This window comes from Streptomyces jeddahensis (assembly GCF_001642995.1).
GTDB classification, from domain to species: Bacteria; Actinomycetota; Actinomycetes; order Streptomycetales; family Streptomycetaceae; genus Streptomyces; species Streptomyces jeddahensis.
Map to the genome: position 1 here is coordinate 1 of NZ_LOHS01000095.1, position 55,856 is coordinate 55,856.

General features: G+C 71.2%; 47 protein-coding genes and 1 pseudogene. 22 read left to right on the forward strand and 26 right to left on the reverse strand.

All coding sequences use genetic code 11. From position 1 onward, the window contains the following. From STSP_RS22250 to STSP_RS22260, 3 genes are all read left to right on the forward strand, one after another. The coding region (locus STSP_RS22250) for a flavin reductase family protein (RefSeq protein ID WP_198547409.1) at positions 1–393 on the forward strand (393 nt) is incomplete at its 5' end. Between the two features lie 91 nt (positions 394–484). Further along, complete coding sequence (locus STSP_RS22255) at positions 485–754, forward strand: hypothetical protein (protein WP_157902882.1); 270 nt, start codon at positions 485–487, stop codon at positions 752–754. Beyond that, positions 751–1,149 carry a PIN domain-containing protein gene (locus STSP_RS22260; protein ID WP_067280960.1) on the forward strand — a complete coding sequence of 133 codons (399 nt, stop codon included), beginning with the start codon at positions 751–753 and terminating at the stop codon, positions 1,147–1,149. Before STSP_RS22255 ends, STSP_RS22260 begins: the two co-directional genes overlap by 4 nt. A gap of 1 nt (position 1,150) precedes the next feature. Here STSP_RS22260 and STSP_RS22265 read toward each other — a convergent pair whose 3' ends face one another. Next, positions 1,151–2,515: an MFS transporter gene (locus STSP_RS22265; RefSeq protein ID WP_408646344.1), complete on the reverse strand. Its 1,365-nt coding sequence runs from the start codon at positions 2,513–2,515 to the stop codon at positions 1,151–1,153. Positions 2,516–2,652: 137 nt separating this feature from the next. Between STSP_RS22265 and STSP_RS22270 the strand changes: the two genes are divergently transcribed. Beyond that, complete coding sequence (locus tag STSP_RS22270; RefSeq protein WP_067280961.1) at positions 2,653–3,747, forward strand: GlxA family transcriptional regulator; 1,095 nt, start codon at positions 2,653–2,655, stop codon at positions 3,745–3,747. A 63-nt stretch (positions 3,748–3,810) separates the two neighbouring features. Here the strand turns inward: STSP_RS22270 and STSP_RS22275 are convergent, their stop codons facing one another. From STSP_RS22275 to STSP_RS22285, 3 genes are read right to left on the reverse strand one after another with little or no spacing between them, the layout of a single operon-like run. Continuing rightward, the gene (locus tag STSP_RS22275; protein ID WP_067280963.1) at positions 3,811–4,860 is read right to left on the reverse strand and encodes a Zn-dependent alcohol dehydrogenase; all 1,050 of its coding nucleotides are present in this window, start codon (positions 4,858–4,860) and stop codon (positions 3,811–3,813) included. A gap of 33 nt (positions 4,861–4,893) precedes the next feature. Next, positions 4,894–6,114: an acyl-CoA dehydrogenase family protein gene (locus STSP_RS22280; protein WP_067280971.1), complete on the reverse strand. Its 1,221-nt coding sequence runs from the start codon at positions 6,112–6,114 to the stop codon at positions 4,894–4,896. Positions 6,115–6,126: 12 nt separating this feature from the next. Further along, positions 6,127–7,038 (reverse strand): SDR family oxidoreductase, encoded by a 912-nt coding sequence (locus STSP_RS22285; RefSeq protein ID WP_067280974.1) that lies wholly within the window; start codon positions 7,036–7,038, stop codon positions 6,127–6,129. Between the two features lie 101 nt (positions 7,039–7,139). On the opposite strand from STSP_RS22285, the gene STSP_RS22290 reads away from it, so the two are divergent. Then, positions 7,140–8,075, forward strand: coding sequence for a cyclase family protein (locus tag STSP_RS22290; protein ID WP_067280976.1), 936 nt, complete (start codon positions 7,140–7,142; stop codon positions 8,073–8,075). A 402-nt stretch (positions 8,076–8,477) separates the two neighbouring features. On the opposite strand, the gene STSP_RS22295 is transcribed toward STSP_RS22290, so the two are convergent. The 4 genes from STSP_RS22295 to STSP_RS22310 all read right to left on the reverse strand — a co-directional run bounded on the left by STSP_RS22295 (position 8,478) and on the right by STSP_RS22310 (position 12,654). After that, positions 8,478–9,002: an ATP-binding protein gene (locus STSP_RS22295; RefSeq protein ID WP_067280979.1), complete on the reverse strand. Its 525-nt coding sequence runs from the start codon at positions 9,000–9,002 to the stop codon at positions 8,478–8,480. Between the two features lie 370 nt (positions 9,003–9,372). Continuing rightward, entirely contained in the window at positions 9,373–10,284 is a 912-nt protein-coding gene (locus tag STSP_RS22300) for an acyl-CoA dehydrogenase family protein (protein WP_067281050.1), read from the reverse strand. 5 nt (positions 10,285–10,289) lie between these two features. After that, positions 10,290–11,453 (reverse strand): acyl-CoA dehydrogenase, encoded by a 1,164-nt coding sequence (locus STSP_RS22305; protein ID WP_067280982.1) that lies wholly within the window; start codon positions 11,451–11,453, stop codon positions 10,290–10,292. Positions 11,454–11,460: 7 nt separating this feature from the next. After that, the gene (locus tag STSP_RS22310) at positions 11,461–12,654 is read right to left on the reverse strand and encodes an amidohydrolase family protein (RefSeq protein ID WP_067280984.1); all 1,194 of its coding nucleotides are present in this window, start codon (positions 12,652–12,654) and stop codon (positions 11,461–11,463) included. Positions 12,655–12,858: 204 nt separating this feature from the next. On the opposite strand from STSP_RS22310, the gene STSP_RS22315 reads away from it, so the two are divergent. Beyond that, positions 12,859–14,388 (forward strand): class I adenylate-forming enzyme family protein, encoded by a 1,530-nt coding sequence (locus tag STSP_RS22315; protein ID WP_067280987.1) that lies wholly within the window; start codon positions 12,859–12,861, stop codon positions 14,386–14,388. Between the two features lie 33 nt (positions 14,389–14,421). Here STSP_RS22315 and STSP_RS22320 read toward each other — a convergent pair whose 3' ends face one another. Both STSP_RS22320 and STSP_RS22325 read right to left on the reverse strand, forming a co-directional pair. Next, positions 14,422–14,934, reverse strand: coding sequence for an EF-hand domain-containing protein (locus STSP_RS22320; RefSeq protein WP_067280990.1), 513 nt, complete (start codon positions 14,932–14,934; stop codon positions 14,422–14,424). Between the two features lie 274 nt (positions 14,935–15,208). Beyond that, positions 15,209–15,601, reverse strand: a complete 393-nt coding sequence (locus STSP_RS22325) for an STAS domain-containing protein (RefSeq protein WP_408646345.1) — start codon at positions 15,599–15,601, stop codon at positions 15,209–15,211. A gap of 453 nt (positions 15,602–16,054) precedes the next feature. On the opposite strand from STSP_RS22325, the gene STSP_RS22330 reads away from it, so the two are divergent. Next, positions 16,055–16,633 carry an RNA polymerase sigma factor gene (locus STSP_RS22330; protein WP_067280996.1) on the forward strand — a complete coding sequence of 193 codons (579 nt, stop codon included), beginning with the start codon at positions 16,055–16,057 and terminating at the stop codon, positions 16,631–16,633. Further along, positions 16,630–18,012: a zf-HC2 domain-containing protein gene (locus tag STSP_RS22335; RefSeq protein ID WP_067281051.1), complete on the forward strand. Its 1,383-nt coding sequence runs from the start codon at positions 16,630–16,632 to the stop codon at positions 18,010–18,012. Before STSP_RS22330 ends, STSP_RS22335 begins: the two co-directional genes overlap by 4 nt. Before the next feature lie 31 nt (positions 18,013–18,043). Here the strand turns inward: STSP_RS22335 and purU are convergent, their stop codons facing one another. Both purU and STSP_RS22345 read right to left on the reverse strand, forming a co-directional pair. Continuing rightward, positions 18,044–18,925 carry a formyltetrahydrofolate deformylase gene (gene purU, locus STSP_RS22340; RefSeq protein ID WP_067280998.1) on the reverse strand — a complete coding sequence of 294 codons (882 nt, stop codon included), beginning with the start codon at positions 18,923–18,925 and terminating at the stop codon, positions 18,044–18,046. A gap of 213 nt (positions 18,926–19,138) precedes the next feature. Continuing rightward, positions 19,139–19,639, reverse strand: coding sequence for an SCO4402 family protein (locus STSP_RS22345; protein WP_067281000.1), 501 nt, complete (start codon positions 19,637–19,639; stop codon positions 19,139–19,141). A gap of 117 nt (positions 19,640–19,756) precedes the next feature. On the opposite strand from STSP_RS22345, the gene STSP_RS22350 reads away from it, so the two are divergent. Next, entirely contained in the window at positions 19,757–21,049 is a 1,293-nt protein-coding gene (locus STSP_RS22350) for an ABC transporter substrate-binding protein (RefSeq protein WP_078067404.1), read from the forward strand. Positions 21,050–21,169: 120 nt separating this feature from the next. Here the strand turns inward: STSP_RS22350 and STSP_RS22355 are convergent, their stop codons facing one another. From STSP_RS22355 to STSP_RS22365, 3 genes are all read right to left on the reverse strand, one after another. After that, positions 21,170–22,825: a transporter gene (locus STSP_RS22355; protein ID WP_067281005.1), complete on the reverse strand. Its 1,656-nt coding sequence runs from the start codon at positions 22,823–22,825 to the stop codon at positions 21,170–21,172. Next, positions 22,822–23,610, reverse strand: coding sequence for an ABC transporter ATP-binding protein (locus STSP_RS22360; protein WP_067281006.1), 789 nt, complete (start codon positions 23,608–23,610; stop codon positions 22,822–22,824). The genes STSP_RS22355 and STSP_RS22360 overlap by 4 nt, the downstream gene beginning before the upstream one ends. A 185-nt stretch (positions 23,611–23,795) precedes the next feature. Then, the gene (locus STSP_RS22365; protein ID WP_067281054.1) at positions 23,796–24,473 is read right to left on the reverse strand and encodes a bifunctional DNA primase/polymerase; all 678 of its coding nucleotides are present in this window, start codon (positions 24,471–24,473) and stop codon (positions 23,796–23,798) included. 328 nt (positions 24,474–24,801) lie between these two features. On the opposite strand from STSP_RS22365, the gene STSP_RS22370 reads away from it, so the two are divergent. After that, positions 24,802–26,184: a transcriptional regulator gene (locus STSP_RS22370; RefSeq protein WP_067281008.1), complete on the forward strand. Its 1,383-nt coding sequence runs from the start codon at positions 24,802–24,804 to the stop codon at positions 26,182–26,184. 336 nt (positions 26,185–26,520) lie between these two features. Then, on the forward strand, positions 26,521–28,815 hold the full coding sequence (locus STSP_RS41015; RefSeq protein WP_157902883.1) for a hypothetical protein: 2,295 nt from the start codon (positions 26,521–26,523) through the stop codon (positions 28,813–28,815). 26 nt (positions 28,816–28,841) lie between these two features. On the opposite strand, the pseudogene STSP_RS37360 reads toward STSP_RS41015, so the two are convergent. Next, positions 28,842–29,159, reverse strand: a pseudogene (locus STSP_RS37360) (leucine zipper domain-containing protein); the annotation flags it as partial. Beyond that, on the reverse strand, positions 29,063–30,241 hold the full coding sequence (locus STSP_RS22380) for a Cmx/CmrA family chloramphenicol efflux MFS transporter (protein ID WP_067281013.1): 1,179 nt from the start codon (positions 30,239–30,241) through the stop codon (positions 29,063–29,065). The gene STSP_RS22380 and the pseudogene STSP_RS37360, both read right to left, overlap by 97 nt. A gap of 839 nt (positions 30,242–31,080) precedes the next feature. Between STSP_RS22380 and STSP_RS22385 the strand changes: the two genes are divergently transcribed. After that, positions 31,081–32,478: a PAS domain-containing protein gene (locus STSP_RS22385; RefSeq protein WP_067281015.1), complete on the forward strand. Its 1,398-nt coding sequence runs from the start codon at positions 31,081–31,083 to the stop codon at positions 32,476–32,478. 146 nt (positions 32,479–32,624) lie between these two features. On the opposite strand, the gene STSP_RS22390 is transcribed toward STSP_RS22385, so the two are convergent. After that, a complete protein-coding gene (locus STSP_RS22390) occupies positions 32,625–33,416 on the reverse strand; it encodes an SIS domain-containing protein (protein WP_067281018.1) in 792 nt (263 codons plus the stop codon). A gap of 391 nt (positions 33,417–33,807) precedes the next feature. Here STSP_RS22390 and STSP_RS22395 point away from each other — a divergent pair, with 391 nt between their 5' ends. Beyond that, a complete protein-coding gene (locus STSP_RS22395) occupies positions 33,808–34,500 on the forward strand; it encodes a metal-dependent transcriptional regulator (RefSeq protein WP_067281021.1) in 693 nt (230 codons plus the stop codon). A gap of 1,028 nt (positions 34,501–35,528) precedes the next feature. Then, positions 35,529–36,389: an alpha/beta fold hydrolase gene (locus STSP_RS22400; protein ID WP_067281022.1), complete on the forward strand. Its 861-nt coding sequence runs from the start codon at positions 35,529–35,531 to the stop codon at positions 36,387–36,389. A gap of 1 nt (position 36,390) precedes the next feature. Here the strand turns inward: STSP_RS22400 and pdxH are convergent, their stop codons facing one another. Then, the gene (gene pdxH, locus STSP_RS22405) at positions 36,391–37,029 is read right to left on the reverse strand and encodes a pyridoxamine 5'-phosphate oxidase (RefSeq protein WP_067281058.1); all 639 of its coding nucleotides are present in this window, start codon (positions 37,027–37,029) and stop codon (positions 36,391–36,393) included. 500 nt (positions 37,030–37,529) lie between these two features. Between pdxH and STSP_RS22410 the strand changes: the two genes are divergently transcribed. Then, positions 37,530–38,630 carry a citrate synthase 2 gene (locus tag STSP_RS22410; protein ID WP_067281025.1) on the forward strand — a complete coding sequence of 367 codons (1,101 nt, stop codon included), beginning with the start codon at positions 37,530–37,532 and terminating at the stop codon, positions 38,628–38,630. Positions 38,631–38,865: 235 nt separating this feature from the next. Here STSP_RS22410 and STSP_RS22415 read toward each other — a convergent pair whose 3' ends face one another. Both STSP_RS22415 and STSP_RS22420 read right to left on the reverse strand, forming a co-directional pair. Further along, positions 38,866–39,921 carry an EamA family transporter gene (locus STSP_RS22415; protein ID WP_067281061.1) on the reverse strand — a complete coding sequence of 352 codons (1,056 nt, stop codon included), beginning with the start codon at positions 39,919–39,921 and terminating at the stop codon, positions 38,866–38,868. Positions 39,922–40,035: 114 nt separating this feature from the next. After that, complete coding sequence (locus STSP_RS22420) at positions 40,036–42,909, reverse strand: FAD-binding and (Fe-S)-binding domain-containing protein (protein WP_067281062.1); 2,874 nt, start codon at positions 42,907–42,909, stop codon at positions 40,036–40,038. A gap of 175 nt (positions 42,910–43,084) precedes the next feature. Here STSP_RS22420 and serC point away from each other — a divergent pair, with 175 nt between their 5' ends. Continuing rightward, positions 43,085–44,203, forward strand: coding sequence for a phosphoserine transaminase (gene serC / locus STSP_RS22425; protein ID WP_067281028.1), 1,119 nt, complete (start codon positions 43,085–43,087; stop codon positions 44,201–44,203). A gap of 129 nt (positions 44,204–44,332) precedes the next feature. Here the strand turns inward: serC and STSP_RS22430 are convergent, their stop codons facing one another. Next, complete coding sequence (locus tag STSP_RS22430) at positions 44,333–45,331, reverse strand: hypothetical protein (protein ID WP_067281030.1); 999 nt, start codon at positions 45,329–45,331, stop codon at positions 44,333–44,335. 99 nt (positions 45,332–45,430) lie between these two features. On the opposite strand from STSP_RS22430, the gene STSP_RS22435 reads away from it, so the two are divergent. The 3 genes from STSP_RS22435 (at position 45,431) to STSP_RS22445 (ending at position 47,880) form a co-directional block, all read left to right on the forward strand. Next, positions 45,431–46,120 carry a GDSL-type esterase/lipase family protein gene (locus STSP_RS22435; RefSeq protein ID WP_067281064.1) on the forward strand — a complete coding sequence of 230 codons (690 nt, stop codon included), beginning with the start codon at positions 45,431–45,433 and terminating at the stop codon, positions 46,118–46,120. 111 nt (positions 46,121–46,231) lie between these two features. Then, positions 46,232–46,822, forward strand: a complete 591-nt coding sequence (locus tag STSP_RS22440) for a Uma2 family endonuclease (protein WP_067281032.1) — start codon at positions 46,232–46,234, stop codon at positions 46,820–46,822. Between the two features lie 68 nt (positions 46,823–46,890). Further along, positions 46,891–47,880 carry an aldo/keto reductase gene (locus tag STSP_RS22445; protein ID WP_067281035.1) on the forward strand — a complete coding sequence of 330 codons (990 nt, stop codon included), beginning with the start codon at positions 46,891–46,893 and terminating at the stop codon, positions 47,878–47,880. A gap of 288 nt (positions 47,881–48,168) precedes the next feature. Here STSP_RS22445 and thpR read toward each other — a convergent pair whose 3' ends face one another. The 3 genes from thpR to STSP_RS22460 all read right to left on the reverse strand — a co-directional run bounded on the left by thpR (position 48,169) and on the right by STSP_RS22460 (position 50,776). Further along, on the reverse strand, positions 48,169–48,738 hold the full coding sequence (thpR, locus tag STSP_RS22450; RefSeq protein ID WP_067281065.1) for an RNA 2',3'-cyclic phosphodiesterase: 570 nt from the start codon (positions 48,736–48,738) through the stop codon (positions 48,169–48,171). A 97-nt stretch (positions 48,739–48,835) separates the two neighbouring features. Continuing rightward, positions 48,836–50,185: an MFS transporter gene (locus STSP_RS22455; protein WP_107441373.1), complete on the reverse strand. Its 1,350-nt coding sequence runs from the start codon at positions 50,183–50,185 to the stop codon at positions 48,836–48,838. A 153-nt stretch (positions 50,186–50,338) separates the two neighbouring features. Then, complete coding sequence (locus STSP_RS22460) at positions 50,339–50,776, reverse strand: MarR family winged helix-turn-helix transcriptional regulator (protein ID WP_067281039.1); 438 nt, start codon at positions 50,774–50,776, stop codon at positions 50,339–50,341. Positions 50,777–51,015: 239 nt separating this feature from the next. On the opposite strand from STSP_RS22460, the gene STSP_RS22465 reads away from it, so the two are divergent. Continuing rightward, positions 51,016–51,258, forward strand: a complete 243-nt coding sequence (locus tag STSP_RS22465; RefSeq protein WP_067281042.1) for a ribbon-helix-helix protein, CopG family — start codon at positions 51,016–51,018, stop codon at positions 51,256–51,258. Between the two features lie 31 nt (positions 51,259–51,289). Here STSP_RS22465 and STSP_RS22470 read toward each other — a convergent pair whose 3' ends face one another. Further along, positions 51,290–52,741, reverse strand: coding sequence for an NCS2 family permease (locus STSP_RS22470; RefSeq protein WP_067281043.1), 1,452 nt, complete (start codon positions 52,739–52,741; stop codon positions 51,290–51,292). A 297-nt stretch (positions 52,742–53,038) separates the two neighbouring features. On the opposite strand from STSP_RS22470, the gene STSP_RS22475 reads away from it, so the two are divergent. Next, the gene (locus tag STSP_RS22475; RefSeq protein ID WP_067281046.1) at positions 53,039–53,314 is read left to right on the forward strand and encodes a DUF2530 domain-containing protein; all 276 of its coding nucleotides are present in this window, start codon (positions 53,039–53,041) and stop codon (positions 53,312–53,314) included. Between the two features lie 142 nt (positions 53,315–53,456). Then, positions 53,457–55,856 (forward strand): HAD-IC family P-type ATPase (locus STSP_RS22480; RefSeq protein ID WP_067281066.1); only part of this gene is annotated, 2,400 nt, incomplete at its 3' end.

Here is a 55,856-nt window from a genome sequence, read left to right on the forward strand (position 1 = left end):
GGCTTCCCCTGCCAGTCCTTCTCGTCGCTGTCCCTCGACCCTCCCCTCGTCGCCTTCATGGTGGCCCGTACGTCGACCACGTGGCCGCGCATCGCGCGAGCGGGGGTCTTCTGCGCAAACATCCTGGGGGCCCAGCAGGGCGACCTGTGCCGCGGCTTCGCGGTGAGCGGGGCGGACAAGTTCGCGGGCGTCGCCTACGACGCGGCACCGGTGTCCGGCTCGCCTCGCCTCGCCGGCGCTCCCGCCTGGGTCGACTGCACGATCCACGCCGTGCACACCGGCGGCGACCACCTGATCGTGGTGGGCCGCGTGGACGCACTGGGCACGGTGGACGACGGCCCGGGGGATCCTCTGCTGTTCCACCGAGGGCGGTTCGGACGGTTGAGCGACTGAATCTCGGATTCCGCGCATGGCGCTCATCAGTGCGAGTGATTCGTACGATGGGGGCTGTTACGGAGAGTGGTCGACCCTCTACCTTCGAGGCATGAACGAACCTTTGCGGATCGACGTATCCGAAGTCATCGAACCGGACCTGCTCATGCAGTTGGTGGCCGGCCAGGAGACCGTCGAGCTGACGGACCATGGCGAGGTCATCCAAGTGATCGAGCGGCATGACCGCCCGATGACCGCTGAGGAACTCATGGCGTTCTGGGAGTCCGGTGGAGGCATCGACCGGGAGATGCTGGACGAGATCGACGCCATGTTCTCCGACGACGACGAGTACAACGAGCCGGGAGCCGGGTCCTCGTCATGAATACCGGCTACGCACTCGCGGACACATCGGTCTTCGTGGCACGCGAAACAGGCCGCGCCCTCGCCTCACAGCTCCCCCGGAGTGTCTTCGTCTCCTCCATCACACTCGCCGAGCTGTCACTCGGCGTCATCTCGTCACTGGATGCGAAGACCCGCGCAAAGCGGCTAGCCACACTGGGCGTTGCCGCGACCTACCAGATCCTTCCAGCCGACCGCATCGTCGCCTCCGTCTGGTCGCAGATGATGGCCGAGATAGTCAGGTCCGGCCGCCGTCTGCCCAAGGCCCGCGTCAACGACGCCTGGATCGCCGCCACCGCCCGAGCCAGCAGCATTCCTGTGGTCACACAGGACGACGGATTCACCGCCTTCCCCGGTGTCGAGGTCATCCGCGTCTGACCTACGCCCCCGCCACCACCGGCACAGCCGTCCGCCCCCTCCGGATCACCAACGCCATCAGAGCCGCCGCCGCACACAGCGCCCCCGACGCGTACCAGACCATGTCGTACGAGCCGAAGACATCCCGGGCGACGCCGCCGAGGAAGGCGATCAGGGCCGCGCCCACCTGGTGGGAGGCCAGGACCCAGCCGAAGACGATCGCGCTGTCCTCGCCGTAGTGCTCGCGGCACAGGGCAAGCGTCGGCGGGACCGTGGCGACCCAGTCAAGACCGTAGAAGACGATGAAGAAGATCATCGGCGGGCGCACGGAGGGGCCGCCGAGGGCGAGGAGCATCGGCAGGAAGAGGAGCGAAATGCCGCGCAGTGCGTAGTAGACGGCCAGCAGGCGGCGCGCCTCGAAGCGGTCCGTGAACCAACCGGAGGCCACCGTGCCGACGACATCGAAGACGCCGATGACCGCGAGCAACGAAGCCGCCGTCGTGATGGGCATGTGGTCGTCGTGGGCCGCCGGGATGAAGTGGGTCTGGATGAGTCCGTTCGTCGAGGCACCGCAGATCGCGAAGGTGCCGGCGAGCAGCCAGAACGGTCCGGTCCGAGCCGCGGAGAAGAGGACCTTGACCGCACGCCGAGCGGCGCCCGGGACGGGCGCGGGCTTCTCCACGAACTCCCGGGATCCGTACGGCTTCAGCCCCACGTCGGCCGGATGGTCACGCAGCAGCAGCCACACGAAGGGCACGACCGCCAGCGCGGCAAGCGCCACCGTCACCGCTGCGGGACGCCAGTCGTGCTCCTCCACGATCCACGACAGAAGAGGAAGGAAGATCAGCTGGCCAGACGCAGAAGCGGCCGTCAGGATGCCCGTGACCAGGCCGCGGCGCTCGGTGAACCACCGGTTCGTCACGGTCGCCGCGAACGCCAGCGCCATCGAGCCGGAACCGAGACCGACCAGCACACCCCAGCACAACAGCAGCTGCCAGGGAGCCGTCATCCACACGGTCATGCCGGAGCCGAGTGCGATCACGGTCAACGCGACGGCGACGACCCGCCGGATACCGAACCGGTCCATCAGCGCCGCGGCAAACGGCGCGGTGAGGCCGTACAGCGCGAGGTTGACGGACACGGCGAGGCCGATCGTGCCGCGTGACCAGTCGAACTCCTGGTGCAGCGGGTCGATCAGAAGGCCCGGCAGCGAACGGAAGGCCGCGGCCCCGATGATCGTCACAAACGTGACGGCCGCGACGAACCAGGCTCGATGGACCACGAGCCTGCGGGTGCGCCGCCGACCGGAGAGGTCGGCCGGGCGCGTCCCGCTGGCCGGGTCGGCCGGGCGCGGCCCGCTGGTCGGGGCGGCCGGAGGGGTCGGCAGGTCTGAGGTCGGCTCCTGCTGAGTGCCAGGCGCCGTGGTTGTCGGGGTCGCGTCGTTCTGCGTCACGCCCAAGAGCTTCGGGGTTCCCGCCACCGAGATCGAGTGGCCCGAAGGACAGCATTCGCTAGGATCGGGCCATGGGTACCGGTACCGTGCGCGCGCACCGCAGACACCGCGTCGTCGTCCTCGCCATGGACGGGCTGCTGCCCTTCGAGCTGGGCATTCCGCAGCGCATCTTCGGCCGCGCCAGGGATGCCGGGGGACGGCGGCTGTACGAGGTCGTGACCTGCTCCGTCCGGCCTCCGGGCCCGGTGCGTACGGACGCCGACTTCGCCCTCCTCGTCGAGAACGGACCAGAGGCCCTGGCCACCGCGGACACGCTCGTCGTGCCCGCCTCCTACGAGCTCGGACCGGTCTACGAGGAGGGCCGGCTCACCGACGAGCTGGCCGCCGCCCTCGCCCACGTCAGGCCCGGTACACGGCTCATGGCCATCTGCACGGGCGGATACGTCCTGGCCGCGGCCGGCTGTCTCGACGGCCGGCCCGCGACCACGCACTGGGCCCACGCCGAGCACTTCCAGCGGCTCTTCCCCCGGATCAAGGTCGACCCTGACGTCCTCTTCGTCGACGACGACGATGTCCTGACCTCCGCCGGGGTCGCCGCCGGAATCGACCTGTGCCTGCATGTCGTGCGCCGTGACCACGGCGCCGCGGTGGCCAACGAGGTCGCGCGCCACACCGTCGTACCGCCCCATCGCGACGGCGGGCAGGCGCAGTACATCCAGCGGCCGGTCCCCGAACCGCAGCTGGCCACCACGGCCGCGGCGCGCGCCTGGGCGCTGGAGCGGCTGCACGAGCCGATCCAGCTGCGCGACATGGCCGAGCAGGAGTCGATGTCGGTACGCACCTTCACGCGCCGGTTCCGCGAGGAGGCCGGGGTCAGCCCGGGCCAGTGGCTGACGCAGCAGCGCGTGCAACGGGCCCGGCAACTGCTGGAGTCCAGCGACCTCTCGATCGACCAGGTGGCCCGGGACGCCGGTTTCGGCACCGCGCAGTCGATGCGTCAGCACCTCCAGGCCGCGCTCGGCGTGACGCCCACCGCCTACCGGCGCACCTTCCGCTCCGCCGGACCGCCCACCGAACCGCCAGCCAACCGGGCCGCCGAACCGCCAGCCGACCGGGCCACCCGGCCGATCACAGACAGGGCCACCCAGCCGGTAGCCACCAGATGAGGTCCGGAGCCGCTTCATGCGGCTAGATGTAGTCCGGAGCCGCTTCATGCGGCCCGGAGCCGCTCAAAACGTCAGTACCGCCCGCGCCACGCGCCCGTCCCGGGCGTCCTCGACCGCCTTCGCGAAGTCCTCCACCGGATACGTCGTGGTCACCAGCTCGTCCAGGAGCAGCCGGCCGTCCCGGTACAGGTCCGCGTACAGGGCGATGTCCCGCTGCGGGCGCGACGATCCGTAGCGGCAGCCGAGGATCGACTTGTCCAGGTACATCGACGAGACGAGGAACGATGCCTCGGCGGTCGCGGGCGGGACGCCGAGCAGGATGGCCTGGCCGTGCCGGTCGAGCATGTCGATCGCCTGCCGGATCAGCTCCACGCGCCCCACGCACTCGAACGCATGGTCCGCACCGCGCGGCAGTACGTCCTTGACGCCCTCCGTCGAGGTGAGGAAGTGCGTGGCGCCGAACTGCCGGGCCACCGTCTCCTTCTCCGGGTTCGCGTCCACCGCGACGATCGTGAGGGCGCCCGCGATGCGCGCGCCCTGGATGACGTTCAGGCCGATGCCGCCGGTGCCGATGACGAGCACGCTGTCGCCGCGGTCGACGCGCGCGCGGTTGAGGACGGCTCCCACGCCCGTCAGCACGCCGCACCCGATCAGCGCCGCCGACGTGAGGGGAATGCCGGACGGGATCCGCACGGCCTGCACCGCCTTCACGACCGTCCGCTCGGCGAAGGCCGAGTTGGACGCGAACTGGTACAGCGGCCGTCCGTCCCGTGCGAACGGCTGCTGCGGCATGCCGATCGCCTTCCGGCACATCGTGGGCCGCCCGCGGTCGCACTCCGCGCACGCCCCGCAGTTGGCGAGCGTCGATAGCGCCACATGATCCCCAGGCTGGACATGGGTGACGCCCACACCCACGGCCTCGACCACACCCGCGCCCTCATGTCCGAGCACCACAGGTACGGGGAAGGGTATGGTCCCGTCCACCACTGAGAGATCGCTGTGGCAGAGCCCGGCCGCGGAGACGCGGACCAGCACCTCGCCCGGCCCGGGTTCCCGTATCTCCAGGTCGTCGACGACCTGGGCCTGTTTCCCGTCGAAGATCACGCCTCGCATCGCGGACTCCTCACGTGCTCACGTCGGGACCGGTCACCACGGCTCCCTGGGTAGGCCGAGCACCCGCTCGGCGATGATGTTGCGCTGGATCTCGTCCGAGCCGCCGTAGATCGTGTCGGCGCGACTGAAGAGGAACAGGCGTTGCAGGGCGTCGAGTTCGTACGGTGCGTCCGGCGACCAGTCCGCCGGGCCCACGGCGGCAGCGGCGCCCCGCACCTGCATCGCCAGCTCGCCGAGCCGCTGGTGCCAGCCGCCCCACAGCAGCTTGGCGACGCTCGGCGCCCCGGCGTCGGAACCCGCCCCGGACTCGGGACTCCCCAGCGTGCGAAGGGCGTTCCAGCGCATCGTCCGCAGCTCGGCCCACTGCCGTACGAGGCGGTCACGGAGCACGGGGTCGGCCGCCGTACCGGAGGCGACGGCGAGCCGGACGACGCGCCCCAGCTCCTCCGCGAACCCGATCTGCTGGGCCAGCGTCGACACACCGCGCTCGAAACCGAGCAGCCCCATGGCGACGCGCCACCCGTTGCCCTCGCCCTCGACGACGTGCCCGGCCTCCGCCACCGCCCCGTCGAAGAAGACCTCGTTGAACTCGCTCGTGCCCGTCATCTGCCGGATCGGCCGGACCTCGATACGGCCCGGCTGATCCATCGGCACCAGAAGGAACGACAGTCCGTGGTGGCGGCGCGCCGTCGGGTCCGTCCGCGCGAGGACGAAGCACCAGTCCGCCTCGTGCGCGAACGAGGTCCAGATCTTCTGGCCGGTGATGCGGTACGTGGCCGGGCCGGCGCCGCCCGTGTCACGCACCGCCGTCGTGCGCACCCCCGCGAGGTCCGATCCCGCGCCCGGCTCGCTGTAGCCCTGGCACCACAGTTCCTCGCCGCGGGCGATGGGCGGCAGGAAGCGCTGCTTCTGCTCCTCGGTGCCGTGGGCCAGAAGGGTCGGGGCCAGGAGGTTCTCGCCGATGTGGCCGTAGCGGGCTGGGGCTCGGGCCCGGGCGTATTCCTCTGCCCAGACGACCTGCTGGGTGAGGGTTGCGCGTCGGTTGCCGTAGCCCTCGGCGTCCCAGCCAAGGCCTATCCAGCCGGCCGCGCCGAGTTCTCTCTCCCACGCTCTGCGGGCGTGGGTGTTCTCGTGCTCGCTGCCCGGGCCCCCGCTGCCTGCTGCTTCGGCGTACTCCTCGGTGAGGTGTTCGCCGAGCCATGCCCGGGCCTCGGCCCGGAAGGCCTCGTCCTCCGGACCGAACCGGAAGTCCACGCCACCAACCCCCTACGTGTTCGGTCGTTCCTTCGCGGCCGCCGCCCTCGCCATCTCTTCCAGGCGCGCCAGCATCGGCATCGGGTCCGTGCCGACCGTGCCCGGCAGGAAGTCGGCGATCTTCTCCGGGTTCCAGGAGCCGTCCGCGTAGCCCGCCCGCAGTTCCCGGGGCTGGGCCCACACCGCGATCTTGGGGCCGGCGATCGTGTACACCTGGCCGGTGATGTTCTCGGCCCTGGCGCGGTCGCTGAGCAGGTAGACGACGAGGGCCGCCACGTCCTCGGGCTCGCCGATCTCCTTGAGCTCCATGGGGACGTTCGCGGACATCCGCGTACGGGCCACGGGGGCCACCGCGTTCGCCGTCACGCCGTATTTGTGCAGGCCGAGCGCAGCGCTGCGGACGAGCGAGATGATGCCGCCCTTGGCCGCGGAGTAGTTGGCCTGGGACACCGAGCCCTGATGGTTTCCGCTGGTGAAGCCGATGAGCGCCCCGGAGCCCTGCCTGCGCATGACCGCCGACGCGGCGCGGAAGACCGTGAAGGTGCCCTTGAGGTGGGTGGCCACCACGGGATCCCACTCCTCCTCGGACATGTTGAAGAGCATCCGTTCGCGCAGGATGCCCGCCACGCACACGACGCCGTCGATCCGCCCGTACTCCGCCAGCGCCACGTCGACGAGCCGCTGCCCGCCCGCCATCGTGGAGATGTCGTCGGCGACCGCGACCGCCTCTCCGCCCGCGGACTCGATCTCCTTGACCACCGCGTCGGCTATCTCGCTGGTCGGTTCGGCGCCGTCGACCGAGACGCCGTAGTCGTTGACGACGACCTTGGCGCCCTCCGCGGCCGCGGCGAGGGCGACCGCCCGGCCGATACCGCGCCCGGCGCCCGTCACGGCGACGACCTTGCCTGCCAAGAACTTCCCCACGCCCGTCCCCTTCCCGAGGTTTCTGACGGACCGTTAGATTTAGTTGCGAGCCGATTCTACGACCCGTCAGATACCTGGAGACAAGCCCCGGGGAGGGACCGATGTCACTGCCGACGCTGGGTCCGGAGTTTCACGACATCGCCAAGCGCGTCAACAACTGGGGCCGCTGGGGCGCCGACGACGAGATCGGCACGCTGAACCTGATCACCGACGCGGTCGTACGCGAGGCTGCCGCGACCGTCCGGACGGGCCGCCGGGTGCCCCTCGCGCTGCCCCTGAAGCAGGACGGCGTACAGACCGGCATGATCCCGGGCCGGGTCAACCCCCTGCACGCCATGGTGCAGATCAACCAGGAGATCTTCGGCCCCGGCACGGTCGCCTGCAGCGACGACGCCGTGACGATGGGCCTGCAGGCGGCGACCCACTGGGATGCCCTCACCCATGTCTCGCATTCAGGGAAGATCTACAACGGCCGCCCGGCGAGCACCATCACACCGCACGGCGGAGCCGAGTTCAGCGGCATCGACAAGCCACGGCACATCGTCTCCCGCGGCGTCCTGCTGGACGTGGCCCGCGCACGCGGCACGGACCGGCTCGACGGCGGCCACGCCGTGACCCCCGAGGACCTGGAGGCCGCCGAGGACCTCGCGGGCACGACCGTACGGGCAGGCGACATCGTCCTCGTACGCACCGGGCAGATCCAGACATATCTGGCAGGGGACAAGCACGGATACGGGTTTCCGTCCCCCGGGCTCTCCGTGCGGACGCCCGAGTGGTTCCACGCACGCGATGTGGCGGCGGTGGCGAACGACACGCTGACCTTCGAGATCTTCCCGCCCGAGATCGAGAACCTGTGGCTGCCGGTGCACGCCCTGGACCTGGTCGAGATGGGGATGCTGCAGGGCCAGAACTGGAATCTGGAGGAGTTGTCCGAGGCCTGCGCGGACGAAGGGCGTTACGCCTTCCTGCTGTCCGCGATGCCGGAGCCGTTCGTGGGCGGGACGGGGACTCCGGTGGCGCCGGTCGCGATCCTGTAGGCCACGACGTACGTGGAGTGGCGGCGCGCCGCACCCGCCCCGAGCACGGAACCGCGCACCGCCATCCAACTCCGGCGTATCGGCACCGCACCTCCTGTGCCCCCGCAAGGTGCCGACGCCACGCCGCGATCCGCACTCGCCGAGGACCCCCGTGATGGACGCCCTCGGCGTCCCCTCGCCGCGAATCGCTGACCACAAGGGTGATGAATCGGACACCTCACGTCAACACCCGGTTGGGTGTTATGTGATGTATGCCTAATTTATGGCGGCGCGTACGGGAGCACACGAGGGCGCGATCTCGCGCGCACTTCAGCTCGACGATCAAGCTCGTTCAGCTCGAGGATCAAGCTCCGGCACTGCACGCCGCCCGCTCAACGACCCGTGCAGCACGGCCGCTTACGCCTACACGGCCTCCGCCTGCACACCTTCGTACGCCGCGGCGTCGTAGGACGCCCCGCTCCCGAACCCCGCACCTCCGCGCGCCGTCGCCTCGTACGACATGGCAGTCGAGGTCGCCGCCGGTTCGCAGCGGTCCACTTCGCACCAGATGCGCTTGCCCGCTCCTTCGTGCTGCCAGCCCCAGCGGTCGGCGAGTCCGTCGACCAGGGCCAGGCCGCGTCCGTTCGTCTCGTCGCCCTCGGCCTGCCGGGGCCGCGGGGCCCGGGTGCTGGAGTCGGCGACCTCGACGCGGACCGTGCCCGGAGGGGTCGCGGGCACACAGGGGAGGAGGAGGCGCAGCACGGCGGGGCAGCCGGTGTGCACGACGGCGTTGGTGACCAGTTCGGACACGAGCAGGACGAGTGTCTCGGCCAGCGGTTCGTCGGCCCCTATGCCGGATCCGGCGAGCCGCGACCTCGCCCATCTCCGGGCGCGCCCCACCTCCGCGGGGTCGGGCCGGACCTCGATCTGCACCTGAAGCACCTGCACCGCTCACACCATCCGAACCGGCGGACACATCGCCTCGCGCCTCCACGGGGTCACGGACCGTGATCCCCTTGTGAGACAGCATGGTTGACGTACAGTCACCCCAACAAGCGCTTCGGGCATATTCCAGCGCGAAGGAGTACGCGTGCGGCATACTGTGCGACGCATGCTGCGGGGGGTCGAACAGGCGGGCATACAGCTCCGCCATGCTCTGTGACCGGCACGCATCGCCCGCTCCGGTGTCGCCCCAGGGGCAACTCCGAGATGGCTCAGTCTCACAACCGGTCGCATCCCACACAAGGTACCCGAGACGGGACGTGACTCCTCGTTGCGACGAGTCACGCCTCGGACACAACCGTGTATCGACGCAGGGTTACCGTTTCTCCGGTAGCAGCAGCTCCGCCGCCAGGGACTCCTCGGGCGCCGCCGCATCCCCTCCCCGCCGGGCCCTCACCCATGCCCGTTTCAGGTACATATGTACGTCGGCCTCCCAGGTGAAGCCCATGCCGCCGTGGATCTGGAGACAGTCGCGTGCCCCGCGGACGGCCGCCTCGTCGGCGAGCAGCCGGGCGGCGGCGATGTCGAGGGGGTCGGCGGTCACGGCGGCCGCGTAGACGGCGGCGCGCGCCACCTCCGTGCGTACCAGCATCTGGGCGCACAAGTGCTTGACCGCCTGGAAGGAGCCGATGGGGCGGCCGAACTGCTCGCGGTCGCGGGCGTATCGGACGGCCATGTCACAAGTGCGGGATGCGCCGCCGAGTTGTTCGGCGGCGGTGAGGAGCCCGGCCAGAGAGTTGTCGGCGCCCGCCGTCGTGGGCACAACGGCGTGCACCCGGTGCAAGGGCGTGAGCGGATCGACGGAGTGCAGGGGCATGGCCCCGGAGGCGTCTCCCTGAACGACGTCCGCCTCGTCCAGCCACTCCACCAGCGCCCCGTCCACGGCCGTGACCACGGTCTGCCCCTCGGCGGCTCCTGGGACGGTCCCCGCGGCGAGGTGCGTGGCCACCAGCGGTCCGGGCAGCAGGGCGCGCCCCGCCTCCTCGAAGGCGAGTACGGCCTCCGGGAGTCCCAGCCCGACGCCGCCGTCCGCTTCAGGAAGGCGCAGCGCGAAGAACCCCGCCTCGCCGAGCTCGCGCCACAGGCCGCGGTCCAGCCGGGCACCCGACCCGTCCACGCCGGCCTCGTCGACGGCCGCCCGCAGCGCCTCGCGCTCGAAGCGGCCGGCCAGCAGCTCCCGTACGCCCGCCTGCAAGGCCCGCTGGTCGTCCGACAGCTGGAAGTACACGGCGCTCACCCGTTCTTCGGCAGGCCGAGGATGCGCTCGGCGACGATGTTCTGCTGGATCTGGGAGGTGCCGGCGGCGATGGTGTACGAGAGAGAGGACAGCCGGTCCAGGGTCCACTCGCGGGACAGGTCCAGCGCATCCGGGCCCAGGACCTCGGCCGCTGTGTCGTACAGCTCCTGGCGGGCGTGAGAGTAGCGGAGTTTGAAGACGGACCCGCCGACGCCCGGGACGCCGCCCGTCCTCTCCGACTCGCTCACGTTCCACTGGGTGAGCCGCCACAGGGCCCGGAACTCCGCGTTCAGGCGGCCGAGGCGGCGTCTGAGTGAGGGATCGTCCCAGCGGCCGTTCGCCCGCGCCTCACGGGCGAGTTCCCCGAGCACCCGCCGGCAGGCCACGACCTCACCGACGAACGCCGTGCCGCGTTCGAAGGACAGCGTCACCATCGTCACGCGCCAGCCGTCGTTCTCCGCGCCGACCCGGTTCGCGGCCGGCACCCGCACCTCGTCGAGGAACACCTCCGCGAACTCCGTCGAGCCCGCGAGCGTCCGCAGCGGCCGGACCGTGACGCCGGGCGCGTCCATCGGCAGCGCGAGCCAGGTGATGCCGCGATGCTTGGGCACCTCGTCGCTGACCGGCCGCGTACGCACGAGCAGCTCGCACCAGTCGGCGACCTCCGCGTGCGAGGTCCAGATCTTCGAGCCGGTGATGACGTAGTCGTCCCCGTCCCGGACGGCCCTCGTACGCAGCGACGCCAGGTCCGAGCCCGCGTCCGGCTCGCTGAAGCCCTGGCACCACACCTCCTCGCCGCGCAGGATCGGCGGCAGCCAGCGCGCCCGCTGCTCCGGCGTGCCCTCCGCGGCGATCGTGGGTCCAGCGTGCAGCAGGCCCACGAAGTTGGCGCCGACATAGGGCGCTCCGGCCCGTTCCGTCTCCTCCAGGAAGATCAGGTGCTGGGTCGGGGTCGCTCCGCGGCCACCCGCGTCGACGGGCCAGTGCAGCCCGGCGTACCCCGCGTCGTACAGCATCCGCTGCCAGCCGAGGTCGTACGCCCTGCGCGCGGGCCAGTCGCCCGGGTCGGGCTTCGGCGGGAGACCGGGCAGCACCTTGGCGAGCCACTCCCGCAGCCCCGCGCGGAACGCTTCCTCCTCCTCGGTGTACGTGAGGTCCACGCGCGCCCTACCTGTCGAAGTCGAGGTCGAGCATCCGGATCGCGTTGCCGCGCATCAGCTTGTAGACCGTCTCGTCGTCGAGGCCCTTCACGTGGTCCAGGGCGACCTCCTTGGTGTGCGGGAAGGTCGAGTCGACGTGCGGGTAGTCGGTCTCGAAGGTCGCGTTGTCCCGGCCGACCACATCCAGCGACGCGACGCCGTGCTTGTCGCGGAAGAAGCAGCAGAAGATCTGCCGGTAGTAGTACGTGGACGGCGGCTCGGGGATCAGATCGCGCACCCCGCCCCAGGCCCGGTGCTCCTCCCACACGTCGTCGGCGCGCTCCAGGGCGTACGGGATCCAGCCCATCTGGCCCTCGGAGTAGGCCAGCTTCAGGCGTGGGAACTTCACCAGCACCCCTGAGAACAGGAAGTCCATCATCGACGCCATGGCGTTGTTGAAGGACAGCGACGCCTGGACGGCGGGCGGGGCGTCGGGTGATGCGGCGGGCATCTGGGACGACGAGCCGATGTGCATGTTGACGACGGTGCCGGTGTCCTGGCAGACGGCGAAGAACGGGTCCCAGTAGCCGGAGTGGATGGACGGCAGCCCGAGATGGGTCGGGATCTCGCTGAAGGTCACGGCCTTCACCCCGCGGGCCGCGTTCCGCTGGATCTCGGCCACCGCGAGGTCGATGTCCCACAGCGGGATGATGCACAGCGGGATGAGCCGGCCGCCGCTGTCGCCGCACCACTCCTCGACCATCCAGTCGTTGTAGGCGCGTACGCAGGCGAGGGCCACCTCCTTGTCGTGCGCCTCGGCGAAGGTCTGCCCGCAGAAGCGCGGGAAGGTCGGAAAGCAGAGGCTGGCCTCGACGTGGTTGAGGTCCATGTCCTTGAGGCGCTCGACCGGGTCCCAGCAGCCCCGCCGCATCTCCGCGCGCGTGATGCCCTCCAGCGTCATCTCGTCGCGGTCGAAACCGACGGCGGCGATGTTCCGCTTGTACGGGAACTTGAGGTCCTCGTAGATCCACCAGTCGGTCGGCGGCCCGTCCGGGTCCATGGTGATCTGGTACTTGCCGCCGACGTACGCGAGCTCCCCGATGCCCGCGGTGAGCGGCTTTGGGCCGCGGTCCCGGTACTTCTGCGGCAGCCAGGTCTCGAAGAGGTGCGCCGGCTCGATCACGTGGTCGTCGACGCTGATGATCCGAGGCAGTTCGGTCATGTGTCCGTGTTCCCTCCGGCGTTTCCGGTGGCCCGTCGGCGCCCGTCGTCGCTGATCGACCCCGTCACTGTTCTGACGGTTCGTCAGATACTTGTCGGAGTCAGGCTAGCTCCGCACCCCTGGACCGACAAGGCGACGGGCCCTACGCTCTCCGCACGATCTGACTAGTCGTCAGTTAGGTCAGTTACGAGGGGACGGATCGCCGTGACCGACACCGCACACGCACTGGGCGCGTCCCGGACGCTCTGGGAGCTCGTCGAACGCCGCGCCGCACTCAGCCCCGACACCCCCGTCCTGCTCCAGGACGACCGGAGCCTCACCTTCTGTGCCCTGCGGGACCGCGCCGAGCGGGTCGCGGCCGGCCTGTACGGCATGGGCGTACGACCCGGCACGGTCGTCGCCTGGCAGCTGCCCACCCGTATCGAGACCGCCCTGCTCTCCTTCGCGCTGGCCCGGCTCGGCGCGGTGCAGTCACCGGTCATCCCCTTCTACCGGGACCGCGAGGTCGCCTTCGCGCTGACGGAGTCGAAGGCCGAGTACTTCGCGGTACCGGGTGTGTGGCGGGACTTCGACCACACCGGGATGGCGCGGCGGCTCGGCGCGAAGGGCGTGTTCGAGGCGTACGACGCGCTACCGGAGGGCGACCCCGCCGTCCTGCCCCCGCCGCCGGCCGACGGCACCGCGGTGCGCTGGATCTACTGGACGTCGGGCACGACCTCGGACCCCAAGGGTGTGCTGCACACGGACCGTTCGCTGATCGCGGGCGGCTCTTGCCTCGCCCACGCGCTGCGCCTCGCCCCGGACGACGTCGGCTCGATCGCCTTCCCCTACGCCCACATCGGCGGGCCCGACTACACCGTCATGCTGCTGCTGTACGGCGTACCGGCCGTCATGGTCGAGCAGTTCGCGCTGCCGGAGGCGCTGGAGGACTACCGGCGCCACGGCGTGACCATCGCGGGCGGCTCGACGGCCTTCTACTCGATGTTCCTCACTGAGCAGCGCAAACAGCCCGGCCGGAAGCTCGTCCCGACCCTGCGCCTGCTGGCCGGCGGCGGCGCGCCCAAGCCGCCCGAGCTCTACCACGCCGTCGTACGCGAGATGGGGTGCCAGCTTGCGCACGGCTACGGCATGACCGAGGTTCCCATGATCACCATGGGCGATCCGGACGACACGGCCGAGAACCTCGCGACCACGGAGGGCCGTCCGCCCGAGAGCATGGAGATACGGATCACCGACGCGAAGGGCAGTCCGCTGCCCGTGGGGACGGACGGCGAGGTGCGGCTGCGCGGAGAGGCCGTCTGCCAGGGGTATCTCGACCCCGCGCAGAGCGCGGAGGTCTTCGACGCCGACGAGTTTCTCATCACCGGCGATCTGGGGCATCTCACGCCTGGCGGACATCTGGTGCTGACCGGTCGCGTCAAGGACGTCATCATCCGCAAGGGCGAGAACATCTCCGCCAAGGAGATCGAGGACCTGCTGCATCAGCACCCGGCCGTGGGCGATGTGGCGGTCATCGGGCTGCCCGATCAGGAACGGGGCGAGCGGGTCTGCGCCGTCGTGGAACAGCCGGCCGGTGCGGAAAAGCTGACGCTGGAGACCGTCACGGCCCATCTGCGGGCGGAAGGGCTGTCCGTGCACAAGCTGCCGGAACAACTGGAGTTGGTGGACGCCCTTCCGCGCAACGAGACCCTGCGCAAGGTCCTCAAGTACAAGCTGCGGGAGCGGTTCGCCTGAACGACAAGAGGTGGCCCGCGCACGAGCCCGGGCTCACTCCGGGACGGTGAAGTACCGCGCGAACGCGGTCACGATCTCCGCCTCCGTGACGCGGCCGTCGCCGTCCGAGTCGAGCGCCGCGGCGGCCGCGGCGGCGACGTCGTCGCGGGCGCCGAGCACCTTCAGCACGCGTGCGGTCTCCTGGACGGTGGCCGCGCCGTCCCCGTCGCCGTCGGCGACGGCCAGTGCGGCGTGCAGGAAGGGGCGGGCGATCTCGGCGAACCGCTCCGGGTTGTCGCGCAGCCGCTTCACGGCACCGTTCACGAACTCGTCGCGCGTGATCCGCTGGTCGCCGTCCCGGTCCGCGATCCCCGCCATGCCCTGCCAGAACGCCTCCGCTCCGATGTACAGGGCCTGGCCCTTGTCGCACCGGGCCGTCGTACCGAACTCGGCGAGCAGCGACTTGGCGGCGCTGCTGAAGTCCTCGCGGTCGATGTATCCGTTGCCGTCCTGGTCGAACATGGCGAAACGGGCAGCGATCTTGCGTTCGTACTCGGTGCTGACCATGGGTTGTCGGGCCGCCTTTACGTCACTCGGGGGTCTATCTGGCAGGGAGCGTACGACGCCGGGGCCTGTTCGGGAGACGGAAAACGGCGCTTGTACCAAGACCGCAGGAATTCTGGAACAACTGCGTGGCACTGCGACGACCCGCGACGGCGTGACGCAGGTCAGCGCAGCGCGTGACACACGTCAGCGCAGCGCGTGACACACCTCAGCACAGCGCGTCACGCAGGTCAGCGCCGAGCGCAGGACCGGGCCGCGTGGAGGGCCGGGGCGCCGGTCACGCCGAGAGGGGGCCCGCCTCATCGTCGACGGCCGACGCCACATCGGGATGGACGTCGAAGAGCCGGCGCACACCCAGGGCGGCCAGGACCTTGTTGACGTGGGCGCCTCCCCCGGCCACGCCGGAGATGGCACCGTCGGGGGCCGGCGCGGGCAGTATCAGCCGCAGCCGGCCCTGGCAGGAGCGGATCAGACGGCGGGTGGCGATCAGGACGCCGACCCCGCTGGAGTCGCAGAAGAAGACCTCGGAGAGGTCGAGGACGAGGCTGCGGCGGCCGTCGGCCACGGCGTCGTGCACGCGCTGTCGCAGCAAGGGCGAGGTCACCAGGTCCATTTCACCCGATACGTGCAGAACGACCCACTCGCCCTTTTCTCCTTCTCTCACGCTCAGTGTCACGTCACGCCCTCCGCCACTCGATCCGGAAGCCTAACCTTCGCTTCCCCTTCGCGGCTGCCCGGCCGCCGTTCCACGAAACACCCCGGCCGAAACCCCTTGGCGCGGCCCCTCGTAAGGGATCCGGAAAGAGCGATCCAGGGCGATCCAGAACAAGGGATCCGGATGATGCCGCATCTCGTGAAGCACCTTGTGTATTCGACCGCCCAAGCCCCCGCTGTCGCCTCACAATTGGACTCGTTCGATCTCATTCGGTCATCTGTGGGTCTCGTATGCTCACAGTACGCGCAAGAGAAGTCGACGGGAGGGTGTCGGGTGGCCAATACCACTTCGCGGCCTGAACTGGACGGGCATTGACGCAAACAGACGTGCCCCACGGTGACCGCCGACTACATTCGACACAGGGTGACAAACGCACGAAAGCGCGGCACGACCAGGTGAGGGGGTCGCATGGCGAAGGAGTCACCGCCCCGCTGGGACCGCAGGATGCAGCAACGACTGGCGCGCGGCGAGGCGGCGGCGCTGGGTGAGCTGTACGACCGGTTCGCGTCGCTCGTGCACGGCCTTGCGCACCGCGTCCTCGACGACGAGGAGGACGCCGACCGCATCACGCGCGAGGTCTTCGCCCATGTCTGGGAGAACCCCGACGCGTTCGACCCCAGGCAGGGCCCGTTGCGCTCCTGGGTGGCCACGCTCACCCACCGGCTGGCCGTGCAGCGGCTGCGGCAGACCGAGGCCGCGGCGCTGGCACGGGACGGCTCGGGCACCACGGAGGATCTGGAACGCAAGGTCCGCCGCGCCTCGGCGGCCGCCCGCGCGGACTACATCGTGACGAACATGCCGGCCCCGCTGCGTGCCGCGCTCGAGCTGGCGTACTTCCAGCGCCGCGACTACCGGCAGGCCGCCGCCGACCTCGGTGTCACCGAGGACGAGGCCCGGCGCCGGCTCCGCCTGGGTCTGCAGCTGCTGTCCACGGCCCACGACAACGGCACGTCGGGGACACCGCCCGGAAACGGGAGGGCGTGGTGAACGGTCCCGAGCGGTTCGAGCCGTACGACGACGAGGGCGTGGGGGGAGCCCGGGGGGACGACGGCACACGGGGTGACGGGCGCGGCAGCGGCAGCGGGCACGACAGCGGCAGCGGACCGGGCGCCGTGCCGCCGCGCATCCCGCCGCCCCGCTCCTCCGTGGAGGACACCGGACAGCCGCTGCCCGACCCCCCTCCGCCCGTCCCCGGCACTCCGGCGACCACGTCCGCGCCAGCGCCTCTCGTACTCGAGCACCGGGTCCTCAAGTCGCTCCTGGGCGCCTGGGCGCTGTCCGCATGCTCTGCGGAGGAGGCCGAGGCCGTCGAAGTGCATCTCGGCACGTGCGGACCATGCGCCGAGGAGGCGCTGCGGCTGCGCGACGCGGTGGCGCTGCTGCATCCGGCGGAGCCGCTCGACCTCGACCCGATGCTGCGCACCCGGGTCCTGGAGGGCTGCCTCGACCGGCGGCCGCCCCGCATCCCGGTGCCGGACTGGGTCGCTCCGTATGACGCGGAGACCGCACGTCTCGACGCACTGCTCCAGGACATCGGCGACTCGGAGTGGCACGCGCCGGTGCGGCTGCGGTGGTTCGACCGTGACGGGCTCGTGAGCCGCAAGACCACGGTGGCGGGCGTCCTGGCGCATCTGATGATGGTCGACGGCCTGGTGGCGCTCGCGCTCGGTCTCGACGAACTGCCCCCGATGGTCGAGGCGTCCGGGCACGGCGGTGACGTGGGCAAGGCCCGTCCGGGTCCGGCGGAGCGCACCGAGGCGTACTGGCGCGCGTCGCACCGGCCGCCCACCCGCGCGGTACGCGGGCCGTGGCGCGACCAGACCCATACGCTCGTGCGCACAGTGGCCTTCGAGGCCGGAAGCGCCTCCGAGGCCTCCGCCTCCGTCGACTACGGCGACTTCGAACTGCCCCTGCGCGACTCCATGCTGGACCGCGCCTTCGAGTGCTGGGTGCACGCCGGGGACATCGCGGAGGCCGTGGACTACCCGTACGAGCCGCCGGCCCCGCGCCATCTGCACCACATGTTCGACCTGGCCGCGCGTCTCCTGCCGACGACCCTGGCGGCGCGGCGGCGCGCCGGACTCGCGAGCCCTCCCCGCCGGCTGGTCGCCGCGGGGACCCCCGGCCGCAGCCTGCGGCTGGAGGTCGAGGGGGCCGGCGGCGGCGAGTGGCTCATCGCCCTCGACTCCCCCGGAGCCGTCGCCTCCGCCGAGTACGAAGTGGCGCATGTCGCCCTGGACGGCGTCGAGTTCTCCCGGCTGGCCGCGGGGCACATCGCCCCGGACGAGGTGGTGGCGGGCCTCGACGGCGACCGCGAGGCCATCAGGGACGTCCTGTTCGCGACGGCTTCACTGAGCAGGATGTAGGGGCTTCACCCAGCAGGACGCTGGGCGCCCGTCAAGCAAAGATCACCGTCCGGTGCCCGTTCAGCAGGATCCGGTGCTCCGCATGCCACTTGACGGCGCGCGCCAGCGCCTGGCACTCCACGTCGCGCCCGATCGCCACCAGCTGCTCCGGCGTCACCCCGTGGCCGACCCGCTCGACCTCCTGCTCGATGATCGGCCCCTCGTCGAGGTCGGCCGTCACATAGTGCGCGGTGGCGCCGATCAGCTTCACACCGCGCGCATGCGCCTGGTGGTACGGCTTCGCGCCCTTGAAGCTCGGCAGGAACGAGTGGTGGATGTTGATGATCCGCCCGCTCAGCGCCTTGCACAGGTCGTCGGAGAGCACCTGCATATAGCGGGCCAGCACCACCAGTTCCACGTTCTCGGCGCGCACCAGCTCGAGCAGCTGCGCCTCCGCCTGCGCCTTGGTGTCCCGCGTGACCGGAATGTGGTGGAACGGAATGTCGTACGACGCCACGAGCTCGGCGAAGTCCGTGTGGTTGGACACGACCGCCGCGATCTCCACGGGCAGCGCGCCGATGCGGGCGCGGAAGAGGAGGTCGTTCAGGCAGTGCCCGAACTTCGACACCATCAGGATGATGCGCATCTTCTGCTCGGCCAGGTGGATCTGCCAGTCCATCTGGAAGGAGTCACCGACCGCGGCGAAGCTGGCCCGCAGCTTGTCGACGGTCACCGGGGCCTCCGCCGAGAAGTGGACCCGCATGAAGAACAGTCCCGTGTCGTGGTCGCCGAACTGCTGGCTGTCCTCGATGTTGCAGCCGGTCATGAAGAGATAGCTCGACACGGCGTGCACGATGCCCTTCTTGTCCGGGCACGAGAGGGTAAGGACGTACTGCTCAGGGGACACGGAAGACCCAGCCGACTGCTCACTCATGCGGCCAGGGTCCCACAGCAGCCCCAGCGGTGGGCAATCCCACCTCCTCGGCGTCTCAAGGGCCGGCAGGCGGTAGGTGAGCCCTCAACGGAACGCGTCTCGTCGGACACGGAGTGCAACCAGAGGCGATCCGCTTCGACCGCAAGCGTGGCCATGGGCGCTGACCCCGAGGCCACTGAGGCCCCGACGGAGCACGGGCACCCCGCCAGACTCTCAGGCGGACCGGGTCAGAATCCGCAGCACCTCGAGCGTGCGCGGCGGCGCGTCCGGGTCGTCCCCGTCACTCACCGCGAGCCGCACGTGCGCGTCCCTCGCGGCCCGCACCGCCTCCGGCCACCCGTGGTGGTCGACATACGCGGACACCGGCGCGTCGGGCCCCACCTGGTGCATGATCCGGAGCACGCGCAGCACCGCGGTGTCCACGAGGGCCGCCTCCTGCGAGTCGCGGAAGATCGTCCCCACGTACTTCTCTGCGGACCAGTTGTCCAGCCAGGTGTCCTCGACCAGGCGGTACACGGCGTCGGTGACGTCCCCGTACCCCTCGACGCCCGCCAGCCAGACGTCCCGCTGGAAGACGGGATCGGAGAGCATGTGGAGCGCAGAGCGCACATTGCTGCGCCAGCGCCACCACGGCATGTCGTTCACAGGCATGCCGCCCATGGTGGTGTAGCGGCGGCCGCGACGGGAAGACTTCTCCGAACCTTGCACGGTCACCGATCGTACGTTCCCCGTTCGGTCGACCGATCCGACCCCCGCAATTCACCCAGGCGTCACCGTCCGTTGACCCAAGATCACGTCTGGGTTAGAGATGCGGCGGAATCGTGCGTGCCCATGACTGGCAGGCGACGCATGAGCCCATCCGATCCCACTCCTCCCCGCCCGGCCAAGGCGTACCTGCTCGCCGCCGGGGCCTTGGTGGCCTGCGCGTCCGTCCTCGCCGCATGCGGCGTTCTCCCTGGGGCTGCGGGGGGCTCCAGGGAGCCCGTCACCGTGATGACGATGGCGCCCGAGAAGACCGCTGCGACCAACAAGCCCGGAATGCCCGCCATGGCGCTGGCGTATGCGCGCTGGGTCAACGCGAACGGCGGCATCGGCGGCCGCGAACTGAAGGTCATCACCTGCAACGACCACAACGACACCGTGGGCGCCCAGGACTGCGCCCGTCGCGCGGTCGAGAAGAACGTGGTCGCGGTCGTCGGGTCCTACAGCCAGTTCGGCCGCTCCTTCCTCGCCCCGCTGGAGGGCGCCGGCATCCCCTACATCGGCGGCTACGGCATCACCGACGAGGAGTTCACCAGCCCGCTGTCGTACCCCGTGAACGGCGGCCAGCCCGCGCTGATGGCGGGCCTCGGCCGCCAGCTCGCCCAGGCGTGCTCGCGCGTCTCCCTCGTACGCCCCGACACGATCGCCGGCGACCAGCTGCCGGCGCTGTTCGACGCGGGCCTCGCCGCGGGCGGCCGCGGCAAGGCCAGCGACGTCCGTGCCGTCGAGGACGCCACGGACTACACGCCGGAGGCCCGTCAGGCCCTCGCCCGGGCGAGCGCGGACCTCGCCACCAAGGGCTGTGTGACGGCCGCCCTGGGCGACCGCACGGACACCTTCTTCGACTCGTTCCGGCGCACCCGCGACGAGTATCCGGCCGTCAGGATCGCGTCGGTGCTCGGCTCCGTCGACCAGTCGCTCATCGACCGTACGGGCGGCAGGAACGGCGTGTACGAAGGGGCCTCGCTCACCGGCTGGTACCCCGTGTCGAGCGACCGCCGCTGGGACACCATGCGCAAGGTCATCAACGAGCACGCCTTCGGTGACAACCGGATCGACCCCACGGACGCGGGCGTGCAGACCACCTGGATCGCCTACACCGTGCTGAAGCAGGCCGTCGAGTCGCTCGGCGACGGCGAGGTGACGGCCAACACCGTCCGGGACGCCCTCGACGACGGCCTCAAGGTCCAGACCGGCGGCCTCACGCCGACGCTGAGCTGGCGCTTCGAGGACATGATCGCGGTCCGCGACTTCCCGCGCCTGGTCAACGCGTACGTCACCTTCCAGAAGGTCAGCGAGGGGCGCATGGTGTCGGCGCAGAAGGGCTTCGTCGACATGGCGAAGACGCTGGAGAACAGCTGACGCACCGGTCCCCGGTCCCCGGACCGGCCGGCGGGACCCGGGCAGCCGGCCTCGGCGTCTGCGACCGCTCACCGCATGCGGGCGCTGCGACGGCTCACCGCACGCCGACCGCCGGCGCGCTCACCCCTTGCTGACAGCCGCCAGGATCTCCGGCAGCCGTCCCGCCGTGCGGGGTGCGGCCAGGCGCAGGCCCAGAGCCGTTATGCCCGCGCCGTACGCCGTGCCGAGCGGCAGCAGCAGCCAGGTCCAGGCGTCCGCGCCCGCGACGTGCAGCCAGATGGTGAGGGCGAGCACCGGGGCGCACAGCAGGGCCGCCGCGACCATGCCGCCGAAGATCGAGATCCAGGCGAGGCCGGCCTGTCCGGGGGCCACGTTCTTGTAGCCCTCCTGCGGGATGGAGTACGGGAAGCGGGCCGACGACCAGGCGCCCGTGGCGAGCATGGCGCCGAGGAGGGCGAAGGACAGCCCCAGGACCTCGGGGAGAGCCCGCCAGTCGCCGAGCAGGGCGGTGGTCAGGACGGTCACCAGCGTCGCGTACGGCAGGGTGACCACCAGCAGGGCCAGGGCGCGGCCGCAGAGTTCGAGGTAGGCGTCCCGGGTGGAGGAGATCGTCATGGCGACCATCCAGAAGGCCGAGGTGTCCTGGCCGAACTGGTTGTACATCTGGATGCCGAGCATTCCCGCTGCGAAGCACGCGAAGTAGACCGACCCGGTGCCCTGCAGCGCGTTGAAGAGCGGGACGATCAGGCCGATGGCCAGTGACGTGATCCACGCCGCCTTGGTCTTGGGGTCGCGCCATATGTAGCGCAGGCTGCGTTCCATGACGGTGGCGGTGCGGCTGGGGGTGCCGCCCCGGGCGTCGGCCCGGAGGAAAGGCAGGAGGCGGGCGAGGCCCGTCGAGCCGCGTACGCCGTCACTCGTCGGCCCCGCGGCGCCGAGCGTCGAGCCGTCGGGGGAGGTCATCAGGCGGGTCAGATTGCGCTGCCAGGAGTAGAGCAGCGCGGCCAGGGCGGCGGCGGTCAGGGCGAGTTGGGCGAGCGCGGTGGCGTACGCGCCGTCGCTGACCGAGTCGACCGCGTCGACGGCCGCCGCGGGCGGGATCCAGCGGAGTACGTCGGCGAAGGGCTCGAGTGGGGCGAGACCGCCGGACGAACCGAGTCGCTGGACGCCGAAGTTGACGAACTGGGCGCCGATGGCCACGACGAGTCCGCTGAGTACGGCCAGGTCGCGGCCCTTGCGGCTGGTCAGCAGCCGCACGTTGGCGGCGGCGACGGCACGCGCCAGGGCGACGCAGACGAGGAGCGTGAAGGCGATCGCCAGGAAGCCGACCGCCAAGGCGGCCGCGCCGCGTGCGACCGCGATCACCGCGCCCGCCGCGAGGCAGAGCGTGAACAGCGGGCCGATGCCCACGAGGGACGCGGCCAGCAGAGCCCGTATGAGAGGCGCGGGCCGCAGCGGGAGCATCACCAGGCGGGTGGGGTCGAGGGTTTCGTCGCCGCTGGGGAAGAACAGCGGCATCACGGCCCAGCCGAGCGCGAGCACGGCGACGAGCAGGACGCCGACGGCCGCGGCGTGCGCGTTGCCCCGCAGCGCGATGAGGCCGAGGAACTGGAGCGCGGCGAAGAGCAGGGCGACGACCATGGAGGCGACGTAGGCAGCCCTGCGCCCGGCGGACTGCCTCAGTCCGTTGCGCAGCAGGGACACCTTCAGTCGTACGAAGACGGAGGTGAGGGACTCCGCGGCGGTGCCCTCGGCTGCGGTCGCTGGGGTGCTCATCGGGCGCCGCCGCCGAGCCAGTCGAGATCGGATCCGGCGGTGCGGGCGCCGGCGCCGACGAGTTCGAGGAAGGCCTCCTGCAGCGATGCCGCCTCTCCGCGTACGTCCTCGAGGGTGCCGTGGGCGCGGATGCGTCCGGCGGCCATGACGGCGACCCAGTCGCACAGCGACTCGACGAGCTCCATGACGTGCGAGGAGAAGACGACGGTCGCGCCGGAGGCCGTGTAGCGCTCCAGGACCCCGCGGATCGTCTGGGCGGACACGGGGTCGACGCCCTCGAACGGTTCGTCGAGGAAGAGCACTTCGGGGTTGTGGAGCAGCGCGGCGGCCAGCCCGATCTTCTTGCGCATGCCGGTCGAGTAGTCGACGACGAGCTTGTGCTGGGCTCCTGCGAGGTCGAGTACGTCGAGGAGCTGGGCGGCGCGTTTGTCGACCTCGGCGCCGGGCAGGCCGCGCAACCTGCCGGTGTAGGAGAGCAGTTCGCGCCCGGAGAGCCGCTCGAAGAGGCGCAGCCCTTCGGGAAGCACGCCGATGCGGGCCTTCACCTGGGCGGGGTCGCGCCATACGTCGCGACCGGCGACCTCGACGGTGCCGTGATCGGGGCGGAGCAGACCGGTCACCATGGACAGGGTGGTCGTCTTTCCCGCGCCGTTGGGCCCTACGAGGCCGATGAAGCGGCCCGATGGCAGTTCCAGGTCGATTCCCGCGACCGCGATCTGCTCCCCGAACCGCTTCCACAGCCCCTGCACGCGCACCGCAGGCACGCCCGCCGCTTCGTCCACCACTCGCCGGCCTCCCGTCGCTTCTGCCAGCACGATACGGGTGGAGGCGGCGGTTCCGTCGCGGCAACGGTGCTCGACCGGGTCCTCGGGCCGAATTCCGGGCCCGATGAACCGAGGCGGGCCGCGGCCTCAACCGGCTGAGGCCCCGCCGCGGCCTCAACCGGGCGGGGCCTCAGCCGGGCACGGCCTCAGCGCCTGCCGTCCCGCCCGCACGCATACGCCACCGGCGAGATGATCTCCTCCGCTTCGGGCAGCCACCGATTGGAGACGGTGGGACGGCAGGCCCACTGAACGGCCCCGCGTCCACCGACCCGCGTGGGCGGCGCAGCGACGTAGGAGCCCTCGCCGCGAGCGACCAGGTCCAGCGCGAGGGGCGACCACCCGAGCTTCCGTACGAGATCGGTGACCTTCGCCGCGCCGCCCGGCTGGACGAGGAAGTGCATCCGGCGGTCCGGGGTGCGGGTCACCGGGCCGAGCGTGAGCCCCATGCGCTCCATACGGGCCAGCGCCAGGAAGCCGGCGGTCTCGGGCACGTCGAGCACGTCGAACGAGCGCCCTGTCGGCAGCAGGATCGATGCCGTGGGTTGCTTCGACCACAGGCGGCGCGCGGCCGACGCACTGCCGGTCGCCTGCGTGGGCCAGTCCTCGCGGGCGGGGTGCGCGCCGGGCGCCTCGCACGCCGGGTCGCCGCAGGAGCACCGCTGGGTGCCTTTGACCGCCTCGAGCCAGGTGCCGGGAAACACGTCCCAGTGGCGCTCTTCCGCATAGCTCACGGCGGCCTCCAGCAGGGAGGTGCCGCGTGCCGTGTCGTGGGCTGCTCCGCGCTGTTTGGGGATCTGCGCGGTTGACGTCACTCCGATGGTCATCTCATCCACGACGGCCTCAACTCCGGTCGTCCACAGGGGTTACGGCCGCCACACCCCGTACAGCGGCGCATCGTTCCTTCATTCGGGGCGCACGGGTGCACGGCCGGGGCGCGCATGGGGATCGGCGCCAGGGGACGGGTAGGCAGCTGTGGGGTCAACAGCACTTACCCCGGCATATCTCTTATATCCCGCATCTTCCGTTTGTTCGTGGGGCATTGATCTTCGCGGACACGACTCTTCCGGTGCACGGGCAGGCACCGGAGCCACAGAGCGAGTGAGCCGAAGGGGCGCGCCGGAGGCGAACCGCAGACAACAGGGGGTACACGCCATGGCCGCAAGGCCTCTCGTCGCGCGACAGCCGAACGAACGGCTGCAGGCGCTGATCCAGGAAGCCGGCTGCTCCAACGCGGGCCTGGCCCGCCGCGTCAACATGTGCGGCGCGGAGCACGGGCTCGACCTGCGGTACGACAAGACGTCGGTGGCCCGCTGGCTGCGCGGGCAGCAGCCGCGCGGACGGGCGCCCGCGATCATCGCCGAGGCGCTGGGCCGCAAGCTCGGCCGGACCGTCACGATCGACGAGATCGGCATGGCGAACGGCAAGAACCTGGCGGCCGGTGTCGGTCTGCAGTTCTCGCCGACCGTCCTCGGCGCCATCGAGCAGGTCTGCGAGCTGTACCGCAGCGACGTGGGGCGCCGGGACTTCCTCTCCGGCTCGTCCGTCGCCGCGTCCGCACTCGTCGAGCCCAGCCGGGACTGGCTGATCTCCGCGCCGGACCCGCAGGTGGCGCGGGCCGCCGGACCGCGCGTCGGGCCCGCCGACGTGGCCGCCGTGCGGTCGATGACCCAGGCGCTGGTGGACCTTGACCACCAGTACGGCAGCGGGCACGTGCGGCCGGTCGTCGTCCACTACCTCAACAGCGTCGTGTCCGGGCTGCTGGCCGGTTCGTACCGCGAGGCCGTCGGGCGCGAACTCTTCGCCGCAGTCGCGAGGTTGACGGAGCTGGCCGGCTACATGGCGATCGACACGGGCCAGCCGGGGCTCGCGCAGCGCTACTACATCCAGGCGCTGCGGCTCGCGCAGGCGGCCGGCGACCGCGGCTACGGCGGATACGTGCTGGCCGCGTCCATGAGCCACCTCGCCGCCCAGCTCGGCAACCCCCGCGAGATCGCGCAGCTCGCACGTGCCGCGCAGGAGGGCGCCCGCGGCCGGGTCACACCGCGCGCGCAGGCCATGTTCTACGCCGCCGAGGCCCGCGGCCACGCGCTGATGGGCGACGCGCGGGCGGCCCAGGTCGTGATCGGGAAGGCCGTCTCGGCGATGGAGCAGGCCGACCCCGGCTCCGGCGACGACCCGGCGTGGATCGCGCACTTCGACGAGGCGTATTTGGCGGACGAACTGGCGCACTGCCACCGGGATCTGGGGCAGCCCGACGCCGCCGCGCGGCAGGCCGAGGAGTCCCTCGCCAAGCACCCACAGTCCCGCGTGCGGCGGCGCGCCATCGGGCTGGTACTCCTGGCGACGGCACAGGTGCAGAAACGCGAGGTCGAGCAGGCCTGCCACACCGGGCTACGGGCGATCGAACTGCTCGGCGGGCTGCGGTCGAACCGGGGCGCGGAGTACCTGGACGACTTCCAGGAGCGGCTGGCGCCGTACCGCGACGAGCCGGTGGTACGGGAGTTCGGGGCGCGGCTGGAGCTGCAGGCTGCGTGAGAGGCGCGGCGTCGCCGCCCGCGCGGCGGCGACGGCGGCCCTGGGAGGGCGGTGTGGCACGCGCGTGTACCGCCCGCGCGGCGGCGACGGCGGCCCGCGCGGGCGGCGTGTGGCAGGCGGGCGCGTGCCGCCCGCGGGCCCGAGCGGCATACAGAGGGGGCACGAAGAGGGCTGGTGAAGGGGGCGTATACAGCGCCGGGCCCGCAGGTTTTGTTACTGCGGCCGGTGTGAGCCCGGTGTGGCCGCAGTAACGTCCTGAGCTGCATGGCATCGCCGTGGGGCCACCCGGTAGCGTGAACCGACGATTCCGTAAGTACCCCAGTCGTAGGAGTCCCGGTGACGCAGAGCGGACAGGGCGAGGAGCCGCATCTTCCCGCGGCGCGGCCCGTGCGAGAAGGCATCGTGCTGCCCGCCGACGGCGGCGAGCCGCTGCTGCCGGGCACCACGGGCGACCAGACGGCCCCGCCCGGCGGCCGCCCGTGGGGACAGCCGTGGGGCCCCGAGCAGGCGCCGCCTGCCCCGCCCGCCCCGCCGGCACCTCCGATGTCTGGTTCGTCCGGTTACGAGTGGGGGGCCGCCGCGGGCCAGGGTGCTCCCGGCGCCGGGGTGCCGGGCGCACCGCATGGGGGCGGCGTGCCGGGCTGGGGTGCGGCTCCGGACGCGGCCCCGTCCTCCGCTCCGGCCTCGGCGCCCTGGGGCGCCGGGGGTGCGGCACAGCCGCCGACGCCGGGTCCGTACCAGGGCGCACCGCACCCCGGGGTTCAGGGCCCGGGCCCCCAGCAGCCGGGAGGCGGCCCGGAACCGCTGCACCCGACGAACGCCTTCCCCGCCGCTGACCAGAGCGCTCCAGGCGCGGGCGGCTTCCCGGGTGCGCCGCTGCCGTCGGCCGCCGGGTACGGCGGGGCGCTTCCGGCCCCGCCGGCCAGCTTCGGTACGGCGCTGCACGGCGTCGGTCCCGAGGCAGGTCCGGGGGCCGCTGCCGCGGGCACCCAGGGGGGCCAGAGAGGCCCGCACCCACAGGCGAGCCATGGCGGCACGCTTCCTACGCTTCCTCAGGCTGGTGAGGACGGGACACTTGCCGCGACCGGGCCGGGGGGGACGCTTCCCACGTCCGGTCCGGGCGGCGCACTCCCCACGACCGGTCATGGCGCGGCACTTCCCGCGGCTGGTCAGGCCGGGGCCCTTCCCCCGGCCGGGAACGGCGGCCCTCTCCCGCAAGCCGACCAGACCGGGGCACTGCCCCCGGCCGGTCACGGCGGAACCCTTCCCGCGGCCGCGCCCGGCGGTCCGCTTCCGCAGCCAGGCCAGCAAGGCCCAACGGGCCCCGTCCCGGTCCCCCAGCACGGTCCAGGCGGCCCGCTCCCCCAGCCCGGCCCAGGCAGCCCGCTGCCGACCGCCGGCAGCGGGCCCGAGCCCGGGCAGCTCGGGCATGGCAACAGCCCCCAGCCGCCCCACGGGCAGGGCACTCCGCCGTCCCCCGCCGGACAGGCGGCGCCGCACGGCGCGCCCCTCCCGCCCGCCGTCGATACGGCCGCCGAGGCGACGCAGTACATTCCGCCGGTGGCGGGCGCCGGTGCACAGGCCGGACCTGCCGGGGGCTTCGACGAAGGCGCCACGCAGTACATCCCGCCGGTCGCCCCCGGTGCGCTGCCGCCCGAGGTCGCCGCCGACGCCACCCAGTACCTGGGACGCGCGCCCCACGGCGGTGCGACCCCGGGGAACGGACCCGACAGCGAACCCACGCAGTACATCGCCCCCGTCCCCCCACCGCCGCCCGGCGCCCCGTACGGCATCCGGCCCGGCGCTCCGGGCGACCGGCCGGCGACCCCGGCCGAGTTCGACAGCCTCTTCCGTGCCGATCCGCAACCCGAAGGGGCGGCGGCCACCCAGCAGTTGCCCCGCTTCCAGCCGCCGACGGCCACGGGCGGTCACTACGGTGCGGCCGCTCCCGAGGCCGGAGCCGGGCGGGCCGCCGCGCGCCAGGCGTCCGAGGGCGGCAACGGCCGTACGCGCTCGAAGCTGCCCCTCATCGCAGCCGCCGGCATCGGCATCGCGGTCCTCGGCATCGGCGCGGGAGCCCTCCTCGGCTCCGGTGGCGACGACACGAAGGACGACAGCAAGACCGTGTCCGCGAGCGCGCCCGCCGCTGACGAGTCCGCGTCACCGACCACCGACCCCGCCAAGGAACAGGCTGTCGCACTCGACAAGCTGCTCGCGGACAGCAACAACAGCCGCGACGCGGTGATCAAGGCCGTCGCCGACGTCAAGGCATGCAACAACCTCGGCCAGGCCGCCACCGATCTGCGGAACGCGGCGCAGCAGCGCAACGACCTCGTCACACGTCTCGCGGCGCTCTCCGTCGACAAGCTCCCCAACCACGCCCAGCTCACCACCGCCCTCAACGGCGCCTGGAAGGCCTCCGCTTCGGCGGACAACCACTACGCGGCATGGGCCCAGGAGGTCGCCGGCAAGAAGGGCTGCAAGGACGGCCAGGCCCGCACCACCGCGCACCAGCGCGCGGGCAACCGCGCGAGCGGCACGGCCACCGCACAGAAGACCAAGGCCGCCGCACTCTGGAACGCCATCGCATCGAAGTACGGCCTGACGCAACGCAAGCCGTTCCAGCTCTGACCACAAGCCGTACGAGCGTGCTCGATCCGTTCGACGACATCGGGCGGGGTCTGGGTCGGTGAGGAGTGCGGAACGCTCGAGCGGTCCATCGGCCCGGCCTCGCCGTACTGGTCGTAGCGAATCTTCCACCTGGACAGGCAGGCGCGGGAGACGCCGGCCTCGGCGGCGACATGCGCGATCGGGCGGCTGCCGCAGCGCTCCACGAGCCTTCGGCGTCCCTCGATGTTCAGGGGGGCGTTCGCATGCGTCACGGGAGCACCTCGGTGCTTCGGCCAGCTGCGATCACAGCGCGGAGGGGCAACGCGATGAGCAGCGCGACAGCGACCAGGAGCCCGCTTGCCCACAGCGGCCCGAGGTCCCCGACCGTGGTGCTGAGGGTAGTCGCGGCGATGAGAGGGCCGACGGCGGCGCCGACGTTGAGTGCGGCGGTCGCGTAGGAGCCCGCCATCGTGGGGGCTTCTGCCGCCTCGTAGAGGACCCGTGTGATCAGCGTGCTGCCCAGCGCGAACGACAGTGCGCCTTGGACGAAGACGAGGCAGAGCAGAGCGACCGGCTTGTCGGCCAGTATGGCCAGGGCCGGCCAGCCGATGAGCAGCAGAGGACCGCCGACTGCGAGGACTAGGGCAGGGCGCTGGTCGGACAGCCGTCCGGCGACGGTGACGCCCACGAAGGAACCGGCACCGAAGAGCACCAGAGCGACAGAGATCCACAGCTCGCCCAGCCCGGCGGTGTCGGTCACAACGGGGGCGAGGAAGGTGAAGCTTCCGAAGGTTGCCGCGTTCACCAGCGCACCGAGCAGCATCACCAGGAGCAGCCGCGGCCTTGTGAGCTGGGCGAGCTCCGTTCGCAAGGCCGGCCCGCCAGTCGCCTCCTCCTTCACACGTCCTGCTGGGATCCCCTTCAGGATGCCGAGAGCTGCGGGCAGGCAGAGAGCGGCGACAGCCCAGAATGTGGCCCGCCAGCCGAGCAACGTGCCGAGTACCGACCCACCAGGGACACCGGCGATCGTGGCCACCGTCGTGCCTGACAGCAGCACGGCCAGCGCACGTCCCTTCTTGTCGGGCGAGACCAGCGTGGCGGCAGTCGTCAGAGCGACGGCAAGGAACCCTGCGTTCGCGAGCGCGGCGACGACCCGGGTAGCGAACAGGACCGGGAAGCTCGTGGTCATGGCGCCCACGGCGTGAGCTGCAGAGAAAACGAGGATGAACCCGAGAAGGCTGGAGCGACTGGGCCAGTTGCGGGCAAGCGCGGCCACAAGGGGGGCACCGACGATCATGCCGATCGCGAAGGCCGGGGTGAGCATGCCTGCTGTCCCGACTGTGATGTCAAGACCTGAGGCGATGTCCGGCAAGAGGCCGGCGAGCATGAACTCTGAGGTGCCCATGGCGAAGACCGCCATGGCAAGCAGGTACAGCGGGAAAGGCATCGAGTGGCTCCGAGGTGAGGAGAAGCACGAGAAGGTCATCTCGTCACCGCGGCCAGCCCCAAGCGCACACTCGTCCCACCACAGAATGCAGCGCGACGACAGGGCTACGAGGTCAGGGGTTCAGGGGGCTGACGGCGTGACCGAAAGCCCCCACCTTGTCTGACTCAGGACTCGACATGGCCCGCACGCTACTCGACCGATGCCCGTCGAGGCATCTCGGTTTCACCAGGCCTGTGTCACCAACGTCATGTCCGCAACACCTAGCCTCATAACGCTCTGATGGCCGACACCCAGGGGACGGGGGAGGGAAGGGACCCGCCGGAACGCAGACGACCCGCGGGCCATGGTCCCTCCGAGGAGGGAGCCGGCCGGACGTACCGGCGGCCCGCGGGTCGGGTGACTGCGTGGAATTGGCCGGCTGCGCGCTCAGCTCGCGCGCTGGTCCGGCACCGCACTCGGTGTGGTGACGGGCCGCTAGCCCGCAGCCACCTCACGCGTCCGGTATTCATACATCTGCCGAACCACCTCCCTTCCGTGTAAGCGCCACACTAGGCACCGCCCCAGGAGCTCTCAAGCGATTTTTCGAGAAGTTGGGGACCGGGGCATCGGACAACGAGGACGGCGGGTTCCGGTCCTGGAATCTCCAGCGCGCAACGATTTCCCGGGAAATCTATGTGGGCTGGGTCACGTTCGAGTTGAATGATCCGTGGCGCGGTACACGTGGTGCGCGACGCATCGCGGAACCACGCATCGCAGTAAGCCACGCATCACGGAAATGCATCACGACAATCGCAGTACACGGCGCAGTACACGCGGACACGGCCTGCAGGGGGTGCCAGGTGAGTGCTTCCCGGCGTAGTGGGACCACGGACGAGCTGGGGCCTCCGGAGCCCGAGCGCGATGGTTCGGATCTTCTTGCGGCGCTGCTCGACGGCATGGATGCGGCGTTGTGCGCGTTCGACGCGGACGGTGTGGTGACGCACTGGAACCGCGAGGCGGAGCGGATTCTGGGCTGGTCGGCCGCGGAGGCGGTCGGGCGGCGGGGCCTCGCGGGGTGGGCCGTGCGGGCGGCGGATGCCGAGGAGGTCGAGGGGCGGCTGCTGTCGGCGATGCAGGCGCCGGGCCGGCAGGTGCACGAGTTCGCGTTGCTGACGAAGGACGGCGGGCGGGTGCTCGTACGGATGCAGTCGGCCGCCGTGCGGGGGCAGGACGGTAAGCCTGCGGGCGTGTACTGCGCGTTCAGCGAGGTGCATGCGCAGATCGATCTGGAGCGGTCGATCGCTCTGAGCGAGGCGCTGTTCGAGGACGCCTCGTGGGGTGTCGTGCTGGTGGATGCCGATCTGCGGCCCGCCCTGGTCAATGCGCATGCGGCGCGGGCGCTCGGTTCGGGGCGTACGGCGCCGCTGGGGCGGCCCCTCGGTGAGCTGCTCGGCCAGGGTGCGGAGGAGTTGGAGAGCGCTCTGACGCATGTGCTGGCGGAGGGTACGCCGCCTGCGCCCGCGGAGATGTGGGTGACGGTGCGTACGCCGGACGGCGAGCGGCGGCGGTGCTGGCGGAGCGGGTTCCTGCGGCTGGCGTCGCCGCTGGCGGAGGAGCCGGTGCCGCTCGGTGTGGGCTGGCTGTTCTGGGACGTGACGGAGTCGAAGCAGGCGGAGCAGGAGGCGGCGCAGCTGCGGTTCCGGGCGAACCAGCTGCACCGTGCGGCGCGGGCGGCCGGGGAGTGCGAGGACCCGGCGGAGGCGGCGACGATCCAGCTGGACTTCGCGCTGGCGGGGTTCGCCGATCATGCGCTGATCGATCTTGTGGTGGGTGAGCCGGTGGCTGGTGAGCCGGCCGCGGATGGGGAGCCGGTGCGTCTGGTGCGGGTGACGGCCACGCCTGCTGGTGCGCCGGGGCCGAGCATGCCCGCGCCCGGGGCGGGGTTGCCCGTGCGGTACCGCGAGGGGCATCCCGCGCTGCAGTGTGTGGAGCGTGCGGGCTCGGTGCGGGCGAGCGCGGGTGCGTCGGCGCCCGAACGGGCACGGGAGTGGGCCGCCGAGCGGCAGTGGCCGCACGACGCGGTGCATGCGATGTGTGCGGCGCTGCGCAGCCGGGGCCGCACGCTGGGGGTCGTGACGTTTCTGCGGGGTGGCAGCCGGCCTGCGTTCGAGCGGGCTGACGCGATGTACGCGGAGAGCGTCGCCGTACGGATCGCGGCGGCGCTGGATCTGGCGCGGGTTGTCGAGCAGGGACGGTAGGCGCCGCGGGGCGGGCCCCCGGCTGTCGAGCGGGGACGGTTGGCGCCGCGCGGTGGGCCCACGGCTGTCGAGCAGGGACAGCAGGCGCCGTGAGGCGAGCCCTGGACCGTACTGCAGGCCGGTGGGTCAGTGCCGGAGGCCGGTGGTCAGTGCCGGTAGAAGATCCGGTCCGCGTACTCGGTGAATACGCGCGCGTTCCATTCGTGGCCGCCGTCGACGTTGCCGGAGCGCAGGAGCGGGGGTTCGATGCCGCGGGCGGCGAGTTCGCCTGCCGCCGTGGCCATGACGGCCTGGAGGAGTGCGCTGGTGACGACGGTGGAAGCGGGGGCGAAGGGCGCCTCGATGCCTTCGGCGGCGAGTTCGGCGTCGCCGATTGCGATCTTGCTGTCGATGACGATGTCGCAGTGGTCCTTGAGGTAAGTCCCGGACGCATGCCGGGATTTCGTCTCGCCCGCGTACGCCACCGAGGTCACGCCGATGGTCTGCAGGCCGAGGGTGCGGGCCTTCATGGCCATCTCGACGGGGAGTGCGTTCCGCCCGGAGAGGGAGATGATCACGAGGGTGTCTCCCGGGCGGGCCGGGCTGGTGTCGAGTACGGCGCTTGCGAGTCCGTCGACGCGTTCGAGGGCGGATCCGAGCGTGGCGGGCACGACGTCGACACCGACAGTGCCGGGCACGGCCAGCAGGTTCATGAGGGCGAGGCCGCCCGCTCGGTAGACGACGTCCTGGGCGGCGAGTGAGGAGTGTCCGGCGCCGAAGGCGAAGAGGTGGCCGCCGGCGGCGACAGTGTCGGCGATGAGGGCGCCCGCGGCCGCGATGTTCGCCGCCTCCTCGTCTCGGACCCGCTGCAGCAGGCCGATGGCGGCGTCGAAGTACTGCCGGGCCAGCGCGTTCTCGCCGTGCTGCCCGGCCGGCCTGCTGTCGCTTCCGCCGCTCATCCGCGTTGCTCCCCCGTCCGTCCCGCCGGGCACCCTTCGACGGCGATGCCCTCCGCCGCGTCGGGCCTCACGGTGCTGTCCCGGCCGGTGGCGTGTCAAGGCGTGCCGGGTCGGGTGCTGGGTCGGTACGGGCACAAGGTGCCGGGTCGGTACGGGCACGAGACGCCGGGTCGGTACGGCTACCTGGCCGGGCCCAGGCCACGGGCGCTCGAGTCCCGGCCCGCGCACAGCGAGCCCCCACAGCACCGCGCCCGGACCCGCGGCCCCCTCCCATCGCGCGCGGTTTCACCGGCGCGGCACGGTTGTCGGTGGGATGCGTCAGAATTGAGTCAGGGCCAGCGCACAAGCCGGTGAGTCAGCGAGCCACTGGCAGAGCTAACGAGGGGCACGTATGTCCGGACTGATCGACACGACGGAGATGTATCTCCGCACCATCCTCGAGCTCGAAGAGGAAGGTGTGGTCCCCATGCGCGCCCGAATCGCCGAGCGTCTCGATCAGAGCGGTCCGACGGTCAGCCAGACGGTGGCGCGTATGGAGCGCGACGGGCTGGTGTCGGTCGCCAGTGATCGCCATCTGGAGCTCACGGAAGAGGGCCGCCGGCTGGCCACGCGCGTGATGCGCAAGCACCGGCTCGCCGAGTGCCTGCTGGTCGACGTGATCGGCCTGGAGTGGGAGCAGGTGCACGCGGAGGCCTGCCGCTGGGAGCACGTGATGAGCGAGGCGGTCGAGCGCCGCGTCCTGGAGCTCCTGCGCCACCCGACGGAGTCGCCGTACGGCAACCCGATCCCGGGTCTGGAGGAGCTCGGCGAGAAGGACCACGCGGACCCGTTCCTGGACGAGGGCATGGTGTCCCTGGCCGACCTGGACCCGGGCACCGACGGCAAGACGGTCGTGGTGCGCCGTATCGGGGAGCCGATCCAGACGGACGCGCAGCTGATGTACACGCTGCGGCGGGCGGGTGTGCAGCCCGGTTCCGTGGTGAGCGTGACGCAGTCGGCCGGCGGGGTGCTGGTGGGCAGCAGCGGCGAGGCGGCGGAGCTGGACACCGGCATCGCCTCGCACGTGTTCGTCGCGAAGCGCTGAGGCGCCGCCGGGGCCTCGCCGCGGCGCCGCTGAGTCCGGCAGCGCCCGGAAGCCGACGCGAATGTAGCGGGGCACCAGCGGTGCGCGCATCGCTAGCCGTGCGCGCACCGGTAGCGCGGGCGGCACCGCCAGCGCGGACAGCACCGCCAGCGCGGACAGCACCGGCAGCGCGGGCGGATATCGCCAGCGCGGACAGCGCCGGCAGCCCGGGCAGCACCGCCAGCGTGGGCAGGAATCGGCAGCGCGGGCGCGCACCGGCAGCCCGGGCAGCACCGCCCGTGCGGACGCGCCCCGGCAGCCCGGGCAGCACCGGCAGTGTGGGCGGGCACCGGCAGCGCGGGCGGTCGGCAGCGCCAGTGCGGGCGGGCACCGCCAGTGTGGGCGGCATCGGCAGTACGGGCGCGCACCGGCGGTATTCAGACAGCCGCGTCGCCCGGTATTCAGACATCCACCCGAATCCAAGATTCAGTGTGCGGAATGGCAGCGGCCGGACGTTTTGCGTGCCAGGCTGTCATGAGGCATATGACGTGAGGTCCTGATCGTTCCGGACCGGGTCGGACCGGGTCGGGCAGCCCGGTCGGGAGGGGGCGCATGGATGTGCCGCAGACAGACGGAGGGCCCCGGCGCCGATCGGCGCCGGGGCCTGTCTCCCCCTGTTTCGACCCGGAGCCCCGAGCTCTCAGGGTCGTCCCCCTTCGGACCGGTATCCCCGAGCGGTCCGCCTCCCGCAGAAGATCTCCCCTCGGCCGCGCCGGTCAATCCTGGGGAGCGGTCACCCGAAAGAGGGGTGTTGACGACGAAATGCGCGCTTTCGAATGGGGGTTCGATAGCGTGTCCGTACGTCGGTCCCGCTCAAGCCGTCCGGGCCTGACGCCTCGGGCCTGACGCGACCACTCGGCCTGACGCGACCACTCCGGCTGACGCGACCACTCCGGCTGACGCGACCACTCCGGCTGACGCGACGACCAGACGCGGCAAGGGGCCGGCAGACACACAAAGGGGCAGACACACAAGGGGGGTGCCAGACCATGGTGCGCATCGACGTGACGGGAGCAGGCGGCGTACGCCTCGCCGCCTGGGAGTTCGCCGATCCTCCCAAGCAGACGGGAGAGATCGAGCGTGTCCCCGGCGTGCTGTTACTCCACGGCCTCATGGGGCGTGCCTCCCACTGGGCGTCCAGCGCCCGCTGGCTCGCCGAACGGCATCGCGCGGTCGCACTCGACCAGCGCTGCCACGGCCAGAGCGACAAGCCGGCCGAGGGCCCCTACACGCGTGAGGTCTACGTCGAGGACGCCGAGGCCGCCCTCGTCCAGCTCGGCCTCGCCCCCGCCGTCCTCATCGGCCACGCCATGGGCGCCCTGACCGCCTGGCAGCTCGCCGCCCGCCGGCCCGACCTGGTCCGCGGCCTGGTCATCTGCGACATGCGCGCCTCCGCGCTCGGCGCGGCGTCGCAGCGCGAGTGGGAGAGCTGGTTCAAGGCCTGGCCCGTGCCCTTCGCCACCCTCGCCGACGTACGCAAGTGGTTCGGCGAGGACGACCCCTGGGTGGAGCGCCCGCATGCGTCCCGCGGGGAGTTCTACGCCGAGGTGATGGCCGAGTCACCCGACGGCTGGCGGCCCGTCTTCGAGCCCGAACAGATGCTCAGGACCCGTGAGACATGGGTCCACGACGCGCACTGGGAGGAGCTCGCGCAGGTCGAGTGCCCCGCGCTCGTCGTGCGCGGTCTCGACGGTGAGCTCGGCCGGGCCGAGGCCCAGGAGATGGTGCGGGTCCTGCCGAAGGGCGAGTACGCCGAGGTGGCCGACGCGGGCCACCTCGTCCACTACGACCAGCCCGAGGCGTGGCGCGCGGCCGTCGAACCGTTCCTGAACCGCGTACTCGGGGAGTGACTCACGGGCTGAGCCGCTCGATTCGCCAGGTGCCGTCCTCGCGGTAGACGTAGCGCAGCCTGTCGTGCAGCCGGTTCTCGCGCCCCTGCCAGAACTCGATGGTCTCCGGGAAGACCCGGAAGCCGCCCCAGTGCGGCGGGACCGGGACCCGCTCACCCTCCGGGTAACGGGTGTGGAGTTCCTCGTACGCGGTGTCGAGCTCGGCGCGGGATGCGATCACCGCCGACTGGGCGCTGGCCCAGGCGCCGAGCTGGGAGCCGTGCGGGCGGGTGCGGAAGTACGCGGCGGTCTCGCCGCGGCCGGTACGGGTGACCGAGCCCGTGACGGTGACCTGGCGGGCCATGGCGTGCCAGGGGAAGAGCAGGGCGATGTGCGGGTTGGCCGCCAGGTCGCGGCCCTTGCGGGACTCGTAGTTGGTGTAGAAGACGAAACCGCGCTCGTCGTACTGCTTGAGGAGCACCGTGCGGGAGCTCGGCCGTCCCTGGGCGTCGGCCGTGGAGACGACCATGGCGTTGGGTTCGTAGATGCCGCCGAGCTCGGCGGCGTGCACGGCCTCCTTGAACCAGCGCGCGAACTGGTCCATGGGGTGCGCGGCGAGATCGGTCACGTCGAAGCCCTGGGCGCGGTAGTGCGCGCGCATCGCGGCGGGGTCGGGGGCCTCGTAGGCGTCGGCGTCGGGGGCGGTGCGGTCGGCAGGGGCACGGTCGGTCACGCGGTCATCTTGCCGTACGAAGCGATGTGTCCGGCCGGGAGTCCGTGGATCAAGACCCGGACGCACCACCATGCGCCCGTGCCGGGCCCTGCAGCCCTGAAATCCGCTGGATTCCGGGGGCTTCACCCGCCGAACAGGCGCCGGACCGCGCGAAGTGGCACTGTGAGGTGTGTGGCACTGAGTGCCGCGAGGACTCCCCAAAGGTGGCACTAAGGGATAGGGTCCTGGTGCCGAATCGGTTGGGGGTGACCGCCAGCCACACGGGGCATCACCGCAGTGACCGATCCGGACCGCGAATTTTCGGAATCGACCGTGGAACCGGATACGAAGCCCGCTGAAGCCCGCGTCTGGGAGCCCGCTGAAGCCCGCTTCTGAACCACTCCGGTCGTCCCTACCGTCTGTCGCACCACATCGTGAGGAGCCGCCTGATGTCCGACTTCGTACCCGGACTCGAGGGAGTCATCGCGTTCGAGACGGAGATCGCCGAACCGGATAAGGAGGGCGGCGCCCTTCGCTACCGGGGCGTCGACATCGAGGATCTGGTCGGCCACGTCTCGTTCGGGAACGTGTGGGGTCTGCTCGTCGACGGGGCGTTCGACCCCGGTCTGCCGCCCGCCGAGCCGTTCGCCATCCCCGTGCACTCCGGCGACATCCGCGTGGACGTCCAGTCCGCGCTCGCGATGCTCGCCCCCGTCTGGGGCCTGAAACCGCTGCTCGACATCGACGTGGAGCAGGCCCGCGAGGACCTGGCGCGCGCCGCGGTCATGGCCCTGTCGTACGTCGCGCAGTCGGCGCGCGGGCAGGGGCTGCCGATGGTGCCCCAGCGCGAGATCGACAAGGCGCACTCCGTCGTCGAGCGGTTCATGATCCGCTGGCGGGGTGAGCCGGACCCCAAGCACGTGGCGGCCGTGGACGCGTACTGGACGTCCGCCGCCGAGCACGGCATGAACGCCTCCACGTTCACCGCCCGCGTCATCGCCTCGACCGGCGCCGACGTCGCGGCCGCGCTGTCGGGCGCCGTGGGCGCCATGTCCGGGCCGCTGCACGGCGGCGCCCCCTCGCGGGTGCTCCACATGATCGAGGAGATCGAGCGCACGGGCGACGCGGAGGCGTACGTGAAGCACGCCCTGGACCGGGGTGAGCGGCTGATGGGCTTCGGGCACCGCGTGTACCGGGCCGAGGACCCGCGGGCGCGGGTGCTGCGGCGCACCGCGCGTGAGCTGGGCGCCCCGCGCTTCGAGGTCGCCGAGGCCCTGGAGAAGGCGGCCCTGGAGGAGCTGCATGCCCGCCGCCCCGACCGTGTGCTCGCCACCAACGTGGAGTTCTGGGCGGCCATCGTCCTGGACTTCGCGGAGGTCCCGGCGCACATGTTCACGTCCATGTTCACCTGCGCCCGCACGGCCGGCTGGTCGGCGCACATCCTGGAGCAGAAGCGCACGGGCCGCCTGGTGCGGCCGTCGGCCCGGTACGTGGGGCCGGGGCCGCGGAGCCCGCAGGAGATCGGGGGCTACGAGGGCATCGCGCGCTGACGCGCCGTGGGGTGCGGCGCCGGGCCCTGGGGGCGCGGCGCCGCACCTGCGCGTCGGTCCGCCGGGAGCGGTTGCCCTCTATGGGCGGGCGCTCACCCTGCGGTCGGACTGTCGCCGTCGTGCCGGCGGGCAGGAGGTCCGGCACATCCGGCATCAGCGGGAAGTGGGGGCGCAGTCGGGGCAGGCGTACACGTTTCTGCCGGGCCCGCTTCCCAGGCGTAACGGAACACGTCCGTCAGGAAGCGATGCCCTGGGCTGCGTCCTCCAGCCCCTTCGCCTTCCCCCGCCCCACCTGCGTCCGCACCGCTCCCATGCTCGCCGCGATGACCAGCGCGATCGCCAGGGCCTGAGCGGCGGACAGCGCCTGGTGCAGGAGCAGGAAGCCGGCGAGCGCCGCGAGGGCCGGTTCCAGGCTCATCAGGACCGCGAAGGTGGAGGCGGGCAGGCGCCGCAGCGCGAGCAGTTCGAGCGTGTACGGCAGGACGGACGAGAGCATCGCGACGCCCGCGCCCAGCCCCAGCGTGACCGGGTCGAGGAGCTTCATGCCCGACTCCGCGATGCCCAGCGGCAGGAAGAGCACCGCCGCGACGGCCATCGCCAGCGCCAGCCCGTCGGCCTGCGGGAAGCGACGTCCCGTACGGGCGCTGAAGACGATGTACGCCGCCCACATGGCGCCGGCGCCCAGCGCGAAGGCGGCGCCCACGGGGTCGAGGCTCTCGAAACCCCCACCGCCGAGCAGGAAGACGCCGGCGAGGGCGAGGCCCGCCCAGATCAGGTTCACTGCCCGGCGGGACGCGAGCACGGAGAGCGCGAGCGGGCCCAGGACCTCGAGGGTGACGGCCGGTCCCAGCGGGATACGGGCGACGGCCTGGTAGAAGAGCCCGTTCATGGCGCCCATCGCGACGCCGAAGGCGACGACGGTGCCCCAGTCCGCGCGTGAGTGACCGCGCAGCCGCGGACGGCAGACGGCGAGCAGCACGACCGCGGCGACGGCGAGGCGCAGCGTCACGACGCCGAGCGCCCCGGCCCGCGGCATCAGGCTCACCGCGAGCGCGCCGCCGAACTGCACGGAGACCGCGCCGCCGAGGACGAGACCGACGGGCCCGAGGGAGCCGAGAGCGAAGCGGGACGCGCGGCGCGCTCCGGGCTCGCCTTGCGCGGCCGGTGCCGCCGTTGCTGCTGGTGCGGTCGGCGTCGGTTCGGTCGGCGCAGTCGGCGCCGCAAGTGCCGCCGCATCGCCGGCTGCACCGGGAGATCCCTGCGCGCCTTGTGCGCCGCCTGCTTCCGACACGTCCGACACGGCTCTCAGCCTTCCCCAGGTCCTATCGAGACGCAAAGTCCCCTCGCATGGACTCGCTCGGGCAAAATAGTGCACTCGTCCAGCACTGTAAAACCCTTTTGCAGCTTACGTCCGGGGCCGGCCGCCGGAACCGGGTCTCGCAATCCCCTCCGCCAGCACCTCCGCCAGGTGGCGCCCCCGCCGTCCCGCGAGCTGTTCCAGCTGGGTACGGCAGGAGAATCCGTCGACCAGGAGCACGGTGTCGTCCGACGCCGCCCGCACTGAAGGGAGCAGCTGCTCTTCGGCGCAGGCCGTCGACACCTCGTAGTGGCCCTTCTCGAAGCCGAAGTTGCCCGCGAGGCCGCAGCAGCCCCCGCTGAGGTCGCCGGTCAGACCCGCCTTCCCGCGCAGCCGGCGGTCGGCCGCGTCGCCGAGTACCGCGTGCTGGTGGCAGTGCGTCTGGCCCGCGACGGGCCGGTCGATGCGCGGCGGCTGCCAGTCGGGGGCCTGCTCCTCCAGGTACTGGGCGAGCGTGCGGACGGATTCGGCGAGTTCACGCGCGCGTGGGTCGTCGTGGAGGAGTTCGGGCAGGTCGGTCCTGAGTGCGGCCGCGCAGCTCGGCTCCAGTACGACCAGGGGGCCGCCCATGACCGGCTCCATCCGGTCGAGGGTGCGGCGCATGACGGCGCGGGCGCGGTCGAGCTGGCCGGTCGAGACGTACGTCAGGCCGCAGCACGCGCCCGACGGGGGCAGGACGACCCGGCGTCCGGTGTCCTCCAGGACCTTCACGGCCGCCTTGCCCACCTCGGGTGACAGGTGGTCGGTGAAGGTGTCCGGCCACAGCACGGCCACTTGGTCCGAGGAGAAGATCTCCGTGCGGCCTCCGCCGAGCCGCCGTGAGCGACGGTCGAACCACCGCCGGAACGTCTCGCGCGGCAGCCGCGGAATCTCGCGCTCCGGCGCGATGCCGCCGAGCCGTTTGGCGAACGCGGCCAGCGGGCGCACCCGCAGCGCCCCGTTCAGGGCGCCCGCGAAGTTCAGGGCGCCGCCGAAGGGCGCGGCGAGCCTCAGCCAGCGCGGCAGCCACCCCATCGCGTAGTGCGCGGCCGGGCGCCGCCGCCCCGCGTAGTGGTGGTGCAGGAACTCCGCCTTGTACGTGGCCATGTCGACGCCGACCGGGCAGTCGGAGCGGCAGCCCTTGCAGGACAGGCACAGGTCGAGTGCGTCCCGCACCTCCATCGAACGCCACCCGTCCGTCACCACCTCGCCCGCGAGCATTTCGTGCAGCAGGCGTGCGCGCCCGCGCGTGGAGTGCTCCTCCTCGCCCGTGGCCCGGAAGGACGGGCACATCACCGCGGGCCCGGCCACCCTCTCCGTACGGCACTTCGCGACGCCCACGCACCGGCGGACCGCCGCCGAGAAGTCCCCGCCGTCGTGCGGGTAGCCGAAGGCCACGTCGGCCGGTTTCCGTGGCAGGACGGCGAACCGCAGGTTCTCGTCGAGCCGCGCCGGGCGTACCAGCATCCCCGGGTTGAGTAGGTCGTCCGGGTCCCAGACGCCCTTCACGCGCTCGAAGAGCCGCACCAGCTCCGTGCCGTACATCTTGGGCAGCAGCTCGGCGCGCGCTTGCCCGTCGCCGTGCTCGCCCGACAGCGAGCCGCCGTGGGCGACAACCAGGTCCGCGAGCTCCTCCGAGAAGCGGCGGAAGCGGCCGATGCCCTCGGGCGTCAGCAGGTCGAAGTCGATGCGGACGTGGATGCAGCCGTCCCCGAAGTGCCCGTACGGCGTGCCGCGCAGGCCGTGGGCGGACAGCAGACCCCGGAAGTCCCGCAGGTAGGCCCCGAGCCGGGCGGGCGGCACCGCGCAGTCCTCCCAGCCCGGCCAGGCCTCACTGCCGTCCGGCATCCGCGTCGCCGTCCCGCTCGCGTCCTCACGGATCCGCCACAACATGCGCTGCCCGGCCGGGTCGGTGACGACCACGGCGTCCACGACGTCGGCGGCACTCGCGATCGCCTCGGCACGCGCGCGTGCCTCCGCCTCCGACGCGCCGACCGTCTCGACGAACAGCCAGGCGCCGCCCACGGGCAGCCCCGGCGTGCCAGGAGGCACGAGGTCGGCGGCCATCCCCTCCACGGTCAGCGGCCCGTACTGCAGCAGTCCGGCGGCCGCTTCCGCCGCCGCACCCTCGTCGGCGTACCCGAGAACCGCGAGCGCACGCGCGCGTGGCGCCTCGACGAGCTGGACGACGGCCTCCGTGAGCACGCCCAGCGTTCCCTCGGTGCCGCAGAACGCACGGGCGACGTCCGCGCCCTTCTCGGGCAGCAGCGTGTCCAGGGCGTAGCCGGAGATACGCCGCGGCAGCTCGGGAAAGCCGGTGCGCAGCAGCGCCAACTCGCCCTCTACGAGTGCGCGCAGGCCGTCGGGAGCACCGGCCCAGCCCCGGCCGAGGCGCAGCCGGTCACCCATGCCGCTGATCACCGACAGCTCGCCGATGTTGTCCGCGGTCGTCCCCCACGCCACCGAGTGCGATCCGCACGAGTTGTTGCCGATCATCCCGCCGAGGGTGCAGCGGCTGTGCGTGGACGGGTCGGGCCCGAACCGTAGGCCGTGCGGGGCCGCGGCCTCCTGCAGCCGGTCCAGGACGACGCCCGGCTGGACGACCGCCGTGCGCTCCTCCGGGTCGAGCGACACGATCTTGTTCATGTGCCGCGTGAAGTCCAGGACGACACCGGCGCCGGTCGCCTGGCCTGCGATCGACGTGCCGCCGCCGCGCGCCACGACCGGCACCCCGTGCTCGCGGCAGACGGCGAGCACCGCGGCCACGTCGTCGGCGTCCCGAGGGGCCACCACGCCGAGCGGCACGCGCCGGTAGTTGGACGCGTCCATGGTCGTCAGGGCTCTCGCGGTCACCCCGAAGTCGACGTCGCCGCGGACGGCGGCCCGCAGGCGGCTCCGCAGGTCGGCGGCCAGGTCCGGTGGCACGGTGTCGGGAGCGGTCATGTCCTCAGGATGCATCGCCCCCACCCCGCCCCTTCCCGTAACCAGGGGGCTCCGCCCCCTGGACCCCCGAAACGCCCTTCGGGCTCGTCCTCAAGCGCCGGACAGGCTGAAATACTTTGTCTCACCCGACGGACATGTTTCCGCCCGGTTTCGCGAAGCGACTAGGCTCCCGACCGTGGCTGAGATCCAGATTCCCGCTGACATCAAGCCCGCCGACGGACGTTTCGGCGCGGGCCCCTCCAAGGTGCGCACGGAGGCGCTGGACGCCCTGGCCGCCACCGGCACGTCCCTCATGGGCACCTCCCACCGCCAGGCCCCGGTCAAGAACCTGGTCGGCAAGGTCCGCGAAGGCGTGCGCGACCTCTTCCAGCTCCCCGAGGGCTACGAGGTGATCCTCGGCAACGGCGGCTCGACCGCCTTCTGGGACATCGCGACCCACGGCCTGATCGAGAACAAGTCGCAGCACCTCAGCTTCGGCGAGTTCAGCTCCAAGTTCGCCAAGGCCGCCAAGCTCGCTCCGTGGCTGGCCGAGCCGACGGTCATCTCCGCCGACCCGGGTACGCACCCCGAGGCGGCCGCCGAGGCGGGCGTCGACGTCTACGCGTTCACGCACAACGAGACCTCGACCGGTGTGGCCATGCCGATCAAGCGGGTCGAGGGCGCCGACGCGGGCGCGCTCGTCCTCGTGGACGCCACCTCCGGCGCGGGCGGTCTGCCGGTCGACATCGCCGAGACCGACGTCTACTACTTCGCGCCCCAGAAGTCCTTCGCCTCCGACGGCGGCCTGTGGATCGGCATCTTCTCCCCCGCCGCGATCGAGCGCGCGGAGCGCATCCACGCGTCCGGCCGCCACGTCCCGGAGTTCTTCAGCCTCCCCACAGCGATCGACAACTCCCGCAAGAACCAGACGTACAACACCCCGGCCCTCGCCACGCTCTTCCTGCTGAACCAGCAGCTGGAGTGGATCAACGGCCAGGGCGGCCTCGACTGGGCGGTCCGCCGCACGGCCACCTCCGCGCGCACCCTGTACGGCTGGGCCGAGGACATCAAGTACGCCAACCCGTTCGTCGCCGACCCGGCCAAGCGCTCGCAGGTCATCGGCACGATCGACTTCACCGACGAGGTCGACGCCGCCGCGGTCGCCAAGGCGCTGCGCGCCAACGGCATCGTGGACACCGAGCCGTACCGCAAGCTGGGCCGCAACCAGCTGCGCGTCGCGATGTTCCCGGCCATCGAGCCGTCGGACATCGAGGCGCTGACGAAGTGCATCGACTACGTGATCGAGAAGCTGTAGCGGCTTCTCGACCACGGACTCCGTACACGAGTCCGTTCGTCGACTCCGTACGTCGACAGGGGCGCCCGGCGTGTCACCACGCCGGGCGCCCCTGCCTCATGTCGCCGTGCAGCTCAGCTCCGGCTCCCGTCAGCGACGCCGCAGCAGCCGCTTCAGGCCGAGGACGACGGCCAGGGTGACGGCGAGAGCGACGGCTCCGGTCCGGTAATCGGCGTCGAATCCCGCCCCGCCGTCCGTGGCCGCACCGTCGCCGCCCGAATCGCCCTTCACCGACGGCGACGTGGAGGACCGGCCGTCGGACCCGCCGTCCCCCTCCTTCACCTCGACGGGCTCGACCGGGCTCTGCTCGCCCTCGCTGCCGTACATCAGGGCGGAGCCGTCCGCCGTGTAGGTCACGGACTCGCCCTGCCCCTGCAGCGGCACGCTCAGCCGCCCCTCCCGCTCCGGCTTCCCGTCGCGCCAGGCGTAGAGCGCCCCGCCGAAGTAGCCGCGCAGCGCGAGGTGCGTGCCGTCGGGCGAGAAGGCGCCGTCGGTCACCCAGAGATCCGTGCCGGCCACGCGCTTGAACACGTTGGTGCCGGAGGCGGAGAGCCGCGCGGGCCCCTCGTACAGCGACCCGCCGTCCTCCTTCTTGTCGGCGATGTAGACCCGCCCGGTCTTCGGATGGACCATCAGCGCCTCGGCGTCCCGCGGCCCGTCCTCGTACTTCACGACGAACTGCGTGGCGCGGACCGTCTGATCCCGCAGCTGCTTCGGCTCGGGGAGCTTGTAGATCCAGACGTACGGCCACGCGCCGCCGAGGTTGTCGCCGATGTCTCCGACGTAGAGGTCGTCGTCGGGGCCGATCGAGATGGCCTCCATGTCACGCACCCGGCCGACGCCCGTCATGGTGACGGTCGCGACGGTCTGCCCGGTCTTCGAGTCGATCGCGTAGAGATACGCCCCGTCGTCGCTGTCGTTGTGCGTCCAGTAGATGCCGGGGTGGAGGTGCGAGGCCGCGAGACCGCTGGACTCCGTTATCCGCGGATCCTTGATCGTGAACCCCTCGGCGCCGCCGTCGGCGAAGGCTGCGGGCGTCGACAGTGCGACGAGGAGGGCGGCTCCGGCGAGGGGCGGCAGGGATCGCATCCCTCAAGCGTGCCATCTCGCCCATGTGTTCGCCGGGAGTGTCCAGCCTCACAGCCCCGGCCGCCCCTGGTCGGGGGCATGATCGAGGAGGATGAGCGGATGCTCAGGTTCATGCCCGTCGGGGACTCCATGACGATCGGCAGCGCGGGCGAACACACCTGGCGCTACCGGATGTGGCAGCACCTGCGCGGGACATACGGCGGCCCGTTCGCGATCGTCGGCCCGCGCGAGACGCTGTACGACAAGGCGGTGGACGCGCCCGTCTCGTACGAGTACGCGGATCCGGACTTCCCGCGCCACGCCCGCCGCCACCTCGCCGGCTGGGGCGAGGGCTGGCTGCACATGGCACCGCTGATCCGCGAGACGGTGAAGCGTGAACGGGCGGACGTGCTGCTGGTCTCCCTCGGCCTGATAGACCTCGGCTTCTACACGAACGCCGTACAGACGGCCGAGAACGTGCGCCGCTTCGTCACGGAGGCGAGGCTGGCCGACCCCGGGGTGCGCATGGTCCTGCTCCCGGTCATCCCGAACGTGCGCGCAGAGGCGGACGCGGACTTCGCGACCGAGGTCGACCGCTTCAACGAGCTCCTGGCCAAGGCCGTCGCCGACCTCGACCAGCCGGCATCCCCTCTCCTCCTGGCCTCGGTCCCCGAGTCGTACGACATCCACCGCGACACGTACGACGGGACGCACCCGAACGCAAGCGGGGAGCACAAGCTGGCCGGGGCCTTCGCGGACGCGATGTATCAGGCGTGGGGGTTGGGCGAGGCGTACGCCGTGGGGGCGTAGGTCTGGCTCCGATGCCGGCGTGAGCAGGTCGGCACGTGACTCGATCACCGTGCGTATCGTTGTACTGCGCGGCTGCACGCTACCGAGCGACAGCCGGGGAGGAGCGCCACGATGACCGTCGTCGAGACCGGCAGGATCAAGATGGCCGAGAGCAGGGACGAGCGCACGTTGGACATGATGTTCGACTGGCTCGAGAAGTCGCCCATCCCCGATGGATTCAAGACCGAGATCGTCGGGGGGAACATCTTCATGACGCCGCAGCGGGACACCCACTGGGAGATCATCGCAGCCATCTACGACCAGCTGCGGACCAAGTACCCGCGTAAGCGCGTGAAGTCGGACGTACGCGTCGACTACCCGGGCCACCTCAACGGCTTCGCGAGCGACATCACCCTGATGGCGGAGGGCTCCGCCAAGACGGACGAGGGACGTTGGCGCTACCAGGACGTCGAGTTCGTCGCCGAGGTCATCTCCAAGCGGACCGGGATGAACGACTACGGCGACAAGAAGGCCGCGTATGCCCTCGCCGAGGTTCCCGTCTATTTGATTGCCGACCCCTACCAGCGCAAGTGCCACCTCTACACCCAGCCCAAAGACGGCGACTACGCGACCGAGACGAAGGTCCCCTTCGGTGAGGAAGTCGACCTGACCCACACCGCCGTCGGCCTCACCCTCAAGACCGACGAGTTCCCCCGCGACTGACAGCGCGCCCCGCCCTACCGCAACCTCCCCTTGCCTAGAGCGCACTCCACGCCGTTGGCTAGGTGCTCATGAAGTACACGCAGCTCGGACGTACGGGTCTCAAGGTCAGCCGGATCGTGCTCGGCACGATGAACTTCGGTCCCCAGACCGACGAGGCCGACAGCCACGCCATCATGGACGCGGCGCTGGACGCAGGAATCAACTTCTTCGACACCGCCAACGTGTACGGCTGGGGCGAGAACAAGGGCCGTACGGAGTCGATCATCGGCAACTGGTTCGCCAAGGGCGGCGAGCGGCGCGACAAGGTCGTCCTCGCCACCAAGGTGTACGGCAACATGGCGCCCGACGGCGACGTCTGGCCGAACCACGACAAGCTGTCCGCCGTCAACATCCGGCGGGCCGTCGACGCCAGCCTGAAGCGGCTGCAGACGGACTACATCGACCTCTACCAGTTCCACCACATCGACCGGCAGACGCCGTTCGAGGAGATCTGGCAGGCCATCGACGTGCTGGTCCAGCAGGGCAAGATCCTCTATGCGGGGTCGTCGAACTTCCCCGGGTACAAGATCGCCCAGGCCAACGAGACCGCCGCCCGGCGCGGCAGCTTCGGGCTCGTCAGCGAGCAGTGCCTGTACAACCTCGCCGAGCGCCGCGCCGAGATGGAGGTGATCCCGGCCGCGCAGGACTACGGCCTCGGGGTCATCCCCTGGTCGCCGCTGCACGGCGGGCTGCTCGGCGGCGTGATCAAGAAGGAGGTCGAGGGCGGCCGGCGTGCCTCCGGGCGCTCTGCGGACGCCCTCGCCAACACCGCCGTACGCGAGAAGGTCCAGGCGTACGAGGACCTGCTCGACAAGCACGGCCTCGAGCCCGGCGAGGCGGCGCTCGCCTGGCTGCTCACCCGGCCCGGCGTCACCGGCCCGATCGTCGGCCCGCGCACCGCGGCCCAGCTCACCTCGGCGCTCCGCGCCGTCGAACTGGAGCTGTCGGACGAGGTGCTCACGTCCCTGGAGGAGATCTTCCCTGGGCCGGGGCCGTCGCCGGAGGCGTTCGCCTGGTAGCCGTCGTGTCCGTCCCCGGACCGGCCCGGTTCGGCAGGGGGTCCGGGGGTTGCACCCCGGGACAGCACAGCCCTGGGCCCGGGCCGTCGCCGGAGGCGTTCGCCTGGTAGTGGCAGGCGGCTTCGCCTGGTAGCAGGACCGCCGCCCCTGGCACTCAGGCCGGGGGCGGCGCGTCTTTCGGGGCGGGGCTACCTGCCCACGGCCGCCGACAGGGCCACCACGACGAACATCAGCACGAGTACACCGGCCATGATCCGGTTTCTGGTCTTCGGGTCCACGTACTCGAGGTTAACCGGCCCCGCCGAGCGGCCAGCGGCCGACCGTCTCGTAGCGCGGCTGCTCACCGCTCACCCCCGACACGGGCAGCCGGCTCCGCACCAGGCAGAGCTCGTCGACGGTCCACTCGCTGCCCGTGAAGGGCGCGAGCTCGGCGACGTACGGCCGCAGGTGCAGCCGGCCCCGGGTGCGGGCGATCGAAAGATGCGCGTGGTAGCGGCGGTGCTCTCCCGTGTCGATGCCCGCCTTGCGGGCCGCCGCCTCAGCCCGCTCGGCCAGCAGCCGCATGGCGTGTACGTCCCCTTCGGCACCGACCCAGAGCGCCCGGTCCCCGAAGTGGCCGCCGCCACGCAGGGCCAGCGAGAAGGGGGCGGTGCGATGGGCGGCCCTGGCCAGCCGCTCCGACAGCTCAGGGACCGTTTCGTCCGCCACTTCGCCGTAGAACGCGAGCGTGAAGTGCCAGCCAGGGCGGCCGGTCCAGCGCAGCCGGTCGGCGCCTGGCAGGTTCCTCAGCCCCTCGACGGCGGAGGCGAGTTCACGAGACGCATGATCCGGGGGCAGCACGGCGGCGAAGAGTCTCATGGTCAGAGTCTGGCCCACAGCCGTGCCACGCACGTCCGCTACGGCGCGCTGTGGGCTCCGTAGCGGACGTGCGATGGCTGCACAGCTGTGGGCAGCCTCACGCCGCCGCGGCCAGCTGCTCCTGCTCCCGCGGGACGAACCGCACATGCGGATGGCCCCGGTGCCAGCCGACCGAGAGGCGCAGGCCGCCCACCCGCGCCAGGATCAGGCCGACGGCGACGGCGGCCGCGGCCGAGACGAGGCCGCCGGCGGCGAAGCCGACCCTGGCCCCGTACGTGTCCGTGAGCCAGCCGACGAGCGGCGCACCCAGCGGCGTACCGCCCGTGAAGACCATCATGAACAGGCTCATCACGCGCCCGCGCATCGCCGGATCGGTCGCCATCTGCACGGACGAGTTGGCCGTGACGTTGACCGTCAGGCTGACCATGCCGATCAGGACGAGCAGCCCGGAGAAGATCCACAGGGACGGCGCCACGGCGGCCACCATCTCCAGGACGCCGAAGAGCAGCGCGGCCACGACCAGCAGCCGCATCCGCGAGGTGCCGCGCCGGGCCGCGAGCAGCGCCCCTGCCAGCGAACCGATGGCCAGCAGGGTGTTGAACATGCTGTATGTGCCCGCGCCGGCCTGGAACACGTCGTCAGCGAAGGCCGAGAGCCACACCGGGAAGTTGAAGCCGAACGTGCCGATGAACCCGATGAGGACGATCGGCCAGATCAGCTCCGGCCGACCGGCGACATAGCGCAGGCCCTCGCGCAACTGTCCCTTGCCGCGCGGTGCGCGCTCGATCTGGTGCAGCTCACGGGCGCGCATCAGCAGGAGTCCGGCGATGGGGGCGGCGAAGGACAGGCCGTTGAGCAGGAAGGCCCAGCCGGTGCCGACCCCGGTGATGAGGAGGCCGGCGACCGCCGGGCCGACGAGGCGAGCGGACTGGAAGTTCGCCGAGTTCAGGCTGACGGCGTTCTGCAGCTGGCCGGGCCCGACCATCTCGGAGACGAACGACTGACGGGCCGGATTGTCGACGACCGTGGCGAGGCCGAGGGCGAAAGCCGTGAGATACACGTGCCAGACCTGCACGTGTCCGCTGAGGGTGAGTGCGGCGAGGGCGAGTCCCGTCAGGCCCATCGCGGATTGCGTGAACAGCAGGACCGGCCGCTTGGGCAGGCGGTCGACGAGGACGCCGCCGTAGAGGCCGAAGAGGAGCATTGGCAGGAACTGCAGCGCCGTGGTGATACCGACGGCGGCGGCCGAGCCGGTGAGGCTGAGCACCAGCCAGTCCTGGGCGATGCGCTGCATCCAGGTGCCGGTGTTGGAGATGACCTGCCCGGTGAAGAAGAGCCGGTAGTTCCGGATCTTCAGCGAGCTGAACATATTGGTCTTGCTGGGGGCGGATGTGGAGTCGTGGGCGGTTGGTGCGGGTGCGGAATCTGCTCCGGTTCCCGTACTCAAAGGTTCTCGCCTCCTTTGGCGGTCGCGATCACTTCGTACATGCGGCTCGTGTGCCCGGCGCGGCCTCGCGGCGCCCTGCCGGGCTCATGCGACCGGGACTCACACGCCCCGGACTCGCCGATGGAAGCCCTGGCCGGCGCCCGGCGCTGCGCGTCAGAGCTGGGCCAGCTTCTCCAGGACCGGGGCTGCGGCGCGCAGCTTCGCCCACTCGTCCTCGTCCAGGCCCTCCACCAGCTCCGCCAGCCACGCGTTCCGCCGGCGGCGGCTCTCCTCGAGCATGGCCTCGGCCTGCTCGGTCTGGGTCACGACCTTCTGGCGGCGGTCATCGGGATGCGGCTCCAGACGGACCAGTCCCTTGGCCTCGAGCAGTGCGACGATGCGAGTCATGGACGGCGGCTGCACATGCTCCTTGCGGGCGAGCTCGCCCGGCGTGGCGCTGCCGCAGCGGGCGAGGGTGCCGAGCACCGACATCTCCGTGGGGCTCAGCGACTCGTCGACCCGCTGGTGCTTGATTCTGCGCGACAACCGCATCACGGAGGAGCGCAGTGCGTTCACGGCGGCAGCGTCGTCGCCATGCGTGAGATCCGGCATGTTCTTTAGAGTAACTCATTACCCTGACTAAATACCACCGCGGATGCCCGTGACCATGCTCACCGCTCACCGCTCACCGTTCACCGTGAGAGAGCATCGACGGCCCCCCGGCCGAGCTCCCGGAACCCCCACTCGCCATGCCCCCACGGGAAACACCCCATGCGGCATATCACCCATACGAGTGATCCAATCGCCGAAAGTGACGCGTGGGCCGGTCAGGTGCGGCGACCCTCGTCCCCATGGGGACCGACGTGCTCAGCCTGCGCCTGGACCGTGAGCTGCTCGAGCGGCTCCGCCGGCATGCCGCGAAAAGAGGAATGAGCGTCCAGGACTATGTCGTCCAGACGCTCGTTCGCAATGACTTCGACGAGCGGTTCCAGTCCGCCGTCGAGGAGACGGAGAGGTTCTACGGGGCCGGGGAAAGGCTCGGGGAAAGGCGGTACGGGGCTGCGGCGCCATGGCCCCGCAGCCCCGCCGAATGACCGGCTACGCCGGCATCCGCCTACGCCGGCATCACGTGAGGCCCAGCGCCGGCATCAGGTAGTAGAAGGCGAACACCGCCGACACCACGTACATCGCGGCCGGAACCTCGCGGCCGCGGCCCGCCGCCAGGCGGAGGACGGTGAAGGCGACGAAGCCCATGCCGATGCCGTTCGTGATCGAGTACGTGAACGGCATCATCAGCATCGTCACGAAGGCCGGGATCGCGATCGTGTGATCGCTCCAGTCGATCTCGCGGATGGAACCGGCGAGGATCATGAAGCCCACCGCGACCAGCGCGGGGGTGGCCGCCTGGGACGGCACCATCGTGGCGAGCGGGGTCAGGAAGAGCGACACCGCGAAGAGGGCGCCGGTGACGACGTTCGCGAAGCCGGTCCTCGCCCCCTCGCCGACACCCGCCGTGGACTCCACGAAGCAGGTGGTGGCCGAGGAGGAGCTGGCGCCGCCCGCGGCGACGGCGATGCCGTCCACGAAGAGGACCTTGTTGATGCCCGGCATGTTGCCGCTCGCGTCGGTCAGCTTGGCCTCGTCGCCGATGCCCATGATCGTGCCCATCGCGTCGAAGAAGCACGACAGCAGCACGGTGAAGACGAACAGCAGGCCCGTCAGGACACCGACCTTCTCGAAGCCGCCGAAGAGGCTCACCTCGCCGATGAGTCCGAAGTCCGGGGTCGCGACCGGGTTGCCCGGCCACTTCGGAGCGGTCAGGCCCCACGACGGCACGTGGGCGACGGCCTCGATGATCACCGCGACGACGGTCATCACGACGATCGAGATCAGGATCGCGCCGGGCACCTTGCGCACGATCAGCGCGAACGTGAGCAGCACGCCGACGATGAAGACGAGCACCGGCCAGCCGTTGAGGTGGCCGCCGCCGCCCAGCTGCAGCGGCACGGTGGTGTTGGCGGCGTCCGGCATGCGCGTGACGAACCCGGAGTCCACGAGGCCGATCAGCAGGATGAACAGGCCGATACCGATCGCGATGGCCTTGCGCAGGCCGAACGGCACGGCGTTCATGACGCGCTCCCGCAGGCCGGTGGCCACGAGCAGCATCACGACGAAGCCCGCGAGGACCACCATGCCCATCGCGTCCGGCCAGCTCATGCGCGGGGCGAGCTGGAGGGCCACGACGGTGTTGACGCCGAGTCCGGCGGCCAGCGCGATCGGCACGTTGCCGATGACGCCCATCAGGAGGGTCGTGAACGCGGCGGTCAGCGCGGTCGCCGTGACCAGCTGGGCGTTGTCCAGCTGGTTGCCGTACATGTCCTTCGCGCTGCCGAGGATGATCGGGTTCAGCACGATGATGTAGGCCATCGCGAAGAAGGTGGCGAATCCGCCGCGGACTTCCCGCGGGATGCTCGAACCTCGCTCGGAGATCTTGAAGTAGCGGTCGAGCGCACTGCGCGGAGGCTGCTGCTGGGGCTGCTCCGGAGTGGCGGCCTTGGCGGTGGCCGAGGTGGGCATGCGGGAACCTCAGTGGTGCGGGTGATTCACGGAACTTGATCGCGTCCGGCCGTCGACGGTCGACGAAGGCCTGTTCTGCGCGCTCTCTGCGATCGCTCAGTGCGATCACTCAGTGGTCACTGTTGGAGCTTCATACGAACAGAAATAGCCAGACTCGGACCGTTTCAGTATGAACATATGAGCCGCATATCGCCATCTCCGCGCGTAGACCCCTTGCGGCACAAGGGATCCGGCGTCGCGCGCGGGCTCCGTACGGGTGCCGCGGACCGGCCCTTCGGGCCCTCGTAAGCTGTGCGCATGGCGAAATGGACCCCCAGGCACGAGGCGCCGGAGCCCCTTGAGGGGCCTGTCGTCGCCACGATCATCGGCGGCACGGTGTTGTGGTTCGTGCTGTTTCTGGTGCAGCTGCCGTTCTACGGGTGGTTCGACGAGCACGGGCATACGTGGTGGCTGTGGACGTGTCTCGCCGGCGGGGGGCTGGGGCTGATCGGCGTCTGGTACGTGCGGAAGCGGGATGCGGCGATCAAGCGGGACGCCACGCGGCGGGCCGACGGGGGTCCCGCCGGCCCTTAGGGTCCCCTTCTGGTTCCGGGGCCCGGGGCGGGGGCGTCCCTACCTGCGGAACGATTGCCCACAGCGGGGGGCGCGGCGCAACGCCCGCGGGCGAACCGTTCTCGGGGGGTGAACGTGGTGTTCCGCCCGTACCGTCGTTTGCATGACGCCCATCGATGCGGGTGCTGAACTCGATCCTGTGCACCCCGTGCCGATACCCCGCGGTGCACCCGCGACCGGGCTGACCTCCGCCGAGGTCGCCCGGCGGGTGGCGCGCGGTGAGGTCAACGACGTGCCCGTGCGCAGCAGCCGCTCGACGGTCGACATCATCCGCGCCAACGTCTTCACCCGCTTCAACGCGATCATCGGCGTGCTGTGGGTGATCATGATGTTCGTCGCGCCGTTCCAGGACAGCCTGTTCGGCTATGTGATCCTCGCCAACACCGGCATCGGCATCATCCAGGAGCTGCGCGCCAAGAAGACGCTGGACTCCCTCGCGTTGATCGGCGAGGCGAGACCGACGGTGCGACGGGACGGGGTGTCCGCCGAGATCAGCACCTCCGAGATCGTCCTCGGGGACCTGATCGAGATCGGGCCAGGGGACAAGATCGTCGTGGACGGTGCGGTCGCGGAGGCCGACGGACTGGAGATCGACGAGTCACTGCTCACCGGCGAGGCCGACCCCGTCGTCAAGAACCCCGGCGACCCGGTGATGTCCGGCAGCTTCGTGGTGGCGGGCGGCGGCGCGTTCACCGCGACCAAGGTGGGCCGCGAGGCGTATGCCGCACAACTCGCCGAGGAGGCCTCCCGCTTCACGCTCGTCCACTCCGAGCTGCGGACCGGCATCTCCACGATCCTCAAGTACGTGACGTGGATGATGATCCCGACCGCCCTCGGCCTGATCATCAGCCAGCTCGCCGACGAGACCGACGACTCCGGCTTCAAGGACGCGATCGCGCGCACGGTGGGCGGCATCGTGCCGATGGTGCCCGAGGGACTGGTGCTGCTGACCTCCGTCGCCTTCGCGATCGGCGTCATCCGCCTTGGCCGAAAACAGTGCCTCGTGCAGGAGCTTCCGGCGATCGAAGGGCTCGCCCGCGTCGACACCGTCTGCCTGGACAAGACGGGCACGCTGACCGAGGGCGGCATGGACGTCACCGAGGTACGCGCGCTGGACGGCGCGGACGAGACGTACATACGCAAGGTCCTCGGCGCCCTCGGCGAGTCCGACCCGCGGCCGAACGCCAGCCTGCAGGCGATCATCGACGCGTATCCGGACAGCGACGAGTGGCGCTGCACGGAGTCGCTGCCCTTTTCCTCGGCACGCAAGTACAGCGGGGCCAGCTTCAGCGAGGGCAACGGCGAGGCCAGCTCCTGGCTCCTCGGGGCGCCCGACGTCCTGCTGCCCGGGGGCCACCCGACACTCGCCGAGACCGAGCACCTCAACGAACAGGGGCTGCGGTTGCTGCTCCTGACCCGCGCGGTCAGGGAACTGGACGACCCCGAGGTCACGGACAGCGCGCGCCCCACCGCACTCGTCGTACTGGAACAGCGCCTGCGGCCCGACGCCGCCGACACCCTGCGCTACTTCGCCGACCAGGACGTGCGCGCCAAGGTCATCTCCGGCGACAACGCCGTATCCGTCGGCGCCGTCGCATCCAAACTCGGCCTGCCCGGCGCCGAGAACACCCTCGACGCGCGGACACTCCCGGCGGGCCGCCCGGAGATGGCGGAGGCCCTGGACGGCCACACCGTCTTCGGCCGGGTCACCCCGCAGCAGAAGCGGGAGATGGTGGGCGCGCTGCAGTCGCGCGGGCACACGGTCGCGATGACGGGCGACGGCGTCAACGACGTGCTGGCGCTGAAGGACGCCGACATCGGTGTCGCCATGGGCTCCGGCTCCGAGGCCAGCCGGGCCGTGGCCCAGATCGTGCTGCTGAACAACAGCTTCGCGACGCTGCCGTCGGTCGTCGCGGAGGGCCGCCGGGTCATCGGCAACATCACGCGCGTCGCGACGCTCTTCCTGGTGAAGACCGTCTACTCGGTGCTCCTCGCCATCCTGGTGGTCTGCACGCAGGTCGAATACCCGTTCCTGCCGCGCCATCTGACGCTGCTGTCCACGCTGACCATCGGCGTCCCGGCCTTCTTCCTCGCCCTGGCGCCCAACAAGGAGCGCGCCCAGCCCCACTTCGTACAGCGGGTCATGCGGTACGCGATCCCGGGCGGGATCCTCGCGGCCGCCGCCACCTTCACGACGTACCTGCTGGCACGGCACCACTACACCGGGCCCGACGAACTGGACGCCGAGACGAGTGCGGCGACCCTCACGCTCTTCCTGATCGCCATCTGGGTCCTGGCGATCGTCGCGCGGCCCTATACGTGGTGGCGGATCGGGCTCGTCGCGACGATGGGGGCCGGGTTTCTGCTTGTCCTCGTCGTGCCGTGGCTGCAGGGCTTCTTCGCGTTGAAGCTGGTGGGGACGACGATGCCGTGGGCGGCGGTGGCGATCGCGGGGGTGGCGGGGGCCGTGCTGGAGGTTTTGTGGCGGTGGGTTGGGCGGCGG

What these genes read in the sequence shown, in the direction of transcription:
- STSP_RS22445 (WP_067281035.1), top strand. Translation starts at nt 46,891, where the DNA reads ATGAAGTACACGCAGCTCGGACGTACGGGTCTCAAGGTCAGCCGGATC.
- thpR (WP_067281065.1), bottom strand. Translation starts at nt 48,738, where the DNA reads ATGAGACTCTTCGCCGCCGTGCTGCCCCCGGATCATGCGTCTCGTGAA.
- STSP_RS22390 (WP_067281018.1), bottom strand. Translation starts at nt 33,416, where the DNA reads ATGAGCGGCGGAAGCGACAGCAGGCCGGCCGGGCAGCACGGCGAGAAC.
- STSP_RS22395 (WP_067281021.1), top strand. Translation starts at nt 33,808, where the DNA reads ATGTCCGGACTGATCGACACGACGGAGATGTATCTCCGCACCATCCTC.
- STSP_RS22270 (WP_067280961.1), top strand. Translation starts at nt 2,653, where the DNA reads ATGGGTACCGGTACCGTGCGCGCGCACCGCAGACACCGCGTCGTCGTC.
- STSP_RS22400 (WP_067281022.1), top strand. Translation starts at nt 35,529, where the DNA reads ATGGTGCGCATCGACGTGACGGGAGCAGGCGGCGTACGCCTCGCCGCC.
- STSP_RS22440 (WP_067281032.1), top strand. Translation starts at nt 46,232, where the DNA reads ATGACCGTCGTCGAGACCGGCAGGATCAAGATGGCCGAGAGCAGGGAC.
- STSP_RS22275 (WP_067280963.1), bottom strand. Translation starts at nt 4,860, where the DNA reads ATGCGAGGCGTGATCTTCGACGGGAAACAGGCCCAGGTCGTCGACGAC.
- STSP_RS22310 (WP_067280984.1), bottom strand. Translation starts at nt 12,654, where the DNA reads ATGACCGAACTGCCTCGGATCATCAGCGTCGACGACCACGTGATCGAG.
- pdxH (WP_067281058.1), bottom strand. Translation starts at nt 37,029, where the DNA reads ATGCGCGCGCACTACCGCGCCCAGGGCTTCGACGTGACCGATCTCGCC.
- STSP_RS22320 (WP_067280990.1), bottom strand. Translation starts at nt 14,934, where the DNA reads ATGGTCAGCACCGAGTACGAACGCAAGATCGCTGCCCGTTTCGCCATG.
- purU (WP_067280998.1), bottom strand. Translation starts at nt 18,925, where the DNA reads ATGAGTGAGCAGTCGGCTGGGTCTTCCGTGTCCCCTGAGCAGTACGTC.
- STSP_RS22370 (WP_067281008.1), top strand. Translation starts at nt 24,802, where the DNA reads ATGGCCGCAAGGCCTCTCGTCGCGCGACAGCCGAACGAACGGCTGCAG.
- STSP_RS22350 (WP_078067404.1), top strand. Translation starts at nt 19,757, where the DNA reads ATGACTGGCAGGCGACGCATGAGCCCATCCGATCCCACTCCTCCCCGC.
- STSP_RS22290 (WP_067280976.1), top strand. Translation starts at nt 7,140, where the DNA reads ATGTCACTGCCGACGCTGGGTCCGGAGTTTCACGACATCGCCAAGCGC.
- STSP_RS22420 (WP_067281062.1), bottom strand. Translation starts at nt 42,909, where the DNA reads ATGACCGCTCCCGACACCGTGCCACCGGACCTGGCCGCCGACCTGCGG.
- STSP_RS22470 (WP_067281043.1), bottom strand. Translation starts at nt 52,741, where the DNA reads ATGCCCACCTCGGCCACCGCCAAGGCCGCCACTCCGGAGCAGCCCCAG.
- STSP_RS22260 (WP_067280960.1), top strand. Translation starts at nt 751, where the DNA reads ATGAATACCGGCTACGCACTCGCGGACACATCGGTCTTCGTGGCACGC.
- STSP_RS22465 (WP_067281042.1), top strand. Translation starts at nt 51,016, where the DNA reads ATGGGGACCGACGTGCTCAGCCTGCGCCTGGACCGTGAGCTGCTCGAG.
- STSP_RS22430 (WP_067281030.1), bottom strand. Translation starts at nt 45,331, where the DNA reads ATGCGATCCCTGCCGCCCCTCGCCGGAGCCGCCCTCCTCGTCGCACTG.
- STSP_RS22355 (WP_067281005.1), bottom strand. Translation starts at nt 22,825, where the DNA reads ATGAGCACCCCAGCGACCGCAGCCGAGGGCACCGCCGCGGAGTCCCTC.
- STSP_RS22435 (WP_067281064.1), top strand. Translation starts at nt 45,431, where the DNA reads ATGCTCAGGTTCATGCCCGTCGGGGACTCCATGACGATCGGCAGCGCG.
- STSP_RS22365 (WP_067281054.1), bottom strand. Translation starts at nt 24,473, where the DNA reads ATGACCATCGGAGTGACGTCAACCGCGCAGATCCCCAAACAGCGCGGA.
- STSP_RS22460 (WP_067281039.1), bottom strand. Translation starts at nt 50,776, where the DNA reads ATGCCGGATCTCACGCATGGCGACGACGCTGCCGCCGTGAACGCACTG.
- STSP_RS22330 (WP_067280996.1), top strand. Translation starts at nt 16,055, where the DNA reads ATGGCGAAGGAGTCACCGCCCCGCTGGGACCGCAGGATGCAGCAACGA.
- STSP_RS22380 (WP_067281013.1), bottom strand. Translation starts at nt 30,241, where the DNA reads ATGCCTTTCCCGCTGTACCTGCTTGCCATGGCGGTCTTCGCCATGGGC.
- STSP_RS22475 (WP_067281046.1), top strand. Translation starts at nt 53,039, where the DNA reads ATGGCGAAATGGACCCCCAGGCACGAGGCGCCGGAGCCCCTTGAGGGG.
- STSP_RS22255 (WP_157902882.1), top strand. Translation starts at nt 485, where the DNA reads ATGAACGAACCTTTGCGGATCGACGTATCCGAAGTCATCGAACCGGAC.
- STSP_RS22410 (WP_067281025.1), top strand. Translation starts at nt 37,530, where the DNA reads ATGTCCGACTTCGTACCCGGACTCGAGGGAGTCATCGCGTTCGAGACG.